This is a genomic window from Bradyrhizobium sp. MOS003, from assembly GCF_003020125.1.
Taxonomy (GTDB): Bacteria; Pseudomonadota; Alphaproteobacteria; order Rhizobiales; family Xanthobacteraceae; genus Bradyrhizobium.
Map to the genome: position 1 here is coordinate 713497 of NZ_PYFW01000002.1, position 56119 is coordinate 769615.

Below are 56119 nucleotides of genomic sequence, written 5' to 3' on the forward strand. Positions count from 1 at the left end.
TATGCGTGACATAGACCGCGCCCATGCCGCCATCGGCGAGCAGGCGGACGAAATCCTCCATCAAGAGCTCGCGGGTCTGCGAATCCAGCGCCGACAGCGGCTCATCCATCAGCAGGATGGCGGGCTTCACCGCGAGCGCGCGCGAAATGCCGACGCGCTGGCGCATGCCGCCGGAGAGCTGCTTTGGATAGGTCTTGCGAAAATCGGTCAGGCCGGTGCGGCGCAGGGCATCCTCGACCAGCGCGCGGCGCTGCGTGGCCGAGAGCTGGGTGTGCAGCAACGGGAATTCGACGTTGTCCTCGACGCTCGCCCAGGGCAGCAGCGCAAAATCCTGGAACACGAAGGTCAGCGGGTTGAGGCTATCCGGCGGCGGTGCGCCGCGCAGCTCGGGAGCGCCAGAGGTCGGCTGCAGAAGCCCGCCGAGGATCGACAACAGCGTGCTCTTGCCGCAACCCGAAGGACCCACGATCGCAACCACCTCTCCGGCGCCGACGGTGAAGGAGACGTCGTCGAGCACGGCGAGATCGCCGAAGCGATGGGAGATGTGGTTGGCGATCAGGTCCATCGTCTACGTTCTGCTCTCAATCCGCCTTCACATAGTCCTTCGCGATGATCGCGTTCGCGTCAAAGCCCTTGTCGACGAAGCCCTGCTCCTGCAGCCATTTGATCTGGTTGTCGACGTTCTTCACGTCCAGCTTGCCGTCGGGATCGATATAGGCGCAATTGCCGACCACCTGCTCGACCGGGAGGTTGGTGTACTTCGCGATGATCTCCAGCAGCGGCTTTGTCTGCCCGTTGATCGGCGCGACACCGTCCTTCATCGCGGCAAGGATGACGTCGTGATATTCGCGGTCCGCCTTCGCCAAGGCGCCGAGCAGCTTCGTCACCAGCGCCTTGTTGGTCAGCGTCTTCGGCGAGGCGAACACCGCACCCAGCTGCCACGGCGTTTCGTCGCCGACCCACCCTAAGAATTTCGCGCCGCCTTCGTCCGTGAGCTTTCGCGCCGTCGAGATCGGCAGCAGCGCCGCATCGACGGTCTCGCCCTTCAGCGCGGCGGCGGCATTGGACAGCGATTGCAGCGGCACGATCTTCACGTCCGCGAGCTTGAAGCCGTATTTGTCGGCGAGCAGGCCGAGCGAATAGTGGAAGGAGGAGCCGACCTGCGTCATCGCCACGCGCTTGCCCGCGAGGTCCTTCGGCGTCTTCAATCCAGCGGCATAGGCGTTGTTGCTGGCGAAATAGCCGATCAGGGGATAGCCGGCCTTCTCGCGGCTCATGCCGCCGATCACCTTCAGCACGCCCTTGCCGGCGAGATTGTAGAGACCAGCGGTGAAGGCGGTGATGCCGAAATCGACGTCGCCCGACGTGGTGGCGACCGCGATCGGCTGTGCCGCGTCGAAGAATTTCAGCTCGACCTCGAGGCCGGCCTCGCGAAAATAGCCCTTGTCCTGCGCGATGAAAACCGGCGCGGAGGAGGACAGACGGAGCACGCCGATCCTGGCCTTCAGCGCATCCTCGGCGTGGGCTGTCCCCATCGCCATGATCGCCAAAAGACTGGCTGCCGCGAGCCGCGCAATTCCGATCATCCCTGCTTCCTCCGCCGTTTATCTTGCAGTCCGTTACAGGCCCTCGGGCACCGGCTGGTCCCGTCCGATGAAGGCGCCTTGTTGTTTCAACGTTTCCTGCAACTTTTCAATGGGGATGTCGCGTGGAATCCGGTTTCCGGAGAGTGCCAAGGCAGCGGCGGAACCGGCGGCCTCGCCCATCACGAAACAGGCACCGGAAACCCGTGCCGCCGACTGGCCCTCGTGGGTCATCGAGGCGCAACGGCCGGCGACCAGCAGATTGTCGGCACCTTCGGGCACCAGCATCCGATACGGCAGCTCGTTATAGCCGCGGGATTCCGGGATCGGCGGAAAGGTGAAGACGACGTCGCCGGGAACGTGAGCCTCGATCGGCCAGCCATTGACGCCGATGGAGTCCTCGAAGGAGGCGCAGCCGAGCACGTCCTCGCCGCTGAGCTGGTAGCCGCCCTTGATGCGGCGGGTCTCGCGGATGCCGAGTTGTGGCGGCAAATCGACGATGTAGGATTTTTCAAACCCCGGCACGGTGCGCAGGAATTCGAAGGCGGCGAGCGCCTGCTTGCGGCCCTCGATCTCGCCGCGGGTGAGATCGTCGGGCTCGACGCCGTTGATGGCGTGGCCGTCCTCGCGCGCCACTTGCGTGAAGTTCACCCGCCATTCGATGCCGGATTTCTGCGGCCGTACGATGGCACTCTTGCGCGGGAATGTGTGGGTGCCGGCGGCGAGCGCTTTTTCCATCAATTGCGGAATGGTGCGCCAGGCATCGCCCGCCTTGTCGGGATCGATGCCGTTGAGACGGAGCATCATCGAGGGATACATCGGATGTCCGTGCGCGTCGCCGATGTCGAATGGCGCACCGGCCCAGACGGCCAGGTCGCCGTCGCCGGAGCAATCGATGAAGATCTCCGATCGCACCGCCTGCCGTCCGGCCTTGGTCTCGACCATCAGCGCGTCGATGCGGCTGTCATCGCCCATCACCACGCCGGCGCCGAGCGCGTGGAACAGGATGTGCACCTTGTGGCTCGCCAGCAGTTGGTCCGCCGCGATCTTGTAGGCTGCGGTATCGTAGGCCTGGGCAAAGACCTTGCCGAGGATCAGATGCGGCGTGTTCAGGCCGTTGAGCCGGTCGATCCGCGCCAGCAACTCGGACGCCATGCCCTGCACCAGCCTGCGATGCTCGCCATGGACATTGCCATGCAGGCCGCAAAAATTTGTGACACCGGCGGCGGTGCCCATGCCGCCGAGAAAGCCGTAGCGCTCGATCAGAAGCGTCTTTCGCCCGGCGCGCGCGGCTGAGGCCGCCGCGATGATCCCGGCCGGACCGCCCCCGAGCACGACGACTTCATATTCGCCATAGAGCGGCACCTGGCGTGCCGGTTCTTCGATCATTGTGGCCCGCATGGCGCGCTCCTCCCAAAATCGCTTGCTCGCCCAAGCCTGGATTAGCCCGGCTCACCTCTACGTCGCAAGATCGCGGTTGCTTCCCGTCAGCCGGGTTGAGACAACGTCCGGCATGGATTCGATCATCGCCAGATTCGCTATAGCCGCATTGCTCTTTCACGTGATCGCGCCCGCCGCAGCCGTGGAGCAGAGCTGCCGCTTCATCCAGGCCAAGGCCGAGCGCGAAGCTTGCTACAAGCGGCAGGAGGACGAACTCGCGGCGAAGCGCAAGCCCGTTGCCCCTGCCAATGACAGCCAGGCGCTCGGCACGCTGCGCCAGATGCGACAGGACGACGATGCCGTCTATCGCAGCATCAACAATATCTGCCGCGGCTGCTGACGTTCAGCCTTTCCCGCCGCCCCAGTTCCCCGCCCGCTTCTCCGCGAACGAGGCCAGCCCTTCCGCCGCCTCCGCGCTCTGGCGCTTGAGCGAATGCAGCTGCACGAGCCGCGTGTAGGCGGCATCGTCCACCGCCATGCCGCCGAACGAGCTCTCCAGCGCGAGGCGCTTGGTTTCAGCCATCGCCTCCGGCCCGTTGGCGAGCAGTTGCTCGACCACCTTGGCGCCGGCGGCTTCGAGATCGGCGAGCGGCACCACCTCATGGACCAGACCGATGCGGCGGGCGTCCTCGGCACCGAACCGTTCACCGGTCAGCGCGTAGCGGCGGACCTGGCGCACGCCGATGGCGTCGCAAAGCTGCGGGATGATGATCGCCGCCGTCAGGCCCCAGCGCACCTCGGTGATCGAGAACAGGGCGTTGTCCGCGGCGATCACGATGTCGCAAGCCGCGATCACGCCGGTGCCGCCGCCGAAGCAGCCGCCCTGCACCAGCGCGACCGTGGGGATCGGCAAGGTGTTGAGCCGTTGCACGGCTTCGTACGTCGCGCGCGAAGCGGCCTCGTTCGCCTCGGCCGATTGCGGCCGCACGCCGTTGATCCATTTCAGGTCGGCGCCGGCCTGGAAATGCTTGCCGTTACCCTTGAGCACGACGACGCGCAAATTCGGCTTCTTGCCGAGATCGTCCATCGCCGCGAGCACGCCCGCGATCAGTGCGCCGTCATAGGCGTTGTTGACCTCCGGCCGGTTCAAGGTGACGGTCGCAACCCCTCGCTCGTCAAGGGTCCACAGCACGGGGCTGGCAGTCACGGCGATCCCTCCGGTCATTGTTTGCCCTGCACTATGGCCGAGGCAGCGCATCCCGATCCATATCTTTCCAGCGTGGGGCGGTCGCGCCCATCGCATGGCGGCTTGTGTCATGGTGGCGGCGGGCGACAGTTTGGGACCAGGGAATCATCATGCGCATCTGCATTTTCGGCGCGGGCGCCGTCGGCAGCCACATTGCGGTCCGGCTGGCGCGCGCCGGTCATGACGTTTCATGCGTGATGCGGGGAGCGCATCTGGAGGCGGTCCGGGCCAATGGCCTCAAATTGCGCGTCGGCGATTCCGAGGTCTCCGCCAAGGTGAACGCCTCGGGCGATCCGGCCCAGCTCGGTCCGCAGGACGTCGTGATCTCGACGCTGAAGGCCACCGCGCTGACGGGACTGGTCGCCAGCCTCAAGCCGCTGCTTCAGGACGACACCGCCATCGTCTTCGCCCAGAACGGTATTCCCTGGTGGTACGGGATCGGCCTGCCACCGCGGCACCCGACACCGCCGGACATTTCCTTCCTCGACCCCGGCGGACGCTTGCGCGCCTGCATCCCGAAGGAGCGGATCATCGGCGGCGTCGTATTCTCCTCCAACGAAGTGACCGCGCCCGGCGTGGTGCAGAATCTCACCCCGGACCGCAACCGCCTGCTGATCGGGGAATGCGACGATCGCAATTGCGAACGGATCACCAAGCTGCGCAATGTGTTCAACGACGCGCGGCTGGAGTCTCCACCGGTCGCCGAGATCCGCGAGGCGATCTGGTCAAAGCTGCTGACCAACATGTCGCTGTCGGTGCTGTGCCTGCTCACCGGCCAGACCGCACGTGGCGTGCGCGACGACGCCGCCTTTGCGGACGTCATCCCGCGCATGCTTAACGAGGCCAACGACATCGCGCAGCACTTCATCCCCGAGGTGAAGCGCGTGACGCGCAGCGGTCCCGCCCCCAATCACAAGCCTTCGCTGCTGCAGGATTACGAGCTTGGCCGCGCCATGGAGATCGACGTGCTGGTGAAGGCGCCTGCCGCCTTCGCGCGCACCGCCGGCCTTTCGACACCGACGCTCGACCTGATCGCCGCGCTGGCGATCCAGAAGGCACGGGACAAGGGGCTCTACTCGGCGTGAGGTTCAGGCGAGATCGTCGATCCAGGCCGCAAGCGTATCGAGCACCTCGGTGAGCGCCTCTTCGTTGCTGCGGCCGGATTTTTTCAGCACCGCGAACGAGTGATCGCCGCCTTCGACCTCGTGCAGCGTCGCCTTCGGGCCGAGCGACGCGATGACTGGCTTGAGATGGCCGAGGTCGGCAAGTCCGTCGCGCGTTCCCTGCAGGAACAGCATGGGGATCGCGATGCCGGCGAGGTGCTCGGCCCGCTCGGACGACGGCTTCTTGGCGGCATGCAGGGGGAAGCCGAGGAAGGCGAGCCCTTTCACGTCAGGCAGCGGCGTCTTCGACTGCGCCTGCGAGGTCATACGTCCACCGAACGACTTGCCGCCGGCGACTAGCGTCACCCCCGGACAAAGTCGCGCCGCATCCGCGGCCGCCGCGCGGATGGCAGCGTGCGCGACCGCGGGCTGGTCGGGATGCCCCTGCTTCTTTTCCATGTAGGGGAAGTTGAAGCGGAACGTCGCAATGCCGCGATCGGCGAGACCGGCTGCGACCTTCTCCATGAAAGAATGCCGCATATCGGCGCCGGCACCGTGCGCCAGCACGTAGCAGGCGCGCGCATGGTTCGGTCGCGTCAGGAGCGCCGAGACCGTACCGATGCGTTCGATGTCGAGCTTGAGTTCGCGCGTCTCGACCAAGACTGAATTTTCCCGATGAATTTCCTCGATGGTACCTGCCCGAGCGCGATCTGAAAACAGGAGACCAAGCGCCTGCTCGCGATGCGCACGGCCCGCGCGAGCGCAGGTCCTTAGCTCACCCGCCGGTCCCGGCCTTCCCAGAACGGCCTGCGCAGCTCGCGCTTCAGCACCTTGCCGGCGCCGGACAGCGGCAGCGGCGTCTCGGTGATATCGATGCTGCGCGGACATTTGTAGCCCGCGATCAACGTCTTCGTGAACTCGATCAGCTCGCCGGGTGAGACCTCCGCGCCGCCGCGCTTGACCACGACGGCATGGACCTGCTCTCCCCATTGCTCGTTGGGAACTCCGATCACCGCGCATTGCAGCACCGAGGGGTGCAGCGCGAGCGCGTTCTCGACCTCGACCGAGTAGACATTCTCGCCGCCCGAGATGATCATGTCCTTGACGCGGTCGACGACATAGATGAACCCGTCCTGGTCCATGTAGCCGCCGTCGCCGGTATGCATCCAGCCATCGACGACGGCGCGCGCGGTCTCTTCCGGCCGTTCCCAATAGCCCATCATCACGGTGTCGCCGCGCACCACGATCTCGCCGACGCTTTCAGCCGGCACCGGCTGATCGTTCTCGTCGACGATCCGCACCTCGCAGCCGAGCGTGGCGCGGCCGGCGCCGCGGTGACGTCCCTTCCTGCGCCCTTCGCCGACGTGCTCGTCGGAGTGCAGCAGCGTCGCGATCGGCGATAGTTCGGTCATGCCATAGGCCTGCGTGAAGCGCACATGCGGCAGTGCCCGCGCGGCACGGTCGAGCACGGCCTCGCTGATTGGCGACGCCCCGTAGATGATATGCTTGAGCGACGACAGGTCGTAGTTTGCGATCGCGGGGTGATCGACCAGCATCTGGATCATCGTGGGCACCAGCAGCACGTCGGTGACGCGCTCGTTCTGCATCGCGGCCATGACGCCTTCGGGCGTGAAGCCCTGAACGATCACGTTGGAGCCGCCGGAGAGCAGCAGGGAATACATCGCCGCCCCGTTGGCGAGGTGAAACATCGGGGCGGCGTGCAGATAGGTCGTGCTCGCCGGAAACAGCCCTTCGCCGAGGGCGTTGAGCGCATTGGCCATCAGGTTCTGGTGGCTGAGCATCACGCCCTTGGAACGTCCGGTGGTGCCGCCGGTGTAGAAGATGCCGGCGAGATCGCCGCCCTTGCGCATGGCATCGGCAACCGGCGCGCTGCCCGCGACCAGATCCTCATAGCTCTCCATCTCCGCCGGCACCTCACCGTCGTCGGCATAGATCAGCTTGAGCCCCGGAATGGTGCCGGCGAGCTGCGCGCCGATTTGCGCGAAAGCCTTGTCCACCACCAGAACGGAGGCCCGGCAGTCGCGCAGCGCATCCTCGTTTTCCAGCGCGCTCCAGCGGATGTTGAGCGGCACGATCACGCCGCCGGCCCAGCCCGTCGCCAGATAGAGCTCGAGATAGCGGTCGGAGTTGAAGGACAGCACGGCGATGCGATCGCCGTCCCTGACGCCGCGCGTGCGCAGGCCACCAGCCAGCCTGGTGACGCGTTCACCGAGCTCACCCCAGTCGCGGCGCCGCTGGCCATAGACGGTGGCCAGCCCGTTCGGATTGATCTGCAGCGCGCGCCGCAGGCCGTGCGTGATGTTCATCGCGTTCCTCCTCCTGTACGCTTCTTCCCTGTTGTCTTGCGTCCTGGGTTGCGCCTTTGCGGCGCCCCCGGCTTCTTCTTTATCGTGTGTTGCGGGCCGGCAGCCGCCAGGCCTTCGGTCAGCCGAGCCGTGAACTCGTCGGCGATCGCGGTCGGCGACAAACCGCCGTCCCGGCGATACCAGTGACCGATCCAGTTGAGCGAGCCCGCGATCGCGAACGCGGCAAGCTTGGGATCGCAGGCCTTGATCGAACCGTCGGCCATGCCTGCGGCGATATAGTCCCGGAACGTGGCGTCGATCCGCTTCTTGGCCGCGCGCGCGACGGCGGCGTTCCGCTCGGTCAGGTCGCGCAGGTCGAAGCGCACCAGGCTCGCGCCGAAATCGGTCGCCATCAGCGCGGCATAGGCGTGGACCAGCTTGCGCAGCCTGGCGAGGCCCGAGCCGCTGCCGGCATTGATCTCGGTGATGACGCTGTCGACGAGCTCGGCGCCCATCGACCAGCATTCGAACAGGATCTCGTCCTTGCCCCGGAAGTAATTGTACAGCGCGGGCTTGGTGATGTTCAGCCGCTCCGCGACCTCGTTTAGCGTGACGCGATGATAGCCCTGCTCCAGGAACAGCTGCACGGCGGCGCGCAGCACCGCCTCGCGTTTCTCGTCCCGGGCGCGGCGCCGGCTCTCGAACGGCAGCCACGGGGAGGATGGCGGGGAAGATGGCGGAGTGGGCGGCGCTGAATCCATGCTCGACTGCGTTGACTCCGGAGGGCGACGGCCGATATATTACCCGCAGGTAAGAAAAAGTCCAACGGGTAAATTATCGGAGGAACGATGTCTGACGTCATCGTCGCAGGGGTCGGCATGATCCCGTTCGCCAAGCCGGGCGCCAGCGCGCCCTATCACGCAATGGGGACCGAGGCGACCAGGCTCGCGCTCGCCGACGCCGGCCTCGGTTACGAGACGGTCGAGCAGGCCTATGTCGGATACGTCTACGGCGATTCCACCTGCGGGCAGCGCGCGCTCTACCATGTCGGGATGACCGGCATCCCCATCGTCAACGTCAACAACAATTGCTCGACCGGCTCGACCGCGCTGTTCATGGCCAGGCAGATGATCGCGAGCGGGGCGCTGGATTGCGTGCTGGCGGTCGGCTTCGAGCAGATGAAGCCCGGCGCGCTCGGCAGCGTCTATACCGATCGCCCGAGCGCATTCGAGGAATTCGACGCGGCCGCGGACGAGCTGATCGACGCCCCCGGCATTCCGCTGGCGCTGCGCTATTTCGGCGGCGCCGGGCTCAGCCACATGAAGAAGTACGGCACACCATTGGACGCCTTCGCCAAGGTGCGCGCCAAGGCAAGCCGTCATGCCAAGAACAATCCGCTCGCACTCTTCCGCAAGGAGGTCACCGCGGACGACGTCATGAACGACCAGGTGATCTGGCCGGGCGTGATGACGCGCCTGATGGCGTGCCCGCCGACCTGCGGCGGCGCCGCCGCGGTGCTGGTGTCCGAGCGGTTTGCGGACAAGCACGGCATCGGCAAAGAGGTGCGGATCGCAGCGCAGGCCATGACCACCGACACGCCCTCGACCTTCAAAGCCGGCGACATGATGCAATTGGCCGGCTACGACATGGCCAAGGAGGCGGCCAGCCGCGTCTATGAAAGCGCCGGCGTCGGACCCGGCGATCTCGACGTGGTCGAGCTGCACGACTGCTTCGCCCACAACGAGCTGATCACCTACGAGGCGCTCGGCCTCTGCGGCGAGGGCGAAGCCGGCAAGTTCATCAATGATGGCGACAACACCTATGGCGGCCGTATCGTGACCAATCCGTCCGGCGGATTGCTCTCGAAGGGGCATCCGCTCGGCGCCACCGGGCTTGCGCAGTGCTACGAGCTGACGCGGCAGTTGCGTGGCACGGCAGGTCCCACGCAGGTCGAGGGCGCGAAGGTCGCGCTCCAGCACAATCTCGGCCTCGGCGGCGCCTGCGTCGTCACCCTCTACAAGCGGCACTGATAGCACGCCATGGTCGATCAGTCCGCCGTAGGGCGCTGCTTCACACCCGTCACCGCGCGCGTGGAGCCGGGCCGTCTTCGCTACTTCCTCAATACGCTAGGTGAACAGAACCCGGTCTATCGCGACGCAGATGCGGCGCGCGCATCCGGATTCGCCGGCACGCCGGTGCCGCCGACCTATCTGTTCTGCCTGGAGATGATGGACGTCGACGATCCCTTTGAAATGTTCACCGCGCTCGACATCGATCTCGCCCGTGTGTTGCACGGCGAGCAGAGCTTCGTCTATCACGCGCCGGTTCTGGTCGGCGACACCCTGACGTTTCGACCGAGCGTGACCAGCGTCGCGGAGAAGAAGGGCGGCGCGATGACGCTGATCGGCATCCGGTGCGAGGTGACCAACCAGGACGGCGTGCATGTCGCCGATACCGCGCGCACCATCGTCGTCCGCAACGAGGTTGCGTCGTGATGGCAGCCGCAGACATCAAGGCCGGCGACCGCATCGTGCACAAGGTCTTCCCGCCGATCACCCGCCACACGCTCGCGCTGTATTGCGGCGCATCGGGCGACCACAATCCGATCCACGTCGATATCGACTTCGCCAAAGCGGCGGGATTTCCTGATGTGTTCGCCCACGGCATGCTGGTGATGGCCTGCCTTGGCCAGGCGCTCACCGATGCGGTGCCGCCATCGAAGCTCCGCGCCTTCGCGACGCGCTTCGTCGCCATCACCCAGCTTGGCGCCAGGCTGACATGCGAGGGCACCGTGACCGAGCTCTTCGCCGCGAACGGCGAGCAACGGGCAAGGCTCGCGCTCACCACCAGGGACGAACGCGGCGAGATCAAGCTCGACGGCAGCGCCGTCATCGCGCTGTAACAGCAGGAGAACACATCCAAATGGCAAAACTGCAGGGAAAGGTCGCGCTCGTCACCGGCTCGGGCCGCGGCATCGGGCGGTCGATCGCACTCAAGCTTGCGCACGAAGGTGCCAGGGTCGTCGTCAACGACCTCGATGCCGCGCCCGGCGACGCCGTGGTCGCGGAGATCAAGGCGCTCGGCGGCGATGCCGTCGCCGTGAACGGCAGCGTCGCGGAAACAGGCTTCGCCGACCGCTTTGTCGGCGCCGCGCTCGACAAGTTCGGCGGGCTCGACATCATCGTCAACAATGCCGGCTATACCTGGGACTCCACCATCCAGAAGATGACGGACGAGCAGTTCCAGGCCATGCTCGACGTCCATCTCGTCGCACCGTTCCGGCTGCTGCGCGCGGCGGCCGAGCCGATCCGCGTCTTCGCCAGGAAGGAGGCCGAGGAGGGTCGCGAAGTGTTCCGCAAGGTCGTGAACATCTCCTCGATCGCCGGCCTCTACGGCAATGCCGGACAGGCGAGCTATTCCTCGGCCAAGGCCTCGCTGATCGGGCTGACCCGAACCATGTGCAAGGAGTGGGGCCGCTACAAGGTCAACGTCAATTGCGTCGCCTTCGGCCTGATCAACACCCGTCTGACCGAGCCGATCGAGGCGCAGCAGAAGACCATCGACGTCGCCGGCCGCGACATCAAGGTGGGCGTGCAGCCGCAGATGCTGGAGGCGATGTCGCGGATGATTCCGCTCGGCCGCGGCGGGACGCCGGAAGAGGCAGCCGACGCCGTCTATCTGTTCTGCAGCCCGGAATCCAATTATATCAGCGGCCAGGTGGTCGTCGCCGGTGGCGGCCTGATAGTCTGAAAGCGAGGCGCCGATGCATTACCGATCATCGTGGATGACCGAAGAGCTGGACACGTTCCGCGACCAGTTCCGGAAATACCTCGCCAAGGATTTGGCGCCGCACGCCGAGAAGTGGCGCGAGCAGAAGATGGTCGACCGCTTCGCCTGGCGCGGCCTCGGCGAGATGGGCGCGCTGCTGGCCAGCGTGCCGGAGGAATATGGCGGGCTGGGCGCCAGCTTCGCCTATGACGCCGCGGTGCTGGACGACCTCGAGAGCACGGTGCCCGAGCTGACCACCGGCGTCTCCGTGCACAGCGCCATCGTCGCCCACTACGTCCTCAATTACGGCTCGGAGGAACAGAAGAAGCGCTGGCTGCCGAAGATGGCGTCGGGCGAGATGGTCGGCGCCATCGCCATGACCGAGCCCGGCACCGGCTCGGATCTGCAGGCCGTCAAGACCACCGCAAAGAAGCAGGGCAATTCCTACGTCATCAACGGCCAGAAGACCTTCATCACCAACGGCCAGGCCGCCGATCTCGTCATCGTGGTAGCCCGCACCGGTGACGTCGGCGCCAAGGGCATTTCGCTGATCGTGGTCGAGACCGCGGGCGCGGACGGCTACAAGCGCGGACGCAACCTCGACAAGATCGGCCTGCACGCCTCCGACACATCCGAGCTGTTCTTCGACAACGTCACGGTTCCGCCCGAGAACCTGCTCGGCAAGGAGGAAGGCCAGGGCTTCGTCCAGCTGATGCAGCAATTGCCGCAGGAACGCCTCGCGCTCGCGGTTGGCGCCGTCGCCGCGATGGAGCGCGCCGTCAAGCTCACCGTCGCCTACACCAAGGAGCGGAAAGCCTTCGGCAAACCGCTGATGGACTTCCAGAACACCGCCTTCACGCTTGCCGAGCGCAAGACCGAGGCGATGATCGCCCGCGTCTTCGTCGACTGGTGCATCGAGCGCCTGGTCGCTGGCGACCTCGACACCGTCACCGCGTCGATGGCGAAATACTGGTGTTCGGACAAGCAGGTCCAGACCGCAGACGAATGCCTACAGCTGTTCGGCGGCTACGGCTACATGCAGGAATACCCGATCTCGCGCATCTTCATCGATTCCCGCATCCAGAAGATCTATGGCGGCACCAACGAGATCATGAAGCTGTTGATCGCGCGGTCGCTGTAGATCAACGCGCACGCCAGTCGCGCGGCCGGCAGCCGAAGCGCTGCTTGAAGCGTCGGGTGAAGTGGGAGAGGTCCGAGAAGCCCCAATCGAACGCGATGGCGCCGATCGCACGGTCTGCCATCTCTGGATCCCCGAGATCCCTGGCCGCTCCATCGAGCCTGTTGTCGATGACATAATTGGTGAAGCTGAAGCCCGATCGCGCCAGCAGCTTGTGGACGTAGCGCTCGCTGATGCCGACGGCCTCGGCGACATCGGCGACCGCAAGGCCGGGCTCGCGGAGCCGCCGGTGAATGGCGCGTTTCAGCGCCAGCGTGGTTGCGTCGGCAAGACTCTCGGACGCCGCAGCGCCTGCCCTGCTCCGCCGCGACAGGCTCACGGCGACCAGTTCAATCAGCGCCCGGAACAACCGCACGCCCTCCTGCTCGGTCATGCGCAGTGCGCCGTCGCTGAGCGTGCGTGCCGTCTCCACGATGAGATGGCCGACAAAGGGGTCGTCGGAGACTCGGGACGCCGAGACGTCGAACGATGCCGGCAAGCGTTCGCGCAAAACCTCCGCCGGCACCCAAAACGAGGCGACCCGCAATTGCGGACCACGATCGTGCAGAAGAGCGAACTGCCGGTCGCTGTCGAAAATTCCGACCTGTCCTGACGAGAGACTGATCTCGCGACCGTCCTGCCGAATGCGGCAGCGGCCGGCCAGCTTCAGATTGAGATAGAAGCAGCTGCGGTCGGACGCCGCGATGTCGGCCGCGGAACGACGCACCACGTGCTCGGGAAAGCTGACGCGGTTGATCGCGGCATCGCCGAGCCTGACGTTCTCGACACTGGCGCGGAAGCCTGCGGCCGCCATCGGCTCCGGAGTCAACTTCATGAAGGCCTGGCAGACCGCCTCGCGGTAGTAGGCAAATTGCTCGCCTGGCCTGATATCCGCGGTGTCCCAGGCCGATTGGCGTGACGGAACGGCGCGCTCGATCTCCTGCATCGGTTCACTCCGAGACCAATCCGGTTCACTTCCAGCCAAGCGGCAAATAACCAGCCGGTTCACACTTCGTACAACAAGAATTGTCCGCTGCGTGCCTCGCGCGAGCCGCAAGGGGGCCTACCTCTGTCGATCTAACCACACCCTCAGGAGGGGCCACAACATGTCGACCTACGTTCTCGTTCACGGGGCATGGCACACCGGTGCCGAGTTCGAGCCTGTCGCGGCACCGATCCGTGCCGCCGGGCACCAGGTCTACACGCCGACGATCAAGGGCAACCGCCCGGGCGATGCCAAGACGACGGGACTGAAGCAAGCGATTCAGTCGATCGCCGACTACCTTGCCGAAAACAATCTGAAGGACGTCATCCTGCTCGGCCATTCCTATGGCGGCATGATCATTACCGGCGTTGCCGATCTTGCTCCCGATCGCATCCGCCGCCTGGTCTACTGGAATGCCTTCGTGCCTAACAATGGCGAATGCCTCAACGACATGGTGCCGCCACACTATATCGGACTGTTCGACGCCATCGCGGCCGAACGCGGCGACGGCTCAGTGGTACTTCCCTTCCCGGTCTGGCGCGAGGCCTTCATCAACGATGCAGATCTGGAAACGGCGCAGCGCGCCTATAATGTCCTCAATCCGCATCCCCTGGCGACCTTTACCGACAAGATCACGCTCAAGACCAATCCGGCGGAGATGCCGCTGGCCAAATCCTACATCAACTGCACCGAAGACACCGCGATGCCGCACAGCTATGCGTGGCATCCGCGTCTGTCGGAAAAGCTCGGGCTATTCCGTCTCATCCAGGTGCCGGGAAGCCATGAACTCTGCTTCTCCGATCCGGCGCGGCTGGCCAAGGCCATCATGGAAGCGGGACGCGACTGACGTCCGCTCAATTCGGATGCCACCAGCGGCCGCCGATGACGACGCCTTCGGACGCGATCTTGCGGTCGCCGATCAAATGCTCGCCAACGACGTCCTCGTAATCGAACTGGCCTTGCCTGACCGTAACAAGCGTGGCGTCGCCGACGCTGCCCGGCTTGAGGCTGCCGAGCTCGGGGCGACGCAGCGCCATCGCGGCGTTCACCGTCGAGGCCGCGACCACATCCGGCAGCTCCATGCCCATGCACAGGAATTTCGACATGGTCGTGACCTGATCGTAGGCCGGGCCGTCGATGCAGAGTTGATGGATGTCGGAGGAGATGGTGTCCGGATAGAAGCCGTTGGCGAGCATGGCGCGCGCGGTCTTGAACGCGAACGAGCCCTTGCCGTGGCCGATGTCGAACAGCACGCCGCGCTCGCGCGCGTCCAGCACCGCCTTCTTCACCGTGCCTTGCGCGGTCGCCGGCGTGTTGGGAAAGGGGCGGAACGCATGGGTCAGCACGTCGCCGGGACGCAGACGCGCCAGCACATCTTCATAGCTCGGCGGCGGATGGTCGATATGCGCCATCAGGGGCATGCCGACCTCGCCCGCGACCTCGAGCGCGATGTCGAGCGGCACGGCGCCCGACGTTCCCGAGGAATGCAGGCCCACGCGCACCTTGATGCCGACGATGAGATCGCGATTGGCGTCCGCGACTTTCGCGGCCTCTATCGGATTCATCAGCCGCAACTCCTCGCTCTCGCCGACCATGATCCGGTGCGAGAAGCCGAAGATGCCGGCATGCGAGACGTGCAGATAGGCGAGGATGCGAACCTGGCTCGGCTCGATCACATGTTTGCGGAAGCCGGCGAAATTGCCCGGACCGGCGCTGCCGGTGTCGACCGCGGTGGTCACGCCGGAGAGCCGGCAGAATTCCTCGGCATCGATGCCGAGCGAAGTGCCGCCCCAATAGACATGGGTGTGGAGATCGATCAGTCCCGGCGTCACGATGAACTGCGAGACGTCGCGCACATCCGTGCCCGGATCGGCCTTGAGGCCTGCGCCCACGGCAGCCACTTTGCCGCCGGCAAAGGCGACATCGGTCACGGCATCGAGCTTCTGGGACGGGTCGACCACACGGCCGCCGCGCAGGATCAGGTCGAAAGGCATCATGGTCTCCGGATGGGCAGTAAGGCGCGGCCGACAGGTCGGCGAGGCCAGGAAGGAAGTCTGTTGCTTCTAGCAATTCCTGCGCCGGAGGGCCTGCCAATGGCGGCCATTACCGATGACAAAATGGCGATCCCGGCATGACTCGAACATGCGACCTACGGTTTAGGAATTAGTTGGCCACGGTTAACGGTGGTTAACTAAGTCCAACATTTGGAAGCTGGGCCGTGCCACAAAACGCCTATATTCCTTGCTATTAGACGTAACGTTAGCCTAAGTTGGCCACCATAGGTAACGACGTATAACACCGTGCGCCTGTTACCCGGATGTTACCCAGAAGGCGAGCGTGACCAAGTTTTTGACGGCAGCGGCAGTCAGGAAGATACGCGCGAGTACACGGCGCCTCGAAATTCCTGATGGGGGCTGCCGAGGCTTGCATCTTGTCGTGCAACCTTCGGGTCAAAAGTCGTGGGCGTTGCGCTACAGACGGCCAGACAAGCGAACTGCCAAATTGTTCCTCGGCACTGTATATGATCCTGACGTGGCAGAGCCCGAAACGCCTCCGGTCATTGGCGGTCATTTTACGCTCGCTGCGGCTCACCGGCTGGTCGCTGAATTGCGGCATCAGATCGCTCAGGGGCGTGACCCCGGTGCCGCTCATATAGCTACCCGCGAGCGCAACCGCGTCGTAAATGAAGATCGCGCTCGCAATACCTTCGATATTGCCGCCAAGGATTTCATTGAACAATACGCGAGCAAGAAAACACGTCGGTGGCGCGCCATGCCCGCTTATTGGGACTACCGGTGGGAGCCGCCAACGGGCGAGGGCAAATAAGCCGTTACCCCGCCCTGGGGGGCTAAAGAAACATTTGCCCCCCGATTTTAAAGTGGCCCTTAGTGCGCAACGTTGGCTAACGACGTTACCCCGCACAAGATCGGTGAGATTGTAGATTTCAGAGTCTCCGATATTCGCACGGATGAACCATTAGAAATCGACCTCGTCTTGATGGTCCATCATAAGGCTCGGTCGGCGTATAAGAATCTTCTGGCTCCCTGCATTGTCGAACACGCAGGATTGATCTTCGACAAGAACTCCAAAGCGGGATTTCCAGGGGGCCTCACTCAGCCAATGTGGGACGCGCTATCGGTCGACGAATTCTTGTCTCGAACAAATGCCTCAGGGGAACGGGCGATCGCTAGGTCCGTCGTTGGTTATTGTGACGGAAGACAGATAACGACTTTCGTCGGTGAAACACACGGGATTTTGGCAGCTAGCGCAAGGGGAGAGCGGGGGTTCTATTGGGACGTGCTCTTCTGCCCAGACGACGGCGGCGGGAAAACGTACGCCGAGATTGCAAGCTCAGGGCCGGATGGATTGAAAGAAAAGCTTCTCCTCTCGCAATCCACCAAAGCCCTGACGCTCTGCCGAAGTATCTCGAAGACCTCTAAGCTTGGGTAGTGGTTCTCGAAGTTCACGCGCGTTGCACGTTCGCGGTATGAAGACCGAATCTTGAGACGCCCGACGAGTGCGCCGCCTTCTTCGCTCAGAGCCACGATATAACGATCGTGCAGCCGCTCCTCCACGTTGAACACTCCGCCGAACAGCCAAGAGTCCGGTTCGTGATAAAATTGGATGAGCGAGAAGATCTTCTGACGATTGAATTCGTCACGAACCGGCCGATACTGCTGCCAACCTTGCCATTCGGCTTTGTCGCGCGCCCAAACCTCCAACGGCTGGTTGTGTCCGTTCCAACGCGCGAAGTGGAGCTTATAGATATCAGGCGCCGCTATCGGCCAAATATCCGAGAGCCTAACGGGTCGGGAAGCAAACAGGTCGAAACGAAGCAAAGGTTCAGAGGCGCTCATTAGCCTTCGACGCTCTCTTATGTGGCCACCATTACCGGCACACTACCTGAACCCATGCCACCCTTTGGTAAACACGGTAGGCCGCCGCCTGGCCAGGCGGGCTTATAAAACCAGCGCTAGAGAAAGCCGTTTTGGTTACCCCAGGCGTTACCCAGCTAGGCAAATCGACTAATTTGACCACCGGGAAATCGGGACAAGCCATTGTAATACTTGGCGATCCCGGGAAGACTCGAACTTCCGACCTACGGTTTAGGAAACCGCCGCTCTATCCGGCTGAGCTACGGGACCGCGGAACCCGCCGGTAAGGCGGGTTGCCTGGGTGTTCATATCAAAGCGAGGGCCAAACCGGAAGCCCTCGCCGCGATCAATGCAGCTGTCGGCGGGCGGGTCTACGCCCTGATATTATTGTCCTTCACCACCTTGCCCCAGGTCGCGACCTGCTTGTCGAAGAAGGTCTTGAAGGCGGCGCCGTCCTGGAGCAGCAGCGTCATGTGCTGGGTGTCCTTGAGCTGGGCGGCGGTCGCGGGCTCGCTCAGGATTTCCTTGGACGCTGCCGCGAAGGCTGCGACGACATCGGGCGGCGTGCCTGCAGGCGCGAAGATGCCCCACCAGGCCAGCGTCTCGAAATCCGGAAAGCCCGCCTCGATCGCGGTCTGCGTATCCGGCAGGGCCGGCAGCCGCTCGCGGCCGAGCTGCAGGATCGGATGCAGCATGTTGGTGCCGAGCTGGGCGGCGACCAGCGCCGCCGATCCCGCGATGAGATCGACATGGCCGCCGAGCACGTCGTTCATGGCCGGGCCGCCGCCGCGATAGGGCACGTGCATGATCTCGACACCGGCCTTGCTGCCGAGCACGGTCATGGCGAGATGGCCGAGCGTGCCGATGCCGACGGAGGCGTATTTCACCGCGCCCGGCGTCGCCTTGCAGGCCGCGACCACGTCGGCAAAGCTCTTGTAGGGGCGGCCGGCGCCGGCGGCGATCACATAGGGTGCGGTACCGATCAGCAGCACCGGCATCAGCTCGCGCTCGACGTCGACCGGCGGCTTGTCGAGGATCGAGGGGATCACCGCGTGGGAATCGAAGGTGACCAGGAACGAGGTGCCGTCCGCCGGGCTCTTGGCGACCTGAGCCGCGCCGAGCGCGCCGGCCGCGCCCGACTTGTTCTCGACCACGACGATGCGGCCGAGCTTGGTTTGCAGGCTGGCCTGCAGCAGCCGCGCCATCGCGTCGGTCGACCCGCCCGGCGGAAACGGCACGACAAGCGTGATCTTGCCGGCCTGTGCACGCGCCGGCGTCAATGCGAGAATGGCCGGTGCGGCCAGCAGCGCCCGTCGTGTGATCGTCATGGTCCCCTCCCTTTTGATTTCAGCGCCTGGCTTTTGCTCTGTGGCGCTGGAGCATGATCCGGAAAGCTTTGCAGCGGTTTTCCGTTAAGATCATGCTCGAAAAATAGATCTGGAGCGCAACGCGCTTCAGGTCGTTCCGAAGCCCGATCCCGCTTTCTTGTATTCTGGCCTTGGCGGACTGAAGATGTCCAGCACCCGGGCGCCGTCTGGGCCGGCGCGCATGGTGTGCGGCACATTGCCTGGGGTACGCCAGAAATCGCCCTTCTTCACCGCAATCTCCTCGTCTCCCTGAACGCGGATGGCGGAACCGTCGAGCAGCACGCCCCATTGCTCCTCGGGATGATGGTGCAGCGTGCCCTGCGCATGCGGCGCCAGCGTCACCACCGACAGCATCGCCTGCTCGCCGGAGAAGATGCGCGTAGTCACCCCCGCCGCGAGCTCGCGGAATAGCCCGTCGCTGGGATCATCGATATTGTGGAATTCTTCCTTCTGACTCACGCCAACCTCCCTTTCGTTCTCGCCTGATCAGGATTTTCCATAAGAGCCCTGATAGCGGCCCTCGCGGATCGCCTTCAGCGTCTCCTCCTCGCGCGCGACCTGGGCACGAACCGCCTCCAGCAGCGCCGCCGCGCCCGCGGCGGGAAACGACACCACGCCATCCTCATCGCCGACGACGATGTCGCCGGGCGAGATCACGCTGCCGCCGATCGTGACGGGCACGTTGATCTCGCCGGGACCGTTCTTGTAGGGACCGCGGTGGATCACGGCACGGGCGTAGCAGGGAAAATCGTCGGCCGCGAACGCCGCGACATCGCGGATCGCGCCGTCGATGACGTAGCCTTCGGCTTTGCGCCATTGCGCGATGTTCTTCATGATCTCGCCGACCAGCGCGCGGGTTTCGTCACCACCGCCGTCGACGACAATGACGTCGCCGGGGCCGACCAGTTCGAGCGCGCGGTGGATGGCGAGATTGTCGCCGGGACGGGTGCGCACCGTGAAGGCCGTGCCCACCAGCTTGGCCCCGCGATGATACGGCTTCAGCCCGACCGCGCCGGGGAGCCGGGCGAGATTGTCTGAAATGACCGAGGTCGGCGCCCCGCGAAAGCCTTCGATGATCCCGGCCGGCGGCTTGGGCACGCTGTTCGCTGCGATGGTGATCGTCATGTCAGTCCTTCCCCATGTGTCTTGAGCGAGTGTCTTGCGCGAGTGTCTTCCGCGAGTCTTGCGCGACGCGCCGTCTTACTCGGCCTGCGCCCGCGCCTTCGCCGGCATGATCCGGAAGGCACGCCCTTCCTTCATCCACGCTGCGCGCTCGTCGCGCAACAGGGTGCGGCGGACTTTTCCGGAATCATCGCGCGGCGGGGCGCCGACGAACTCGAAGCTTTCGGGGTGCTTGTAGCGGCTGAGCCTGTCCTTCAGGAACTCCGCCATGCCGTCGGCGATCGCCTGGCCATCGCTGTCCGGCTCCGGCTCGATGATGGCGTGCACGCGCTGGCCGAGCTCCGGGTCGGGCAACCCGACCACCACGCAGGAGCGCACGCCCGGCGCCTCGGAGACCGCAGCCTCGACCTCGGCCGGATAGATGTTGGCGCCGCCGCGCAAGACCATATCCGCGAGGCGGTCGCCGAGATAGAGATAGCCTTCCGCATCCAGCCGGCCGATATCGCCAAGCGATTCCCAGCCATCGCTGCGCCGCTTCGGCTCGGCGCCGAGATAGTGATAGGTGGCGTCCTTGCCGTCATTGTTGAGGAAATAAATCTCGCCGGTCTCGCCGGGTGCGACGTCCCTGCCATCCTCGCCGATGATGCGCAGCTTCGCCATCTCGCCGATTTTGCCGACCGAGCCCTTGTGCGTCAGCCATTCCGTGCCGGAGATGATGCAGGCGCCCTGCCGCTCAGTGCCGCCATAGAGCTCCCAGATCCGCTCCGGGCCGAGCCAGGCGATCCAGTTCTCCTTCAGCCAGGGCGGCATGGGCGCGGCCATGTGAAACACGGTTTGTAGGCTCGACAGATCATAGGCGTTGCGCACCTGCTCCGGCAGCGCCCAGATCCGGTGCATCATGGTCGGCACGAAATTGATCCATTGCACGCGCTCGCGTTCGATCTGCCGCAACGTCTCTTCGGCGTCGAACTTGGCAAGACCGGTGAGCTTGCCACCGGTGAACAGCGCGTAATGCGACACGATGAACGGCGCATTGTGATAGAGCGGCCCCGGGTTGAGCAGCGAAACCCCGAAGGGAATGTTCAGCGGCGGCGCGGCAACCGTGTCGGTCACGGCCGGCTGATGATCGAGGATCACTTTCGGCCGGCCTGTCGAGCCGCCAGAGGTCATGGCCTTCCAGTAGCGCGCCACCGGAGGATTGAGCGCCTCATCCGAAAATCCTTCCGGTACGAAATCGGCCGGCAAACGGTTCGGCGCATTCCAATCAGCCTCGCCGCCGACCACCAGCGCGGGCTTGAGAATGTCGAGCACGGCAGCGGCCTCGCCGCGCGGCAGCCGCCATGACAGCGAGGTCGGCGTCGCGCCACACTTCCACACTGCAAACGATGTCTCGAAGAACGCATTGCCGTTGGGAAGTCCGATCGCAACGAAATCACCGGGCTTGACGCCCTTGGCCGCGAACGCCCGCGCGCGCCGGTTGGCGCCGCGCTCGAGCTCATCCCATGTCAGCGTGTCCTGCCCATGGCGGATTGCGATCGTGCCTTGCGGTTTGCGTTCAGCGTACCAGCGCGGCACGTCGGACAGGGGCAGCAGCATCAGGCGTTTCCATTTCGTCTTCTTGGCGTCGCCTCGGGAGTGAGGCGATCGCGAGTCGAAGTGTAGCAGTTCGCCGGACTGCGGCGCTGTGACTCCCGCGCCACGTCAAGCACAAAATGTCAGCATCCCAGCCATGAATTTCCCGGGTTCCACGGGTGACAAGCCGGCGATAAAGAGGCAAAAATCCGGCTCGACTCAGTTCGGGTTGAGTTTGGCAAGGAATGCTCTCGTAGAATGTCGTCCGTGATCACATTGCGTCGTGCGGCGCTGCTTCTCGTTGCCGCAGCAGGGGTCTTTCTGCTGACGCACGCGCATGCCCAGGCGCAATGGTGGAAACGCGCGCCGGTCGACTTCGAGGAATGCGCCGACGCCGCCGAGAAGGCCGCGACCAAGGCCGAGAAAACCTCCGCGCTTGCCGATTGCAACGCCAAGTTCGCCGGCCGACGCAAGCCGGGCGGCGGCTACGCCTATTACGACTTCCTGCAGGATCGCACCTTCGACATCGCCGGCCCCAATCCGACGCCGGAGGAGCAGAAGAAGATCGACGCAGCCTATACCGCCTATCTCGCCAAGGAGCGCCGCAACAACGAAGCAGCAGAGGCTGCCGCCCGTCAGCAGCGCGAGCAGCAGGAACTGCAGGAACTGCAGGCACGGCAGCTCCAGCAGGTCGCTTTGAGAACCGACGTCGAGCGCGTGCCGATGCCGGTCGAACGGCCAAAGGTGCAACAGACCATCGGCCAGCGAAAGGGCGCGCCCTGCGCCAAGGGCTCGTTCTCCTGCGAATGGCCGCGGCTGTCGGAAGGCTTGAACGATCTGAAGAAGCTGTTCAATCCCGCCCCGAGCAAGCCGGCGAAGAAGAGCTGAGTCTCTTGCACTGACCTTTAGGGTGCGCAAAGGCACATAGCGCCGTGCCCGCCATTCATGTATGATTGAGAGAGTTGGTGGGCACGCTTCGCTTTGCCCGCATTAAGAGAGCGTCCACCTTACTTCGTGTGCTTCTTCTTGCTGTGCTTCGGTTTGACCACTGGTGCGTCCGGCGGCGTCGCCGTCGTCGGCGCCCCACTCAGCGCCTTGCGGCTCTCCTGCAGCCGCGCGTCATAGCCGGGCGAGTTCATGACCGTCGGCGGTCTGGCGTCAGCGAGCGTCGAGGCGCCGCAGAGCGCGGCGAGCGCGAGCCCAATCTTCGGCAAACAATGCCTCATGCCATGCTCCAACGTCCCTAGGCCATGCCGCGGATCTGCCGCGGCGTCAGACGCGGCGGACCGTTGCCGGCCGCCTCGGCTTCCCTGATCAGCGCAACAATGCGGCGCATCAGCGGCACGTCGACATGGTTTTTTTCGGCGAGCGCGATGACCGCTCCTTGCAGATAGTCGATCTCGGTCCTGCGGCCCTGTTTCAAATCCTGCCACATCGAGGAGCGCGCCTCGGGATCGATCTTCATGGTCCGCCCCAGGATCGCGTTGAAGATCACGTCGGGCAGCCGCAGCAGCGTCGGCGTCCAGTTCATCGGAATCGGCGTCGCCGAGACCGGTGCGATGCCGGCGGCCTTCAACGCGGCCAGCCCCTCGGCCATCTGATCGGCGAACAGCCTGCGCCAATCGCGGCTTGCCAGTTGCGCGGCAAGCGGCAAGTCGGACAATGCGCTGAGCGCGTTGTTGAGATTGATGATCAGCTTGCCCCATTGCACGCCGGTGATGTCACCGCTCGCGCGCACCGAGAGACCGGCCACCGAGAGCGCCGCGGCCGTGTTCGCCGCATCCTCTCCGACTTGGATGTCGCCGGAGGTCGAGCGGTGAAAACGGCCCTCGCCCATCGCGATCACGTTGAAGGGCACCATGCCGGCGAGCACGCGGCGGCCGCCAAGGCGATCCCGCAGCACCGCGACATTGCCAATGCCGTTCTGGAGCGAGACGATGACGGCATCCTCAGGCGCGTGCTGCGCGATCAGATCCGCGACATCGGCAGTGTCGGCGCTCTTCACCGTGACCAGCACGATGCCGGCGTTGTGCAAGATCGCGGGATCCTCCGACAGCGCGAGCTGGCCCGCATCCAGCTTCTTCTCGGAACCGTCGAAGCCGGTGAGCCGCAAGCCGAACCGCTCGATCTCGGCCTTCACCCGCGGCCGCACCAGCAGCGCGACACGGCGGCCCGAGGCGGCCAGTTGGCCTCCGACGAAACAGCCGATGGCGCCCGCGCCGGCCACCACGATCGGTCGATCCGTCATCACCTCGCCTTGCTCCCTGAACGATCCGCCTTCGATAGCAGAGGCAAGGGCAGCAACCAATCGGGTCGCATCGACTTGTAACGGTCATGAGCGCCCCATATGTTTTCGTCCCGGGGGCAGTCAGAGGCGATCGCTCGCCGCACGAGACGCCAAAGGAGAGCACCATGGGTCTACTCGACGTCCTCAACGGCATGCAGAACGGCCCGCGTGGCCCCGCCACGCCGAGCTCCGAGAAATCCTCCGGCGGCATGTCGCCGATGACCATGGCGATCATTGCCCTGCTCGGGTGGAAGGCCTTCAAGCATTTGACGGCCAGCCAGCCGGGCGCGGCACCGCAGCAGTCTCCGACGAACCTGCCCCCGCCAGTGAATACGGGTTCCGGCGGTGGTCTTGGAGGCGTGCTTGGCGGAGGCGGGGGTCTGGGTGACCTGCTGAAGGGCGGCCTCGGCGGCCTGCTCGCGGGCGGCGCGGCCGGATCCGTGCTGAGCGGCGGCCTCGGCGACCTCCTCAGCCAGCTCCAGCAGGGCGGCCACGGCGAGACCGCGAATTCCTGGGTCGGCAAGGGCGAGAACAAGCCGATCGCGCCCGGCGACCTTGCAAGCGCACTCGGCGCCGACCAGATCGAGAGTCTGTCCGCCCAGAGCGGCCTGCCGCGCGACGAATTGCTCAACGGCCTCAGCCAATATCTGCCGCGGGTGATCGACCACCTGACGCCGGACGGACGGCTGCCGACCGAGCACGAGCTCTCGGGCAAACTTTGATCGGACCTTCGAGCGACGCGCTTTCGGGAAGGGGAGCACACTCATGAGCATGGGCGGCCTGTTGTGGATCATCGTCGTCGGCTTTATCGCCGGCCTCATCGCGCGCTGGCTCGCGCCGGGGCCGAACAACCCGAGCGGCTTCATCCTCACCACCATCCTCGGCATCGCCGGCGCGTTTCTGGCCACCTTGATCGGCCAGGCCATCGGCCATTACGGCCCCGACCAGGGTGCCGGCTTCATCATGGCCACGCTCGGCGCGGTGGTGGTGCTGTTCATCTGGCACCGCCTCGTGGCGAGTGGCGTGATCAGGGGATAGCGACAAGGCGCAAACGGAGAGGGGCACACGGCCTACTCACTCCGTCATTGCGAGGAGCTCTTGCGACGAAGCAATCCAGACTGTCCCCGCGGACTTTTTCTGGATTGCTTCGCTTCGCTCGCAATGACGATCTCACGTAATCAAATGCATCCCCGCATCCATGCGCACGACCTCGCCGGTCATGTTGCTGGAGGCCGGCATCGCCAGGAAGCAGACCAGCTGCGCGATGTCCTCGGCGGTCGAGGCCACCTTGAGCGGCACCTTCGCCACCACGCTGTCGCGCACCTGCTTGGCGCCGGCCTCGCCGCGGCCCTTGGTGAACCAGGGCGTGTCGATATAACCGGGGCATACCGTGTTGACGCGGATCAGCGGCGCCAGCGCACGCGACAGCGACAGCGTCATGGTGTTGAGCGCGCCCTTGCTGGCGGCATAGGCGATCGACGAGCCGACACCGCTGATGCCCGCGACCGAAGATACATTCACCACTGCCGACGGACGCCCCGAAGCCTTCGCCCCGGCCTCGAGCAGGCTGCGCGCGGCACGCACCATCTGGAACGGGCCGATGGTGTTGACCCCATACAGGCGCTGGAAATCTTCCGCCGACAATCCGTCGAGGTCGGCGTGAGCAACATGCTTGGTGGTGCCCGCATTGTTGACGAGAATGTCGAGCCGGCCCCAGCCGCTGGCGGCCGCGACGATCCTGCGGCAATCGTCATCCTTGGAAACGTCGCCCTGCGCGACCAGCACCTCAGCCGCGCCGGCCTTGCGGCAGAGCTCGGCGGTGGCCTCGGCTTCCTTCTGGCTCGATGAATAGTTGATGACGAGCCGCGCCCCGCTCCGCGCGAGAATCTCCGCGGTTGCCGCACCCAGCCCGGATGCAGACCCCGTCACGATTGCGCACAGACTGTCTTTTGCCATCCGGATTTCCTCTTCCCCGATATTGAATTTCCGGCACCTTGTTTAGCGAGTTTGCCGCGCCCTGCAAATCGAGCAAACTCCGCTAAGCGGAATTAGCCTCCTGTTGATCCTTGCCCATGCCTTCGCTGCAGGTTGACCTGCGATCAACGCTTGTCAGGGCCATGGCTTTTTCGGATCATCGGGCGCAAGAAGACCTGCGCGGTTCGCTCAACGAGGCGGGACGCGCCAACGGCAAAACACGGGGAACGCTGTGGCGGAGAGTGACAACATCGTCGTCGAGACCGCGGAGAAGATCTTCGCCGATCTCGCCGATCCGCAAACCATCAACAACGACAAGAAGAATGCCTGGCAGGCGCCGCTGTGGCAGGCGCTGAGCGAAGCCGGCCTGCCATTGTCCTGGGTGCCCGATGATCTCGGCGGCTCCGGCGCGAGCCTCGCCGACGGCTTTGCGCTGCTGAACGCCGCCGGCCGCTTCGCCGTCGCGGTTCCGCTGGCAGAGACCATGCTGGCCGGCTGGCTGTTGGCGCAGGCGAAGATCGCATCGCCCGAGGGCGAGATGACGGTGTTGCCGGCGTCGCCGAAGGACCGCATCACCCTCGATTCCGACGGTTCGCTCTCCGGCCGCGCCCGCGGCGTGCCCCATGCCAAGGCGGCAAAGCATTTTGCGGTGCTGGCGCACGGCAAGGATGGCATCTCGATCGCGCTGGTCGATGCCGGCAAGGGCCGCATCGAATCCGGCCTCAATGTCGGCTACGACCACAGCGACACCGTGACGCTCGACAAGGTCCAGCCCGTCACCCGCAAAGCCGCGCCGAAGGAGTTTGACCAGACCACGCTGATGCTGATGGGCGGCGTTGCGCGCAGCCTGCAGATCGCGGGCGCGCTGGAGTCCATGCTCGACATCTCCGTGCGCTATTCCAACGAGCGCGTCGCCTTCGAGAAGAAGATCTCCAAGTTTCAGGCGGTGCAGCACAATCTGGCGCGCCTTGCCGGCGAATCCGCCGCGGCCCTCGCGGCTGCGACGTCGGCAGCCGACGCCATCGCGAACGCGACGGCTTTCAACGACGAGGTCTATCTCGAAGCGGCCTCGGCAAAGATTCGCTGCGCTGAAGCCGCGGAAAAAGGCGGCGCCATTGCGCATCAGGTGCATGGCGCGATCGGCTTCACCAACGAGCACATCCTGCACCGCTATTCGCTGCGGGCGCTGGCCTGGCGCGACGATTTCGGTTCGGAAAGCCATTGGGCCGTCGAGCTCGGCAAGCTGGTCGCCACCAGAGGCGCCGACGAATTGTGGCCGCTCGTGGCGTCGCGCTGATCAGGGAGAGAAACACATGACCGCTGCCCTCCGTTTCGACCCGATCCGCCTGCCCGAAAAGTGCGAGCAGTTGCGCAAGGAAGTGCGCGCGTTCCTCGCCGAGGAGATCGCCGCCGGCACTTTCGACCCGCATAAGCCCAACCGCGAAGACACCGACGCGCCGGAATTTTCCCGCCGCGTCGGCGCCAAGGGCTGGCTCGGGATGACTTGGCCGAAGAAATATGGCGGCCAGGAGCGCTCCTTCCTCGAACGCTACGTGGTGACCGAGGAGATGCGCGTCGCCAACGCGCCGACGCGGCGCTTCTTCGTCGCCGACCGCCAAAGCGGACCGGTGCTGATCAAATACGCGCCTGAGCATATCAAGATGGACATCCTGCCGCGCATTTGCCGCGGCGAGATCTGCTTCGCCATCGGCATGAGCGAGCCGAACTCCGGCTCCGACCTATTCGCGGCGAAGACGCGCGCGACCAAGACCGACGGCGGCTATCTCATCAACGGCACCAAGATCTGGACCTCGTCGGCGCACATCGCCGATTACATGATCGCGATCTTCCGGACCTCTCCGCCGACCAAGGAGAACCGTCGTCACGGCCTCACACAGTTCCTGGTCAAGATGAAGCAGCCGGGCATCAAGGTGAACCCGATCGGCCAGATCACCGGCCAGTACGAGTTCAACGAAGTCGTCTTCACCGACTTCTTCGTCCCCGACGATCACGTGCTCGGCGAAGTCGATGGCGCTTGGAAGCAGGCAACCAGCGAACTCGCCTATGAGCGTTCGGGCCCCGAGCGCTTCCTCGAGACTTATTACGTGCTGACCGAGCTGGTCCGCGCTGTCGGCCCCAATCCGGATACGCGCAGCGCCGAAGGCATCGGCCGTCTCGTGGCGCAGCTTCACACCATGCGGCGCATGTCGGTCTCGGTCGCCGGCATGCTGCAGGCCGGCAAGGAGCCGGTGGTGGAGGCTTCGATCGTCAAGGACATCGGCACGGTCTGGGAGCAGCAACTTCCGCATCGCGTGCGGGATCTCGCCGCCTTCGTCGAGGAGACCGCGACCAACCGCGAGACGCTGGAGCGGCAGCTCGACTTCGCCATCAAGACCGCGCCGAAACTCACCATCCAGGGCGGCACCACCGAAGTGCTGCGCGGCATCATCGCCCGCGGACTTGGTTTGCGCTAATTCAATCGAGGATCACCATGAGCACCTATACAGATATCGGCGTCGAGAAGGTCGGGCATGTAGGCACCATCGAGATCCGCCGCCCGCCGTTGAACTTCTTCGACATCTCGCTGATCAACCAGATTGCGGATGCGCTCGATGAGTTCGACCGCGACATCGAGATCCGCGCCTCGGTTCTCTCGGCGCAAGGCAAGGCTTTCTGCGCCGGCGCAAACTTCGGCGACCCGGCGCGGCAGGCGCAGGAAGCGCGTGAAGCCGAGAAGAAGGGTGACCCTGCCGACAATCTCGGCCCGATCAACCATCTCTACATCCAGGCCGTGCGCATCTTCCGCGCCAAGAAGCCGATCGTCGCCGCCGTGCAGGGTGCCGCCATCGGCGGCGGCCTCGGCCTTGCCGTCTCGGCAGACTTCCGCGTCACCTGCCCCGAAGCGCGCTTCTCCGCGAACTTCACGAAGCTCGGTTTCCATCCCGGCTTCGGCCTGACGACGACGCTGCCCGAGCTGATCGGCAAGAACAACGCCGAGCTGATGTTCTACACCAGCCGCCGCGTCACCGGCGAAGAGGCGTACAAATGGGGCCTGGCCAACGAGCTGGTGCCGCAGGACCAGGTCAAGGCCGCCGCGATGAAGCTCGCCGGCGAGATCGCCGAATGCTCGCCGCTCGGCCTGCTCTCGACCCGCGCCACGATGCGCGCAGGATTGGCCGACCGCGTCATGGCCGCGACCAATCACGAGCTCGGCGAGCAGACCCGGCTGCGCGCGACGGAGGATTTCAAGGAAGGCGTGAAGGCGACGGAAGAACGGCGCACGGCGAACTTCAAGGGGCGGTGAGAGCTTTCTTCCTTCTCCCCCTGTGGGAGAAGGTGGCGCGAAGCGCCGGATGAGGGGTCTCTTTCCACGTGAGACACTTCCTGCGCGGAAAGAGACCCCTCACCCTTCTCGCCGCTTCGCGGCGATCCACCCTCTCTCACAAGGGGAGAGGGAAAATCTGCCCGCTCACTCAGCTCAGGCGGAACGTCACCCCGCCCAGCAAGAACTCATTGCCTTCCACCGCAACCCCTCGCGCCTTCGCGGCATCCAGCACGCGCGCGACGTCGGTCACGCGAAACTCCAGCGCACTCATGATCTCGCTTGCGCCCTTGACGAAGCGGAAGGTCGCATTGGGCAATGTCAGCTCGGCACCTCCAGGCGCAATGCCGATGATGTTGCCCCAGTGCTCCGCGAGACCTTGCGGATCCGGGCTCTGCATCTCCACTGCCGTCAGCGCCTGCGTCACGTCCTTGCGGATGAATTTCTGCCAGTCCGGCCCGGCCGGCGGATAGGGCCCCAAAATATCGTCGCTGCCTTCGGTGTGGTTGAACTCGATGAAGGCGGCGCGGCAGTCGCGGGGGTGGAGCTGCACGCCGTGATAGGGCGCGTGGTCGATGACGTTGGCGGTGCGCACGCCCATCGCATTGGCATTGCGGCCGCGCTCGTCGGGATCATTGCAGCAGAAGATCGCCATGTAGCCGCCGCGGCCGCCGGTCTTTTCGATGAAACGGCCGGCCGTGGTGCCGTCCTGGAAGGGTGCGACCACCTCCAGCAAGATCGTGTCGACCGGCAGCAGCGCATTCTCCAGACCGTATTTCGCGACGTTGCCGTCGCGATAGCAGACAGCGAGGCCCATGATCTCCGCGATGTCGGAGATGACGGGCGCGAGTTGCGGCGCGACCAGACAGATCTGCCGCAAGCGCAGATAGGGCGCCATGGTCATGCGCCTTTGAAAGACGGCTTGCGCTTCTCCACGAAAGCCTTGGCGGCCTCCTTATGGTCCTCGGTGTCGCTGCAGCGGGTGTGGTGGATCGCCTCGCCGTCGAAGCAATCCTCCAGCGGCAGATGCTCGGCGTTGTTGATGTTGCGCTTGATGAAGCCGAGCGCGATCGACGGGCCCTGCGCCAGCGACAGCGCGAGCTCGTGCGCAGCCGCGTCGATCTCGGCGTCGGGCACGACCTTGGTCACCATGCCGATCGCGTGCGCCTCCTTCGCCGTGAGCACCGGCGACATCAGATAGAGTTCGCGCGCCCGCGCGCTACCCAGCAGCTGCGTCAGGAAATAGGTGCCGCCGTAATCGCCGGAGAATCCGACTTTGGCGAAAGCGGTGGTGATCTTGCAGGATTCCGATGCGATGCGCAGATCACACGACAGCGCCATCGAAAGACCGGCGCCGGCCGCGGCGCCGTCGAGCTGCGCCACGACGGGTTTCGGCATCTGGTGCAGGATGCGCGAGACCTCCATGCCGCGGCGGAGGTTCGCCATTTTCACCTCGAACGGCAGCGGCGCACGGCCCGCCGCCATCGACTTGACGTCGCCGCCGACGCAGAACGAGCCGCCGGCGCCCTTGAACAGCACCGCGCGCACCTCCGGATCGTCCGCCGCCCGGCGCGCCGCCTCGACCAGCCCGGCCACCATCTCGGGGTTAAGGGCGTTCTTCCGCTCCGGGCGATTCATGGTGATGGTGAGTAGCCCGCCTTCGAGCTTCTGCAGGACCATGTCGTTCATGGGACGTCTCCCTTGTTGTCGTCTTGTCGTGTCTTACCACCCGTCATTGCGAGGAGAGCTCTTGCGACGAAGCAATCCAGACTGTCTCCATGGAAACGTCTCTGGATTGCTTCGCTTCGCTCGCAATGACGATGCCTATTTCTTCACCAGCGGACAGCGCGACTGCTCCAGCGGCTGGAACGCTTCGCTGCCGGGCACGGTGGCGAGCAGCTTGTAATCGTCCCAGCGCCCCTTCGACTCCGACGGCTTCTTGACCTCGAACAGGTACATGTCGTGGATCATGCGGCCGTCCTCGCGGATCTTGCCGTTCCTGGCGAAGAAATCGTTGATCGGCGTCTCCTTCATGATCTTCATGACGGCCGCCGCGTCGGTCGTACCCGCAGCCTTCACCGCCTTCAGATACTGCGTGATGGACGAATAGACGCCGGCCTGCGCCGAGGTCGGCACCCGCTTGGTACGCTCCATGAAGCGCTTCGAGAATGCGCGCGTGTCGTCATTGAGGTCCCAGTAGAACGCCTCGGCCAGCAGCAGGCCCTGCGCGGTCTCCAGCCCGATCGAGTCGATGTCGGAGACGAAGGCGAGCAGCGGCGAGACCTTCTGGCCGCCCTTGGTGATGCCGAACTCGGCCGCCTGCTTGATGGCGTTGACGGTGTCGCCGCCGGCATTGGCAAGGCCGATCACCTTGGCCTTGGAGGCCTGCGCCTGCAGCAGGAACGACGAGAAGTCCGAGGTGTTGAGCGGATGACGCACGCTGCCGAGCACCTTGCCGCCGGTCTTGGTGACGACCGCGCTGGTGTCCTTCTCCAGATCCTGGCCGAAAGCGTAGTCGGCGGTGAGGAAGAACCAGCTGTCGAGGCCGGTTTTGACGGCGGCAAGGCCGGTCACGTTGGCCTGTCCGTAGGTGTCGAACACGTAGTGGATGGTGTAAGGGCCACAGGCCTCGTTGGTGAGACGGATCGAGCCCGGACCGTTGAACATGATGATCTTGTTGCGCGCCTTTGCGATCTCGCCGGCGGCAAGCGCGGTCGCGGAAGCCGCGACGTCGTAGATCATCTCGACGCCCTGGTTGTCGAGCATGTCGCGGGCGATGTTGGCGGAGAGATCGGCCTTGTTTTGATGGTCGGCCGCCAGCACTTGGATCTTGCGCCCCAGCACCTCGCCGCCGAAATCCTCCACGGCCATCTTGGCCGCGGTCTCGCTGCCGGGACCGGTGATGTCGGCATAGAGGCTCGACATATCGAGGATGCCGCCGATCTTGAGAGGTGGCTTGTCCTGGGCCTGCACGGCGCTCGCACTGAGGGCGAACGCTGCGGCAAAAATGCCCGACAAAATTTGCTTCATGGAAAAAGACCTCCCTTATCGCGCCGTACTCTGATGGCGGCTTGGTTATCGCTCTTGGTTATAGTTGATGGCAATTGCTGTTGCCGCAATCATGCCGCATGCGCAAGAGCGCAGCAAGCGCGCGGTGCGATGCGCGCAGGATTGCCGCGCATGTTTTCCGCAAAACGGAATGGTGGAATGACGCAAGATGTTTCCGCGTCATTGCCAGCGTGTGAGCCAACAGCGACGCTGCACATTCGAAGGCCCCTTCGTCGTTGGCATCGTTTGAGTTATGATCGAAGCATACCGCAACCTCTCCGGGTCACGTGGCACGACTGCTTTACCTCATCGTCGTATTCCTTCTCCTCGCGAGCCACACCGCGCTCGCGACGCCGTGCCAATTCGAATCGCAAGGCGAAGGCCGCGTCGTGGCGATCGCCGATGCCCGCAGTGTCCGTCTCGATGACGGCCGCGAAATCCGCCTCACCGGCATCGAGCCCACGGCGACGACGAAACAGGCTCTGGCCTCGCTGCTCGCTGGCCGCGACGTCACACTCCGGGGCACCGACGACACGCCCGACCGCTACGGCCGGCAGGGCGCGCTGGTCTTCATCGGCGAGAGCGACACGCCGGTGCAGGCCATGCTGCTCGCCCAGGGCGACGCCATGGTCTCCGCCGAGATCAGCGACAAGGACTGCGCGGCTGTCCTGATGACGTCGGAGGTCGCGGCACGGCGTCAAAAAATGGGCAGCTGGGCTGACCCGTCGGCCATAAAAAACGCGGAAAGTCCGGACGATATTTTGGCGGGGATCGGGCGTTTTGTGGTGGTCGAGGGTAAAGTCCTGTCGGTCCGGCAAGCTGGGGCAATGACCTACCTCAACTTCGGACGGAACTGGACACGTGGCTTCGCCGTGACTATTTCAAAGCGCACGCTACCGGCGTTCGAAAGCGCCGGCATCACCCTTAAGTCCTTGGAAAATAAACGTGTTCAAGTTCGGGGCTGGGTCGAGGGAAGTGCGGGGCCGCGGATTGATGTGCGGTTCGTAGGGCAGGTCGAGTTGCTAGGCGCAAACGAGCCGACAGGGGTAAGGCCCTAAAGAGGGCCAGGCACGGGTTAAGCGACGTGAATGGGGTGCTAGAACGGCACGTACGGAACGAACGCCGCCGCCTGCGGGCGGCGCCGGCCGCGCTATGCCTCGTGCTGGGCACGGCGCTGGCGGGCTGCGGCGACATGGGCCGGTTCCAGACCGCTGCTGCTCCGGCGACCGTCGCCATGCCAAAGCCGAAACCGGCCGTCGCGCAGACCCCCGCGACCGAGAAGGAGCACGAGCGGATCCTGGCGAGCTATGGCGGGACCTATGACGATCCCAGGCTCGAGTCGCTCGTCAGCAAGACAGTCGACCGGTTGGTTGCAGCCTCAGATCGTCCAGACCAGGGCTACAAGGTCACCATCCTCAATTCCGGCGCGGTGAACGCCTTCGCGCTGCCCAACGGCCAGCTCTACGTCACGCGTGGCCTGCTCGCGCTCGCCAGCGACACCTCGGAATTGTCCTCCGTGCTCAGCCACGAGATGGCGCATGTGCTGTCCAAGCACGCCGCGATGCGCGAGGACCAGGCGCGCCAGGCCGCGATCGTCACCCGTGTCGTCACCGACATGAGCAACGATCCAGATCTCACCGCGCTGGCGCTGGCCAAGACCAAGCTCACCATGGCGAGCTTTTCGCGCAAGCAGGAGTTCGAGGCCGACGGCATCGGCGTCGGCATTTCCGCCAAGGCGCATTTCGACCCCTATGGTGCGGCACGTTTCCTCTCGGCGATGGAGCGCAATGCCGAGCTGAAAGCGGGCAAGAGCTCGCTTGATCCGCGCGCGCAGGATTTCACCTCGTCGCATCCGGCCACCCCGGAGCGCGTGCAGAATGCGCAGACCATTGCGCGGCAATATACTGCGCCTGAGGGCGCCGAGCGCGACCGCGAGACCTATCTCGCGGCGATCGACAACCTCGTCTACGGCGAAGACCCCAGCGAAGGTTTCGTCCGCGGCCGCCGCTTCCTGCATCCGAAGCTGGGCTTTACCTTCCAGGCGCCGGAGAATTTCACGCTCGACAACACCGCCCAGGCCGTGATCGGCGTGCGCGAGGGCGGCGCACAGGCGATGCGTTTCGACGTGGTACGCGTCCCGGCCGAGCAGTCGCTCGGCGACTACCTCAATTCCGGCTGGATGGAGGGTGTCGAGAAGGCGTCCACCGAAGACATCACCATCAACGGCTTTCCGGCCGCGTCCGCCTCCGCCAAGGGCGACCAGTGGCAGTTCAAGGTCTACGCCCTGCGCTTCGGCAGCGACGTCTACCGGTTCATCTTCGCGACCCGGCAGAAATCGACCGAGAGCGAGCGCAACGCACGCGAGACCGTCAATTCATTCCGCCGCCTGACGCTGGACGAGATCCAGGCCGCCCGCCCGCTCCGCATCAAGGTCATCACCGTGCAGCCCGGCGACACCGTGGAATCGCTCTCCCACCGCATGGCCGGCGTCGATCATCCCGCCGAGCGCTTTCGTGTGCTGAACGGCCTCGAGCGCACCGCGCAGGTGAAGGTGCGCGACCGCGTGAAGATCGTGGCGGATTGACGTGCGCTAAGCACGCGTCGCCACAAGGACAGTGCCGTAGGGTAGGCAAAGCGGAAGCGTGCCCACCACTTCTCTCAATCGGAAACAGATGGTGGGCACGGCGCAAGAGCGCCTTTGCCCACCCTACGAAACCGGTCGGGTGGCGACGGCGCGAGCCCTAACGTCCCGCGTCCATGTCGCCGGCCTCGCGCTGGCCGCTGAGCCAGAGCGCGAGCAGCGTCCAGAACGCACCTGACAGCAGATAGGCGCCCGAGGCGATGACGCCGAGATTGGTGGCGAGCAGCAGCGCGACCAGCGGCGCGAAACCGGCGCCGAACAGCCAAGCCATGTCCGACGTCAGCGCGGACGCCGTGTAGCGATAGGTCTGCTTGAAGCTCGAGGCGATCGCGCCCGAGGACTGGCCGAACGACAGGCCGAGCAGGATGAAGCCGATCACCATGTAGATGGTCTCGCCGAACGCGCCGGCGTCGAGCAGCTGCGGGGCAAAGCCGCTGTAGATCGCGATCGCGATCGCCGATCCCATCAGAAGCGATTTGCGCCCCACACGGTCGGCGATGATGCCGGAGGCCACGATCGCGCCGACGCCGAACACGGCAGCGACGATCTCGATGATCAGGAAGCGCACCGGGCTTTCGCGGGTGAACAGGAACACCCAGGACAGCGGAAACACCGTGACCATGTGGAACAGCGCGAAGCTCGCGAGCGGCGCGAACGCGCCCAGCATGATGTTCTGGCCTTCGCGCGCGACCGTCTCGGAGATGCGCGCGGGCTGTAGCTCGCGGGTCTCGAACAGCGAGGCGTATTCCGCCGTCGTCACCATGCGCAGGCGCGCGAACAGCGCCACGACATTGATGGCGAACGCGACGAAGAACGGATAGCGCCAGCCCCAGTCGAAGAAATCTTCGGCCGACAGATTGCCGGCGAAATAAGCAAACAGCGCGCTTGCCACGATCAGCCCGAGCGGAGCTCCCAGCTGCGGCACCATCGCGTACCAGCCGCGCTGTGAGGGCGGTGCGTTCAGCGCCAGCAGAGAGGCCATGCCGTCCCATGCGCCGCCCCAGGCCAGCCCCTGTGCGACGCGCGCCAGCGCCAGCAACCAGATCGCGGCACTCCCGATCTCGCTGTAGCCCGGGAGGAAGGCGATCGCGACGGTCGCGGTGCCGAGCAGAAACAGCGCCGAGATCAGCTTGGCCGTCTTGCCGTATTCCCGGTCGACCGTCATGAAAATGACGGTGCCGATCGGCCGCGCCATGAACGCCAGAGCGAAGACCATGAAGGAATAGAAGGTGCCGGTCAGCTCGCTCGTGAAAGGGAACACCAAGCGGGGAAACACGATCACCGAGGCAATCGCGAAGACGAAAAAATCGAAGAATTCCGAGGTGCGGCCGATGATGACGCCGATGGCGATCTCGCCGGGACTGGCGAGGTCGTGGCCGTGCTCGCCCGAGGGGGTCTCTGCCAATACGGGGGTGTGTGCCGTCGCCATTCGTGCGCCCTTAGCGTCCTGATAACCAATGCCGACCGCCCGGCGGGGCGCCAGGCAATCCGGCTTTGTCTGATCCAATATTCTGCACTGCAACATTGGACAAATTGTCCAATGTCCCGATTGCTGCGCCGCAGCTACCCGTTGGCCCCGCAAAAGAAACTCATTCTCAAAGGCTCAGCCCGTGTCTCGTCTCAAGATCCTGGCGCTACTACCTCTGGCTGCTGCGCTCAGCGGCTGCGACTACGTCGTGCTGGCGCCAGCTGGCGATATCGCAGCCCAACAGCGCGACCTCGTCATCATCTCCACCGTCCTGATGTTGCTGATCGTCGTCCCCGTGATGGCGCTGACGGTGCTGTTCGCCTGGCGCTATCGCCAGTCCAACACGGACGCTCGCTACGAGCCGGAATGGGATCACTCGACCGCGCTCGAGCTGGTGATCTGGTCGGCACCGCTGCTGATCATCGTCTGCCTGGGCGCGCTGACCTGGATGGGCACGCACCTGCTCGACCCCTATCGCACGCTCGGCCGCATCCATGCCGACCGCGCCGTGGACCAGTCCAAAGCTCCGCTCGAGGTCGACGTCGTCGCGCTCGACTGGAAGTGGCTCTTCATCTATCCGGACTACGGCATCGCCACCGTCAACGAGCTTGCAGCTCCGGTCGATCGTCCGATTACCTTCCGCATCACCGCGTCCTCGGTGATGAACTCGTTCTACATCCCCGCGCTCGCCGGACAGATCTACGCGATGCCGGGCATGGAGACCAAGCTCCACGCGGTGGTGAACCACGCCGGCAGCTACAAGGGCTTCTCGGCCAACTACAGCGGTGCCGGCTTCTCCGGCATGCGCTTCAACTTCCAGGGCCTCGACGACAAGGGTTTTGACGCCTGGGTCGCCAGCGCCAAGTCTGCTGGCGGCTCGCTCGGCCGCGCCGAATATCTCCAACTCGAGAAGCCCAGCGAGAACGAGCCGGTGCGACGCTGGGGCACCGTCGATGCCGATCTCTATCGCCTGATCCTTAACATGTGCGTCGAGACCGGCAAGATGTGCCAGAGCGAGATGATGGCGATCGACGCCAAGGGCGGCAACGGCCATGAGGGCCTGAACAACACGCTGCCGCTGGCCTACGACAAATACGCCCGCCGCGGCACGGCGCTCGGACCCGAGCCGAGCTTCGTCGCAGGCACCTGCACGCCCGATGCGCCGCAAGGCAAGACCACGGCGTCGATCACGGCTCCCGTCGACATGGCGCCGCTGCTCGGCGCCGGCCTGAAGCGGCCGAGCTTCACGCCGCTCAAGTCCTCGTCCTTCTTCCTCGGACTGCGTCCGAAGTCAGACTCGTAAAGAGATCCCGCATGTCTCCTGATTTTCTCAAGCTCATCTTCGGCCGGCTCACCATCGAATCCTTGCCGTTGCACGAGCCGATCGTCGTCGGCACCTTCGCGGTGGTGGCAACCGGCGGGCTCGTCATGCTCGCCGGTCTGACCTATCTCCGCCTCTGGGGTTATCTCTGGCGCGAATGGTTCACCAGCGTGGACCACAAGCGCATCGGCATCATGTACATGATCCTCGGCATCGTGATGCTGCTGCGCGGCTTCGCCGACGCGCTCATGATGCGGTTGCAGCAGGCACTCGCCTTTGGTGGCTCCGAAGGCTACCTCAACGCCCATCACTACGATCAGATCTTCACCGCCCACGGCGTGATCATGATCTTCTTCGTGGCGATGCCGCTGGTCACCGGCCTGATGAACTATGTCGTGCCGCTCCAGATCGGCGCGCGCGACGTGTCGTTCCCATTCCTGAACAATTTCAGCTTCTGGATGACAGTCGGCGGCGCGGTACTGGTGATGGCTTCGCTGTTCATCGGCGAATTCGCCCGCACCGGCTGGCTGGCTTATCCGCCGCTGTCCAACATCGGCTACAGTCCTGACGTCGGCGTCGACTATTACATATGGGGTTTGCAGGTCGCCGGCGTCGGAACGACGCTGTCCGGCATCAATCTGATCTGCACCATCGTCAAGCTGCGGTGCCCCGGCATGACCATGATGAAGATGCCGGTGTTCACCTGGACCTCGCTCTGCACCAACGTCCTGATCGTCGCCTCCTTCCCCGTCCTGACCGTCGTGCTCGCGCTGCTCACGCTCGACCGCTACGTCGGCACCAACTTCTTCACGAACGATTTCGGCGGCAGCCCGATGATGTACGTGAACCTGATCTGGATCTGGGGCCATCCTGAAGTCTACATCCTGGTCCTCCCGGCCTTCGGCATCTTCTCGGAAGTGACCTCGACCTTCTCCGGCAAGCGGCTGTTCGGCTACACCTCAATGGTCTACGCCACGGTCGTCATCACCATCCTGTCGTACCTGGTCTGGCTGCACCACTTCTTCACGATGGGCTCGGGCGCCAGCGTCAACTCGTTCTTCGGCATCACCACGATGATCATCTCGATCCCGACGGGCGCGAAGATGTTCAACTGGCTGTTCACGATGTATCGCGGCCGTATCCGCTACGAGCTGCCGATGCTGTGGACGATCGCGTTCATGCTGACCTTCGTGCTCGGAGGCATGACCGGCGTGCTGCTCGCGGTGCCGCCGGCCGACTTCGTGCTGCACAACAGCCTGTTCCTGATCGCGCACTTCCACAACGTCATCATCGGCGGCGTGGTGTTCGGCGCGTTCGCAGGCATCAACTACTGGTTCCCGAAGGCTTTCGGCTTCAAGCTCGATCCGTTCTGGGGCAAGCTGTCGTTCTGGTTCTGGGTCACCGGCTTCTACCTCGCCTTCATGCCGCTCTATGTGCTCGGCCTGATGGGCGTGACCCGCCGGCTGCGCGTGTTCGACGATCCGAGCCTGCAGATCTGGTTCATCATCGCAGGGATCGGCGCTTTCCTCGTCTTCCTCGGCATCCTCTCGATGCTGATGCAGTTCGCGGTCTCCTTCCTCAAGCGCGAGCAACTCAAGGACGTCACCGGCGATCCCTGGGATGCACGCACGCTGGAATGGGCGACCTCCTCGCCGCCGCCGGACTACAACTTCGCCTTCACCCCCGTCGTTCACGACAATGACGCGTGGTGGGACATGAAGAGGCGCGGCTACCAGCGTCCGCTGACCGGGTTCAAGCCGATCCACATGCCCAGCAGCACCGGCACCGGCATCATCCTAGCCGGCCTCGCCACCGCGATGGGTTTCGGCCTGATCTGGTACATCTGGTGGCTGGCCGCATTGAGCTTCGCCGGGCTGCTCGTTGTCGGCATCGGTCACACCTTCAACTATCACCGCGACTTCGACATTCCGGCTGACGACGTCATCCGGGCCGAGGACGCGCGCACCAAACTGCTCGCCGGAGCCAAGTAAATGACTGTCGCTGTCCATCCCACCCAATCCGGCGAGCCGGTCTTCTACGTCGCCGACGAACATCCGCATCCGGAAGGCTACAGCACCTCGCTCGGCTTCTGGATCTATCTGATGAGCGACTGTCTCATCTTCGCGATCCTGTTCGCCACCTTCGGCGTGCTCGGCGGCAATTACGCCGCCGGCCCCGCGCCGAAGGACCTGTTCGAGCTGCCCCTGGTGGCGGTGAACACCTCGATGCTGCTGCTGTCGTCGATCACGTATGGTTTTGCCATGCTGACCATGCAGCAGAACAAGGTCGCGCAGACGCAAGTCTGGCTGGCCATCACCGGCCTGTTCGGCCTCGCCTTCATCGGCATCGAGCTGTCCGAATTCGCCCACATGATCCATGAGGGCGCGACGCCGCAGCGCAGCGCTTTCCTTTCGGCGTTCTTCACGCTGGTCGGCACCCACGGCCTGCACGTCTCCTGCGGCCTGATCTGGCTGGTGACGCTGATGGTGCAGGTTCAGAAGTTCGGCCTGATCGAGGCCAATCGCCGCCGCCTGATGTGCCTGTCGATGTTCTGGCACTTCCTCGACGTGGTCTGGATCGGCGTTTTCACCTTCGTCTATCTCCTGGGAGTTCTGCGATGAGCACCGATACCCACGCCGCGCACGCGGGCGATCATCACCACGAAGACGGCCACGCCCACGGCACGTTCTCGACCTACATGCTCGGCTTCGTGCTCTCGGTCGTGCTGACCGCAATTCCATTCTGGCTGGTGATGAGCGGGGCGCTGCCGAGCAAGCAGATCACCGCGCTGGTCATCATGGCCTTCGCCGTCGTGCAGATCGTCGTGCACATGGTCTACTTCCTGCACATGAACACGACGTCCGAGAACGGCTGGACCATGATGGCGCTGATCTTCACCATCGTCATGGTGGTGATCGCGCTGTCCGGTTCGCTGTGGGTGATGAGCCACCTCAACAGCAACATGATGCCGATGCACGAAATGACGGGAATGAAGTGAGCGATACCGGGACCGTGACGGACAAGGCAGAGGGCGCGCCCCGCAAGGCTGCACGCCCCTCCTTGTGGCTCACGGTCCTTTCGCTCGCAGCCTTCGCACTTCTGATCGCGCTCGGAATCTGGCAGATCGAGCGCCGCGCCTGGAAGCTGGCGCTAATCGACCGCATCGAACAGCGCGTCCACGCCCCGGCCCAGCCGATCCCCTCGCCCGCTTCATGGCCCGCGGTCAGCGCCGCCAACGACGAGTACAGGCATGTCAGCCTCAAAGGCCGCTTCCTGCACGACCGCGAGACCCTGGTGCAGGCTGTCACCGAGGAGGGCCCGGGTTTTTGGGTGCTGACGCCGCTCCAGCGCGATGACGGCACGCAGGTGCTGATCAACCGCGGCTTCGTGCCATCGGAGCGGCGTGAGGCATCGACGCGCCGGGACGGCAATCCGGACGGCCCGGTCGAGATCACCGGCCTGCTCCGCATTTCGGAGCCGAAAGGCGGCTTCCTCCGGAACAACGTGCCCCAGCACAACCGCTGGTATTCGCGCGATGTCGCCGCGATTGCGACGGCCCGCGACCTCCACGACATCGCACCCTTTTTCGTCGATGCCGACGCCGGATCACAATCCGCTGGCGGCCCGATCGGCGGATTGACCGTGGTCGCCTTTCCCAATAACCACCTGATCTACGCGCTGACGTGGTTTGCCCTCGCTTTCATGCTGGCAGGTAGACTCTTCGTCACATTCGGCGGCGGGCTGTTCCGCCGCAAACGCTTCGTCCACGAACAGGCTGGCGGCTCCAATGCTGTCGCCCGCAGGACGGGATCAGATGCTGAAACGATCGTCGAGCCGACCTGACGACGGGAAGACGCTTTCCCACACATTTGCGCAGGACGGGTTGGCCGTCACGCTGCAATCGCAGGCGGACGCACGCAGCGAGCTGATCGGGGCTGCGCCGACCGACGACGAGACCAACCGCAAGAACATGGCGCTGCTGATCCAGCTGCGCTGGACCGCGGTGGTCGGCCAGATCGTGACCATCGGCGGCGTGCATTTTGGGCTCGGCATTCCACTGCCTTTGGAGCGGATGGGCGCGGTGATCGGCGCGCTGGTGCTGCTCAACGTCTCCAGCCTGGTCTGGGTGCGCCATCGCGCCGCGATCACCAACAACGAGCTGCTGGTCGCCCTGATGCTGGACGTCGCCGCGCTAACCGCGCAGCTCTACCTCTCTGGCGGCGCCACCAACCCCTTCACCTCGCTATTCCTGCTCCAGGTGACGCTCGGCGCGGTGCTGCTCGACGGCCGCTCGACCTGGTCGCTGGTCGCGCTGACCTGCGCGAGTTTTGTCTGGCTGACTTTGGCATATCGCCCGCTGGAGCTGCCGCCGAACCCGCTGAGCGAGACTTACACGCTCACGGTCGCCGGCATGCTGCTGGGCTTCGTGCTCAACGCCGTGCTGCTGGTGGTGTTCGTCACCCGCATCAACAGGAATTTGCGCGAGCGCGACGCGCATCTGGCCGCACTGCGCCAGCATGCGGCCGAGCAGGACCACATCGTGCGCATGGGCCTGCTCGCCTCCGGTGCTGCGCATGAGCTCGGGACGCCGCTGGCCTCGCTCTCGGTCATCCTCAGCGATTGGCGCCGCATGCCTGATCTCGCCGCCGATCAGGAGCTCGCCGAGGACCTCGCGGAGATGGAAACCTCGCTGCAACGCTGCAAGTCGATCGTGACGGGCATCCTGGTCTCGGCGGGCGAAGCGCGCGGCGAAGGCTCGTCGCCGACGACGGTGACGGCGTTCGTCACCGCCCTGGTCGACGAGTGGCGCGACGCGCGCTCGGCGCGGACGCTCTACTTCGTCAACACCTTTGGCGGGGACGTTGCGATCGTCTCGGATGTTGCTCTGAAACAGGTGATCTTCAACGTGCTGGACAATGCCTATGAGGTCTCGCGCGACTGGGTCGAGCTCGTGGCCGAGCGCGAGGGCGACAATCTCGTGCTGTCGATCAGCGACCGCGGCCCGGGCTTTGCGTCTGACATGCTGGCACAACTCGGAAAGCCCTATCAATCGAGCAAGGGCCGCGCCGGCGGCGGGCTCGGCCTGTTCCTGGTGGTGAACGTGGTGCGCAAGCTGGGCGGCACCGTGACCGCCGAGAATCACAGGAAGCGCGGCGCCACAGTGCGCCTCACGCTGCCGCTCGCAACGCTCGCGATCGGAGGGAATTTTGACGCCTGACCGTTCGCTCATAGTCGTCGAAGACGATGCGGGTTTTGCACGCACGCTGAAGCGCTCGTTCGAGCGCCGCGGCTACGAGGTCGTGCTCGCCGCCTCGATCGAGGAGGTGCGGCAAGTGCTGGAGGAACGCTCTTTCGGCCACGCCGTGGTCGACCTCAAGCTCGGCGGCGCTTCGGGCCTTGCCTGCGTCGAGCTCTTGCACACGCATGATCCTGATATGCTGATCGTGGTGCTGACCGGCTTTGCCAGCATCTCGACCGCCGTGGAGGCGATCAAGCTCGGCGCCTGCCACTATCTCGCAAAGCCCTCCAACACCGACGACATCGAAGCCGCCTTCACCAAGGCCGCCGGGAATACCGAGGTCGCACTCGACGCGCGGCCGACCTCGATCAAGACGCTGGAATGGGAGCGCATCCACCAGACCCTGATCGAGACCGATTTCAACATCTCGGAGGCGGCCCGGCGATTGGGCATGCACCGGCGCACGCTGGCACGGAAGCTCGAGAAGCGGCCGGTGAAGTGAGCCGTCCGCAGCTCTCACCGCACGTCATACGGCAGACCCGCCCCTGCCTCCCAAACAAAAAAAGCCCGGCCGAACGGCCGGGCTTTTGATCTCTTGCGATCGACGCGACGAAAGCGCTTACGCGGCCTCGTCGGCGACGGTGGTGTCGTCGCCATCGGTGTCGTCGGTATCGCCCTCGGCATCCGCCTCGCCTTCGGCGGTTTCGGACTTGGCACCGCGGCGCGGGCTCTTGGCGAGCTGGGCCTCGATCTCCTTGACCGCTTCGGTCTCGGTCGAGTGCTGCACCACCGCGATCTCGCGGGACAGACGATCGAGCGCCGCTTCATAGAGCTGGCGTTCGCTGTAGGACTGCTCCGGCTGCGATTCCGAGCGGAAGAGATCGCGCACGACTTCCGCGATCGCAACGATGTCGCCCGAATTGATCTTGGCTTCGTATTCCTGGGCGCGGCGCGACCACATCGTGCGCTTGACGCGGGCGCGGCCCTTCAGCGTCTCCAGCGCCTTCTTCACCAGCGCGGGCTCCGACAGCTTGCGCATGCCGACATTGGCGACCTTGGCGGTCGGCACGCGCAGCGTCATCTTGTCCTTGATGAAGTTGATGACGAACAGCTCGAGCTTCGCGCCGGCGATCTCCTGCTCCTCGATGGCCAGGATCTGGCCGACGCCGTGAGCGGGATAGACGACGAATTCATTGGCCTTGAAGCCCTGGCGCTGGGTCACGACCTTCTTTTCCTCGACCTTCGGCGCAGCGGCGGCCGGCTTCACAGCGGGCTTGGCGGCAGCGACGGGAGCCTTGGCAGGAGCAGCAACGGGAGCCTTCGGCGCGGCGGGCTTCGCAGCAGGAGCCTTGGCGGCAGGGGCCTTGGCAGCGACAGGCTTGGCAGCAGGCTTTGCAACGGTCGCTTTCGCGGCCGGTTTGGCAGTCTTGTTAGGCATTGCGCTTCTTTTGTTCTTCGAGGACTTTGCAGCCGGCGGCGCCTTGGCAGCGGCCCGACCCTTGGATGCGCTACGGCTGGCCGCGGCGACTTTTTTGGCCTCCTTATGGGAAGCCCTCGCTGAAGTACTCTTTTTACGCGTTTTCTGTGACACAGCCTGCGCGCGGAAACTGCCACGCCCCTGTTCGACATTTGGTTTCACGGGAACCCAGCGGGGCCAACGGGGCTGACAGGGTTCGGCTTAATGTGCCCAATATAGCACATTTCCCGCAAAAATCAATGATTTAGGGGTCTTCAGGGCTGGTTTTCGGCAGCAGCGACGCTATTAGGGTTAAGTTTGGACCCGATTTAGTCGCCGGAGCCGGGATTCGGAGAGAAATATTTCTCGAACTTGCCGTCCATGCCGTCGAATTCCTTCGCGTCGGCAGGTGATTCTTTCTTCTGGGTGATGTTCGGCCAGCTCTTGGCGTACTGGGTGTTCACTTCCAGCCACTTTTCGAGGCCCGGTTCCGTGTCCGGCTTGATGGCGTCGGCGGGGCATTCCGGCTCGCACACGCCACAATCGATGCACTCGTCCGGGTGGATGACGAGCATGTTGTCACCCTCGTAGAAACAGTCGACCGGGCAGACCTCGACGCAGTCGGTATACTTGCACTTGATGCAGTTTTCAGTGACGACGTAAGTCATCCAACGCTCCGAAAAGCTCTTTTAAAAGTCGCGGCTTGCGTAGCGCGGATGGCCGGGCGCCGCAAGGTCGGGAAGGCCCGATCATGACGGCTTTGCGCGTTTGATCGACCAAGAAATGAATGCAATGCGCAATTAATTGCGCATCCCGAGCTCTTCGTAGAGCACGCGCGCGGAGGCGGCATCGCCGCGGCGTTCGCTGAAGCCTGTCACCTTCAGGACGCGCACGGTGCGATCGAGCGCCACGGTGATGACGTCGCCGAGCTTGATCGCATGGCCCGGCGCCTTTTCGCGCTCACCATTGACGCGGACATGCCCCTTTTCGACGAGCTCGGCCGCCGAGGTCCGCGCTTTCACCACCCGCGCGTGCCACAGCCATTTGTCGAGGCGCTGCCGCTCGGTCGTGGCTCTATTCCTTCCGACGCGTTTTCTTCACGCGAACCGCTCCGCACTTCGCTTGAAAACGCTATGCTACTCCTTGCGCCCGGAAAGCTGCTCCTTCAGCGCGGCGAGCTTCGCGAAGGGCGAGTTCGGATCGGCGGGACGATCCCGCTCGCGCGGATTCGCGCTCGAGGCGTAGGGACGCAGCGACGGACCGCCCTGGCGGTCGCGGCCCTTGTCGCGGTCACGGCCGCGGTTGTCGCGGCCCTTGTCGCGATCTCCGCCGAACTTGCCCTTGTCGCGTCCCTTGTTGTCGCGATCCTTGTTGTCGCGATCCTTGCCCTCGAAGCGGCGGTTCTTGTCGTCGCGCCCCTCGGGACGCGGCGCGCCTTCGCCACCTTCGCGCGGCTTGCGGAAGTCTCTGCCAGAATCTCTGCGATGACCACCATGACGATGACCCGGCTTGGCGCCGTCGGCGGCTTCGCCGGGCGCGGCGCCCGCTGCACCGGGTGCGGCGCCAGCTTCAGCGCCGGCCTGCGGACGCTGGTTCTGATGACGCTGGTGGCGATGGCGCTCGTGGCGCGGCTTGCGGTCCTCGTGACGGCCGCCGGGACGCCAGACCTCGATCAGCTCGGGCTCGGCGGGCGTCGCCGCAGCTTCAGCTTCAGGCGCGGCGGCGTCGGGTGATGCGGCAGCTTCGGTCTCGGCCGGAACAGCTTCGAGGCCGGCGGACTCGGTGGGCGCAGCGGCTTCTTCCGCCGGCGGCGCAATGCCGGGCGCGTCTTCGGGCGTGACGGGGTCGGGAGAGGCTTCCAGCACAGGCTCAGCCTCCTGAGCCGGCTCGTCCTGCGGCTCCATGCCGGGCGCATCTTCGACGGTGACGGGCTCGGCGGCAGCTTCGGTGGAGGGCTCCGCCGGCAGACCGGCAACGGCCTCCGCCGCAGAGTCGGTTGAGGTCTCCGCGCTGCCTTCAGCCGGCGGCGTCTCGGCCGCGACCGTTTCCACCACGGCCGGCTTTGCCGGCAGCGGCGGACGCTTCTCCATGCGATAGCCGAGGGCGCGCAGGACCGAGGCGAAATCTTCGCCGGCCGATCCCGTGAGCGAGGTCATCGCCTGCGTCACCACGAAACTGCGGCCGTCGAAGGCGCCGGCCGGCTTTTCGCCGGATGCGTTCTCGCGCCAGGCGAGCGCCGGGCGGATCAGATCGGCCAGGCGCTCCAGGATGTCGACGCGCACGGCGCGCTCGCCGGCCTGCTTGTAGCCGAGCACGCGATAGGCATCGCGCGGCAACGCTTTGTCGACCGGGAACGAGGTGCGCCCCGAGGAGGCCAGATGCTGCGCGCCGGACAGCGAGGACAGATCGACATTGTCCTGCTTCAGCGCCCACAGCAGCGCGGCCAGCGCACGCCCGGCGGGCTTGAGCAGGCCGGGGAAATAGATGTGATAGGCGCCGAAACGGACGCCGTATTTGCGCAGCACGGCGCGCGAGGGCTGGTCGAGATCCTTCAGCTCGTTGGCGATCTTGGGACGCTCGAGCACGCCGAGGGCCTCGACGAGCTGAAAGGCGATGCCGCGGGCGATGCCGGTGACGTCCTCGGCCTTGGACAGCTCGAACATCGGCCCGAGCAGCTTCTCGACATGGGTCTTGAGCCAGAGCTCGAGCCGGGCCTGCACCTTGTCGCGGGGGGCGCCGGTCAGGCGCTCGTCGGAGATGATGCGGATGCGCGGATGCAGCGCGTCCTCCGCGGCAGACAGTCGCGCCACCGCGTCGCCGGTCCAGCGGATGATGCCTTCCGAGGTCAGCACGAACTGATCGTCCGGCGCGTTGCCGAGCTTTTCGGCGCGCGTGTTGATCTCGCCTGCGAGCACCGCTTGCGCCGCAGCCTGCAAGGCTTTCGCATCGGAGCCGGCTTCCGCCGCATCCGGTGCAAAGGTGAAGCCATCGAGACGGCCGATGACATGGCCTTCGACGATGACTTCGCCGGTCTTGCCGATTTCAGTATTCAAGCTCGTGTTCTCCCGCAGGCGGCGCATCAATACACTGGTCCGGCGATCAACGAAACGCTCAGTCAAGCGTTCATGGAGCGCATCCGATAATTTATTTTCGACCTCGCGGGCGATTCCCTGCCAGCGTTCGGGGTCTTTCAGCCAGTCCGGACGGTTGGCGACGAAGGTCCAGGTGCGGATCTGCGCGATTCGGGCCGACAGCGTGTCGATGTCGCCGTCGACGCGGTCGGCCTGGGTGATCTGGGCCTCGAACCAAGCATCGGGGATGCAGCCCTTGCGCATCAGGAAGCCGTACAGCGTGGTCACCAGCTCGGCATGGGCGGCCGGCGACAATTTCCTGTAGTCGGGGACCTGGCAGGCCTCCCACAGCCGCTCCACGGCGTCCTTGCCATGCGCGACATCGCGCACCTCGACGTCGCGGGCGGCGTGCTCGAGCACGCGCATGTCCTCGGCAACAGGCGCGCGCGTCAGGGCCTCGTGGCCGGGGCCGAGGTTCAGGGAGACCTGGAGCGCGCCGAGCGAGGCAAAATCCAGCCTGGCGTTGCGCCATTGCAGCATCTTCACGGGTTCGAAAGTGTGGTTCTGCAGCGCGTTGACGAGTTCGGGCTCGAACGGCGCGCAGCGGCCGGTGGTGCCGAAGGTGCCGTTGCGCGTGGCGCGCCCCGCGCGGCCTGCGATCTGCGCGAATTCGGACGGCGTCAGCCGGCGGAACTGGTAGCCGTCATATTTGCGGTCCGAGGCGAACGCGACGTGGTCGACGTCGAGATTGAGGCCCATGCCGACGGCGTCGGTGGCGACGAGATAATCGACGTCGCCGTTCTGGAACATCGCCACCTGCGCATTGCGCGTGCGGGGCGACAGCGAGCCCAGCACCACGGCGGCGCCGCCGTGCTGGCGGCGGATCAGCTCGGCGATGGCGTAGACCTCGTCGGCCGAGAACGCGACAATCGCAGTTCGGCGCGGCTGGCGCGTGATCTTGCGGTCGCCGGCGAATTCCAGCTGCGACAGCCTGGGACGCGTGATCATGGAGACGCCCGGCAGCAGCCGCTCGATGATCGGGCGCATGGTGGCAGCGCCCAAGAGCAGCGTCTCGTCGCGGCCGCGGCGGTTGAGGATGCGGTCGGTGAAGACGTGGCCGCGTTCGAGATCGCTGGCGATCTGGACCTCGTCGACGGCGAGGAAGGAGACGTCGAGATCGCGCGGCATCGCCTCGACGGTCGACACCCAATAGCGCGGGCTCTTCGGCTTGATCTTCTCCTCGCCGGTGACGAGCGCGACCGCGTCGCTGCCGACCCTTGCCGCGATCTTGTTGTAGACCTCGCGCGCGAGCAGGCGCAGCGGCAGGCCGATCATGCCCGAGGGATGCGCGAGCATCCGCTCGATGGCGAGATGGGTCTTGCCGGTGTTGGTCGGCCCGAGCACCGCAGTGACGCCGGCGCCAGGCACGCGATCGGACAGCGCGCGCTCGGAAGCGAAGGGGGAGGAGGAAAAGGGCATCTGGGGGATTAGGTAGTGCCTGATCGGGCGAATGTCAGTGCTGTCTGGGCCAGAGCGGCACCTGCGAAGTGTCAGCTATGTCTCCGAACACGCCGCCGCCTCCACTGCTGTCATCCAGTAAGCCGCGGCAGTGTGGCGAAGCCGAGAGGCAGCGGCGTACTGGATGCCCCGGTCAAGCCGGGGCATGACAGCGGAGTGTGTGGGAGCACCCACCAAGATCCCGCGCAACTGTCTCACTTTGCGACGCTTTTCCCGTTGGCTTTAAGCTTCGGAACGACTCTAGAACGAATCGCGGCCGAATCGCTGACTCCCTCCGGAGTCATGTTCCGTTCACGCAACATGTCGCGGGAGTCTTGTTGGCTGCGACTAGATGGAGTTTTGGGCCGCCGTACAAGTGACGTTTCGATGGCTGAAAGCCTTAAGTTGGGGACGGCGCGGAGTCGAATCAGAATCGGGGAGGAGTCAAATGGATTCCCGGCCCCGTCATGCGCGGGCTTGACCCGCGTATCCACTGCAACACGAGCGCCTTTCCGGGGGATGGCTGGCCGGGTCAAGCCAGGCCATGACGACCTCGCCACCCCTTTTTTGCGAAAACAACCCCATGCACAGTAGGGACGTGATTGAATTTGCATGCACTTTTGCGAGCGAAAACCTCCGCTCGTCGGCTGAGAGCGCACTACGGCAAACGACCCGAATGACGGCCGAGAGAGAGCGCACTACAGCTGGCGGCGGCTTACTGCGTCTTCGCCACTCTTGGCGGCTGGGCCGTGGTGATGAAGCTGGTGGCTTCGAGCATCGCCGGGCCGAGCGGCGTCGGCACCTTCAGCCAGAACGGGACCAGGATGCGCGTGCCGGCGATGGGGGCGAACGCGATCTCCATGTTGCGCTGGGCGGCGAGGTATTTGATCACGGGGCGATCGGGGATGTAGCCCGCGACCGGCACGAAATAGAGCGAGCAGACCACCACCGGGCCCTTGTAACCCTTCTCGGCCTTCACGGTCTCCATGCGCTTGAAATCGAGCTTGAGCTCGTAGCGCATGCGGCCGTCGAACACCGGGGCCGAGCTGTGGCAGGCCTCCGGCGAGACGGGGTCGCCAGTGCCTGATACCCGCAGCAGCGAGGCCGTCATGGGGTCCCAGACGCCGCGGCGGTGCGCGTCGGTGACGACGATACGATCAGGATCGACCGGCGGCTCCGGCAGGATGGCAAAATCCTTCACATTGCCCTTGTCGAGCGTGATGCGGATCTCTTCGGTCTTCTTCGAGGTTGTGGTGGAGGCCTGGTAGCCGGTCGCAACCAGCGCGCCGTTGACGACTCGCCCTTGGCTGGCGCCGGTGCCGGACCCGCCCGTGAACGATTTCAGCAGCCCCGAGGTGCCGCCGGAGGCCGCGGCTGCGAACACATCGTCCTGGATGTCGATGTTCCAGGCGCCCTTGCCGACGGGAATGCCGGCCAAGGAGGCCTCATATTGCGCCTCGAGCTTGCCCTGCGCCGCCGCCGGCACGGCGCCCCACGCCACCGTCAGGCCGCAAAGCACCGCCAGCCAGCCGGCAAGACGCGGGCGGGCGGAGCGCGATTTCGGCGCAACATGGGGCGATATCAGCACGAAACAATCCAATCGGGGCGCGACGGTTGGTACTTAAGCCAAAAACCGCGGCAAACAATGTGTCGGAACGTGTCGATCCCGGAACTTCCAGCGGACTCTTCGGCGGCGAATACGCCCTTTATGTGATGTTAAGGCGCGACAAACACTGCCGTTTTGGTGATCTTGGGAGGGTGCTGCGGGCACGGTAACCTCTCCCGCGTGCGGGAGAGGTCGCGCGAAGCGCGGGAGAGGGCTGTCTCCTCTGGGGGACACTATCCGTAACGACGCCCAGCCCCCCAGAGGAGAGAACCCTTACCCCAACCCTCTCCCGCAGGCGGGAGAGGGAGCGCACCGTTCGGGCGGCTCAAATCCCCGCCCAAAACCTTGACGTCCCGCCCCTTCCCCCCTATACGTCCGCCGCTCCCTGCAAGGACAAGAGAATTCGCCCCCGTGGCGCCCAGAATGGCGGCCGCACATCGTTGGGGGTTTCAGGATAAGGATTGATGCCATGTCTCGCCGCTGCGAACTGACGGCCAAGGGCCCCCTCGTCGGCCACAAGGTCAGCCACTCCAACATCAAGACCAAGCGCCGCTTCCTGCCGAACCTGGTCAACGTGACCTTCATCAGCGAAGCCCTGGAGCGCAACGTGCGCCTGCGCGTCTCCACCAACGCGGTGAAGAGCGTCGATCACAATGGCGGCCTCGACGCCTACCTGCTCAAGGCCAAGGCCGACGTCCTGTCGCCGCGCGCCCTCGATCTGAAGCGCGCCATCCAGAAGAAGGTCGGCCCGACGGCCGCACCGGCCAAGAAGGCCAGCTGAGTTTTTCCAGAATTGGGCGGGGGCTAGGTTGCGTCGCGTGGCGTAGGCTTAGCCAAGTAGAGTTTGCGTTGCGGCCGGATCGGAAGATCCGGCCGTTTTTGTTTCAACAAGTCGCACCGCCGCTAGTCTATTAATGCAATTTCTATATACAGTAAGCAGGCACTGATCCGAGATTGCGTTGCCGCGGCTGCTATCAGGATTCAAATATGGCGTCGGCACAACAGCTTATCGGCCTCATAAAAAGCCATGCGGAAGGCGACGAAGATCGATTTTTCGACCTCGCCATGCAACTTGCTGCGGCCGAAGCTCAAAAGGGTCACGTGCGATTGGCGGAGCAGCTTCGGCAATGGGCTGACGCGAGCAAGGCTACCACCAATCGGGCAAGTTTTTCGAAGCCGACACCGCTTGCGACGCCGCGTGGAGATCTAGCGGCGTTACTCAGCGCTAGCTATCCGACAACGCGGCTTGGTGACGTTATTCTTCCACTGGAAGCCGCGGACGAACTCGCTCACGTCGTTGCTGAAACGCGCATGACCGAGCAGCTTGAATCGAAGGGCCTTCGACCCCGTCGAAGACTCTTGCTTGCCGGCCCCCCCGGAACGGGCAAGACGCTATCTGCGGCCGCACTCGCCGGCGAACTCAAGTACCCGCTTTTCGCTGTGCTTCTTCATGGCCTCATAACGAAGTTCATGGGTGAGACCGCACAGAAGCTTCGGATGGTATTCGACGCGGTCCGTACAACTCGTGGAATTTACTTGTTTGACGAGATCGACGCCCTAGCGGCGACACGGGGTAATGAGAATGATGTCGGCGAAGCTCGGCGAATTCTCAATTCTTTTCTTCAATTTTTGGATGAGGACACTGGCCCGTCGATTGTGGTTGCCACCACGAATCTTCCTGAGATTCTAGATCGCGCCATCCTTCGGCGCTTTGATCTGGTCCTACGGTACGAGATGCCAAGCGCGCCTGCGATCGAGACGGCAATGCGGCGACGGTTGAGTGGATTCAACGTTCGCGAAGTAGACTGGTCAGAAGTAGCGAATAATGCTGGGGGCCTCTCGACAGCTGATGTCATCGCTGCAGCAGAAGATGCCGCTCGTAGATCAGTGTTAGGCAAATTGAGCCTGATCAGAACATCTGCGATCATTACATCCCTTGAACGTCGGCGCTCATTGCATGGGATAGGGGCGGTTTTGAATGCCGAGAGATCTTCCTCACTTCATAATAAGCGGTCTAGGTAGGTCAGAGAAATATAAGGCTAAGGGCAGCGGGTCTACTAAGAGACCGCATGACGTACCGAATCGGGCTCAGCACGCTCAGGCCTTGCTACGGGCTCTTGATGCCCTCCCAGACCTATCGGGCGGCGCGAGACCGGGTGTTTATCTTGAGGTGCAAGGTCGCGCCGGCGAGGTCATGATCACCAAAGGGCTAAACGCCAGCGATCTAACCCTTCTGTCGATAGTGCAAGAGCATCCAGAGAACAATCAACCTACGAAAGCGACCGTGTTTGCCACGGCAAAGGGCTTGGATAAACTCAGGCACAAGATCGAAGACTTTGCAGATAAGAACCGAACAAAGGCGGACGGCTCGGAAGGCCGTCCTTACAATGCCGACCTAGTACAGAGCATCGGCGCCATCGTCGAAGCTGGGCTTCGGGCACTCTGGCGTGGCCCGATATCAAAATTTCCCGACGGTGACGGCACAATTCCGTGGGAGATTTGGCTCGATATCTCGCAAGCTGAAGCATTCTTCGCGCGCGCAGCTGAGTTTGGCGTAGCTATCGGGGCAGATCGCCTCGAATTTCCTGAAGACCTCGTGGTTATTGCGAATGCAACGCAAAATTCTCTTGCACTGGCTAACCGCCGTCTCGCCGGTGTTCGAGCCCTTGCCGCTCCCACCGTCACTGCTGACTATTTCGATGCAATGCAGATTGAGGAGCAGGCAGAATGGCTAGGAGCGCTACAGAACCTAACGACGTTCGAACCAATTGACAGCCCAACCTATATCACCCTTCTGGATAGAGGTGTCAGTCGCGCTCATCCTCTCATTGCTCCCGCTCTAACTGGCGCCGATAGGCACGCGGCCGACCCAGCTTGGGGCGTCGAGGATTACGTTGGTCACGGCACACAATTGGCAGGTTTGTCGCTCTACGGCGATCTCACGGTTGCCCTGCAAGCTATGATGCCAATTCAATTACGGCAGCGCCTTGAGTCAGCAAAGATCATACCCGATGCCGGACACAATCCCCACCACCTACTGGGGGCAATGACCCGTGCCGGCATCAACGCGGTCGAAACCGCTGCTGATCGGCGGCGAATATTTGCGATGGCGAGTACAACCGAAGATGATACGCCGCACGATGGGGCTCCCACCTCTTGGTCAACTGAGATCGACCAATTGGTTGCAGGCGTCTCTGGTTTAAAAAAGATCCCTCGTCTCCTCCTCGTTTCAGCGGGAAACACCAATCAAAATCTATTTGGGAATGATGATTATCTGTCATCCTCCCACCATCCCGAAAATGAGATTGAATCGCCGGCGCACGCTTGGAATGCCATTTGCGTCGGCGCCTACACAAACAAGATTTTCTTGCCTTTCGGAGAGGCAGGAGTTCCGTTAGCGCCAGCCGGTGACCTTGCTCCATCATCTCGGACTGCCAGTTGGCTGTCACATTGGCCGATAAAGCCCGATATCGTTTTTGAAGGCGGAAACTGGGTTGTGAATGGTCCCCCACCACCCATGGGTCACTCAGCTCTCGCGCTGCTTACGACGGATCACCAATTTCCCCTTAGAGTGTTTACAACGTGCGGCGAAACCAGCGGTGCAACTGCTTTGGCCGCAAGGGCGATTTCTGAATTGTGGACGGAATATCCGCATCTGTGGCCAGAGACAATTCGCGCACTTTTCATATCATCGGCGCGTTGGACCCAACAGATGCGGAGCCATTTGCCGACAAATCCTGCGAAAGGTGCCTACGGGCAACTCTTTCAGCGCTATGGCTACGGCGTTCCGGATATGCAGCGCGCACGTAGGAGTGCATCCAATGCGCTATCGCTCGTCGTGCAGGATACGATCCAACCTTATCGAAGCAGCGATAGCGGTGGCGAGCACACCCACAACGAAATGAAGCTATTCGAACTACCATGGCCGGTTGAAGAGCTACGCAAACTCGCTGATACGCCTGTAACTTTAAGGGTGGCTCTGAGTACATACATTCAACCTAACCCTTCCGAACCAGCCCGTGGCTCAAAATTCCGCTATGCCTCGCATAATTTGCGTTTCAAGTTGAACCGGCCGAACGAGGGTAAGTCAGAATTCATCGCACGAATAAGCAAGATTGCGGAGCAGCCCGAAGGGCCTGTTGTCGATGAAGATGACGGATGGAAATTCGGACGGAACCGACGAGACGTCGGCTCTATACAAATAGATGAATTGTCCTGCGCCGCATCAGACCTTGCCCGACGCAATATCGTCGCCGTTCATCCCGTTGCTGGATGGTGGAAGGCGCGGACCGCGAAGGACCCTGAAAATCGATCAGCGCGCTTTGCGTTAGTAGTCGAGATAGATGCGGAAGCTCTTGAGACGAATTTGTATGCTGAAGTGCAAATGGCGATAGACAATCTAAATGCCGTTTCTGTTGTGGTGTAGCTGATTTTGACCACTACAAGTGTTGGCGGTACATCGGTCCCTCTCCCCCTACCCCCGAAAATCAATGCTCCGCAGCACGATGCCCGGCGGGGTCCCCTCGAACTCCGTCGCCTGATACTTCCGCTCCACGCAGGCTTCGATGCGCTCGCGCAGGCGGGTGAACTGGGCTTCGCGTTCGGCGGGCCTGGCGCGCGGGCCGCGTTCGAGGTCGTCCATGGCGGAGGTCGAGATCGCGCAGGCGAATTCCTTGGGGCCGTCCTGCATCGAGAACTGGACGATGCCGCGGTCCTGGTCGTGGGCGATGAAGCGGCTGGCGGTGAGTGTCATGGGGGACTCCTGTCATACGGTCGGTGCGCTCCCGCATCCGCCTGCGCCGAAGCTTCGGCGCGACAGGAGCGGGAGAGGTGAACCAGCAGCCGGCTTCAGCTGTCGCCGCTGAGCTTGGCGAAATCGTCGAACAGGGCGGCGACCAGCGCGCGGTGGCGGGTATCTTCGGTGGGCAGGCTGGCGGCATAGAGGTTGAGCAGATAGCGCGCCTTCACCGCGGCCTCCGCCCACGAGGTGGCGGGCGCCGACATCATGCGGTTTTCGAGGTCGGCCTCGCGCTCGCGCAGCTCCCTGACATTGTTCTCGACCTCGGACAGCGCGCGGCGCAGGTCGGTCGCCTTCTGGGCGGCCATGCCGCGATGCTTGTCGAGGTCGACGGGGATGTCAGTCATGGGCGCGGTTCGTCTCCTGGAAATTGCGCGTCGGCCGCCTGCGCATCGGCAAGGTCGATCGAGCCGATCGACAGCATCTCGGTTGCGCCTTGCACGCCTTCGGACGGCACGGTGATCATGGTGGCGATGCGGCGCCAGGATGCGAACGACAGCCCGTCGATCATCTCCTCGTCGGTGACGACCTCATAGGCGCCGGCCGGCAATTCGCGCGCGATGCCGCGAATGTGGACCGGATGCCTGAATGTGATGGTTTCGCGCCGCGAGCGTATGGTCATACGAGCCTCCCTTGCGCTGGTCAGGCCCCAACCGACGTGGCTGCGCGGAGCATGCGCCGATTGGCCCACAATAGCCAGCATTATCGGGCCCCACGCGCGCGGCGTTTTAGGCCTCGCTATCGGTCAAGTGCGGGCGTAGGCTCGCCTGCATCAGCGCATGCTTCCGTTTCGCAACGGGTGGGAGCCGAGAGTCACATGCGCCAGGGCCGGTGCCCTGTTCCGTGAGCGCGACCGACGAACAGGCCGGCGCGACAATGTCTCGTGCGGCCAACGTCGACGCAAAGG

The 56119-nt window shown here is 64.2% G+C and carries 55 protein-coding genes, 1 tRNA gene and 1 pseudogene (1 of these 57 cut by a window edge); 28 read left to right on the forward strand and 29 right to left on the reverse strand.

The features are described from left to right. The 3 genes in view from C7G42_RS13845 to C7G42_RS13855 are tightly spaced (at most 33 nt apart) and all read right to left on the reverse strand, a layout consistent with a single transcriptional unit that may run on beyond the window. Positions 1-565, reverse strand: partial view of an ABC transporter ATP-binding protein gene (locus tag C7G42_RS13845; RefSeq protein ID WP_106949486.1) — the 5' portion only. It extends 209 nt beyond the left edge of the window; the window shows 565 of its 774 coding nt (coding positions 1-565); its start codon is at positions 563-565; its stop codon lies off the left edge, out of view. 16 nt (positions 566-581) lie between these two features. Then, positions 582-1586, reverse strand: coding sequence for an ABC transporter substrate-binding protein (locus C7G42_RS13850; protein WP_106949487.1), 1005 nt, complete (start codon positions 1584-1586; stop codon positions 582-584). 33 nt (positions 1587-1619) lie between these two features. Beyond that, positions 1620-2984, reverse strand: coding sequence for an FAD-dependent oxidoreductase (locus tag C7G42_RS13855; RefSeq protein WP_106949488.1), 1365 nt, complete (start codon positions 2982-2984; stop codon positions 1620-1622). A 112-nt stretch (positions 2985-3096) separates the two neighbouring features. On the opposite strand from C7G42_RS13855, the gene C7G42_RS13860 reads away from it, so the two are divergent. After that, complete coding sequence (locus C7G42_RS13860; RefSeq protein WP_106949489.1) at positions 3097-3363, forward strand: hypothetical protein; 267 nt, start codon at positions 3097-3099, stop codon at positions 3361-3363. Positions 3364-3366: 3 nt separating this feature from the next. On the opposite strand, the gene C7G42_RS13865 is transcribed toward C7G42_RS13860, so the two are convergent. After that, positions 3367-4170 (reverse strand): enoyl-CoA hydratase-related protein, encoded by an 804-nt coding sequence (locus C7G42_RS13865; protein WP_106949734.1) that lies wholly within the window; start codon positions 4168-4170, stop codon positions 3367-3369. A 149-nt stretch (positions 4171-4319) separates the two neighbouring features. On the opposite strand from C7G42_RS13865, the gene C7G42_RS13870 reads away from it, so the two are divergent. After that, the gene (locus C7G42_RS13870) at positions 4320-5294 is read left to right on the forward strand and encodes a ketopantoate reductase family protein (RefSeq protein WP_106949490.1); all 975 of its coding nucleotides are present in this window, start codon (positions 4320-4322) and stop codon (positions 5292-5294) included. A gap of 3 nt (positions 5295-5297) precedes the next feature. Here C7G42_RS13870 and C7G42_RS13875 read toward each other — a convergent pair whose 3' ends face one another. From C7G42_RS13875 to C7G42_RS13885, 3 genes are all read right to left on the reverse strand, one after another. Further along, positions 5298-5972 (reverse strand): alpha/beta hydrolase family protein, encoded by a 675-nt coding sequence (locus tag C7G42_RS13875; protein ID WP_199580889.1) that lies wholly within the window; start codon positions 5970-5972, stop codon positions 5298-5300. 110 nt (positions 5973-6082) lie between these two features. Beyond that, complete coding sequence (locus C7G42_RS13880; protein WP_106949491.1) at positions 6083-7639, reverse strand: acyl-CoA synthetase; 1557 nt, start codon at positions 7637-7639, stop codon at positions 6083-6085. Further along, positions 7636-8379, reverse strand: a complete 744-nt coding sequence (locus tag C7G42_RS13885) for a TetR/AcrR family transcriptional regulator (protein WP_106949492.1) — start codon at positions 8377-8379, stop codon at positions 7636-7638. The genes C7G42_RS13880 and C7G42_RS13885 overlap by 4 nt, the downstream gene beginning before the upstream one ends. Before the next feature lie 87 nt (positions 8380-8466). Between C7G42_RS13885 and C7G42_RS13890 the strand changes: the two genes are divergently transcribed. From C7G42_RS13890 to C7G42_RS13910, 5 genes are read left to right on the forward strand one after another with little or no spacing between them, the layout of a single operon-like run. Beyond that, positions 8467-9648 carry a lipid-transfer protein gene (locus C7G42_RS13890; RefSeq protein WP_106949493.1) on the forward strand — a complete coding sequence of 394 codons (1182 nt, stop codon included), beginning with the start codon at positions 8467-8469 and terminating at the stop codon, positions 9646-9648. A 9-nt stretch (positions 9649-9657) separates the two neighbouring features. Next, positions 9658-10113 carry a MaoC family dehydratase N-terminal domain-containing protein gene (locus C7G42_RS13895; protein WP_106949494.1) on the forward strand — a complete coding sequence of 152 codons (456 nt, stop codon included), beginning with the start codon at positions 9658-9660 and terminating at the stop codon, positions 10111-10113. Further along, positions 10113-10520 (forward strand): MaoC family dehydratase, encoded by a 408-nt coding sequence (locus C7G42_RS13900; protein ID WP_106949495.1) that lies wholly within the window; start codon positions 10113-10115, stop codon positions 10518-10520. Before C7G42_RS13895 ends, C7G42_RS13900 begins: the two co-directional genes overlap by 1 nt. A 20-nt stretch (positions 10521-10540) precedes the next feature. Next, positions 10541-11368 (forward strand): SDR family NAD(P)-dependent oxidoreductase, encoded by an 828-nt coding sequence (locus C7G42_RS13905; protein ID WP_106949496.1) that lies wholly within the window; start codon positions 10541-10543, stop codon positions 11366-11368. A 13-nt stretch (positions 11369-11381) separates the two neighbouring features. Continuing rightward, positions 11382-12527 (forward strand): acyl-CoA dehydrogenase family protein, encoded by a 1146-nt coding sequence (locus C7G42_RS13910; protein ID WP_106949497.1) that lies wholly within the window; start codon positions 11382-11384, stop codon positions 12525-12527. 1 nt (position 12528) lies between these two features. Here the strand turns inward: C7G42_RS13910 and C7G42_RS13915 are convergent, their stop codons facing one another. Then, positions 12529-13509, reverse strand: a complete 981-nt coding sequence (locus tag C7G42_RS13915) for a helix-turn-helix domain-containing protein (protein ID WP_106949498.1) — start codon at positions 13507-13509, stop codon at positions 12529-12531. 160 nt (positions 13510-13669) lie between these two features. Between C7G42_RS13915 and C7G42_RS13920 the strand changes: the two genes are divergently transcribed. Continuing rightward, a complete protein-coding gene (locus C7G42_RS13920; protein WP_106949499.1) occupies positions 13670-14395 on the forward strand; it encodes an alpha/beta fold hydrolase in 726 nt (241 codons plus the stop codon). A gap of 7 nt (positions 14396-14402) precedes the next feature. On the opposite strand, the gene C7G42_RS13925 is transcribed toward C7G42_RS13920, so the two are convergent. Further along, positions 14403-15542 carry an amidohydrolase/deacetylase family metallohydrolase gene (locus C7G42_RS13925; RefSeq protein ID WP_106949736.1) on the reverse strand — a complete coding sequence of 380 codons (1140 nt, stop codon included), beginning with the start codon at positions 15540-15542 and terminating at the stop codon, positions 14403-14405. A 343-nt stretch (positions 15543-15885) separates the two neighbouring features. Between C7G42_RS13925 and C7G42_RS13930 the strand changes: the two genes are divergently transcribed. Next, the gene (locus C7G42_RS13930; protein WP_106949500.1) at positions 15886-16374 is read left to right on the forward strand and encodes an Arm DNA-binding domain-containing protein; all 489 of its coding nucleotides are present in this window, start codon (positions 15886-15888) and stop codon (positions 16372-16374) included. Positions 16375-16545: 171 nt separating this feature from the next. Further along, positions 16546-16998, forward strand: a complete 453-nt coding sequence (locus tag C7G42_RS36315; protein WP_502694208.1) for a non-canonical purine NTP pyrophosphatase — start codon at positions 16546-16548, stop codon at positions 16996-16998. A gap of 618 nt (positions 16999-17616) precedes the next feature. Here the strand turns inward: C7G42_RS36315 and C7G42_RS13940 are convergent. From C7G42_RS13940 to C7G42_RS13960, 5 genes are all read right to left on the reverse strand, one after another. Continuing rightward, positions 17617-17693, reverse strand: a tRNA-Arg gene (locus C7G42_RS13940). A 101-nt stretch (positions 17694-17794) separates the two neighbouring features. Continuing rightward, positions 17795-18751 (reverse strand): tripartite tricarboxylate transporter substrate-binding protein, encoded by a 957-nt coding sequence (locus C7G42_RS13945; protein ID WP_106949502.1) that lies wholly within the window; start codon positions 18749-18751, stop codon positions 17795-17797. A gap of 126 nt (positions 18752-18877) precedes the next feature. Further along, positions 18878-19249 carry a dimethylsulfonioproprionate lyase family protein gene (locus tag C7G42_RS13950; RefSeq protein WP_094890889.1) on the reverse strand — a complete coding sequence of 124 codons (372 nt, stop codon included), beginning with the start codon at positions 19247-19249 and terminating at the stop codon, positions 18878-18880. Between the two features lie 27 nt (positions 19250-19276). Beyond that, on the reverse strand, positions 19277-19915 hold the full coding sequence (locus C7G42_RS13955; RefSeq protein ID WP_094973431.1) for an RraA family protein: 639 nt from the start codon (positions 19913-19915) through the stop codon (positions 19277-19279). 75 nt (positions 19916-19990) lie between these two features. Beyond that, a complete protein-coding gene (locus C7G42_RS13960) occupies positions 19991-21508 on the reverse strand; it encodes an AMP-binding protein (protein ID WP_106949503.1) in 1518 nt (505 codons plus the stop codon). A gap of 234 nt (positions 21509-21742) precedes the next feature. On the opposite strand from C7G42_RS13960, the gene C7G42_RS35285 reads away from it, so the two are divergent. Then, entirely contained in the window at positions 21743-22372 is a 630-nt protein-coding gene (locus C7G42_RS35285) for a hypothetical protein (RefSeq protein ID WP_199580890.1), read from the forward strand. A gap of 119 nt (positions 22373-22491) precedes the next feature. Here the strand turns inward: C7G42_RS35285 and C7G42_RS13970 are convergent, their stop codons facing one another. Both C7G42_RS13970 and C7G42_RS13975 read right to left on the reverse strand, forming a co-directional pair. After that, a complete protein-coding gene (locus tag C7G42_RS13970) occupies positions 22492-22710 on the reverse strand; it encodes a hypothetical protein (protein ID WP_106949504.1) in 219 nt (72 codons plus the stop codon). A gap of 17 nt (positions 22711-22727) precedes the next feature. Further along, entirely contained in the window at positions 22728-23735 is a 1008-nt protein-coding gene (locus C7G42_RS13975; protein ID WP_106949505.1) for a 2-dehydropantoate 2-reductase, read from the reverse strand. 161 nt (positions 23736-23896) lie between these two features. Here C7G42_RS13975 and C7G42_RS13980 point away from each other — a divergent pair, with 161 nt between their 5' ends. Next, a complete protein-coding gene (locus C7G42_RS13980) occupies positions 23897-24493 on the forward strand; it encodes a YidB family protein (RefSeq protein ID WP_106949506.1) in 597 nt (198 codons plus the stop codon). A gap of 43 nt (positions 24494-24536) precedes the next feature. Next, positions 24537-24809: a GlsB/YeaQ/YmgE family stress response membrane protein gene (locus C7G42_RS13985; RefSeq protein ID WP_199580891.1), complete on the forward strand. Its 273-nt coding sequence runs from the start codon at positions 24537-24539 to the stop codon at positions 24807-24809. A gap of 132 nt (positions 24810-24941) precedes the next feature. Here C7G42_RS13985 and C7G42_RS13990 read toward each other — a convergent pair whose 3' ends face one another. Continuing rightward, positions 24942-25727 carry an SDR family NAD(P)-dependent oxidoreductase gene (locus C7G42_RS13990; RefSeq protein ID WP_106949507.1) on the reverse strand — a complete coding sequence of 262 codons (786 nt, stop codon included), beginning with the start codon at positions 25725-25727 and terminating at the stop codon, positions 24942-24944. Between the two features lie 250 nt (positions 25728-25977). On the opposite strand from C7G42_RS13990, the gene C7G42_RS13995 reads away from it, so the two are divergent. From C7G42_RS13995 to C7G42_RS14005, 3 genes are read left to right on the forward strand one after another with little or no spacing between them, the layout of a single operon-like run. Beyond that, on the forward strand, positions 25978-27042 hold the full coding sequence (locus tag C7G42_RS13995) for an acyl-CoA dehydrogenase family protein (RefSeq protein WP_106949508.1): 1065 nt from the start codon (positions 25978-25980) through the stop codon (positions 27040-27042). A gap of 16 nt (positions 27043-27058) precedes the next feature. Next, entirely contained in the window at positions 27059-28219 is a 1161-nt protein-coding gene (locus C7G42_RS14000) for an acyl-CoA dehydrogenase family protein (protein WP_106949509.1), read from the forward strand. 17 nt (positions 28220-28236) lie between these two features. Then, positions 28237-29049, forward strand: a complete 813-nt coding sequence (locus C7G42_RS14005) for an enoyl-CoA hydratase/isomerase family protein (protein ID WP_106949510.1) — start codon at positions 28237-28239, stop codon at positions 29047-29049. Between the two features lie 169 nt (positions 29050-29218). On the opposite strand, the gene C7G42_RS14010 is transcribed toward C7G42_RS14005, so the two are convergent. From C7G42_RS14010 to C7G42_RS14020, 3 genes are all read right to left on the reverse strand, one after another. After that, a complete protein-coding gene (locus tag C7G42_RS14010; protein ID WP_199580892.1) occupies positions 29219-29965 on the reverse strand; it encodes a VOC family protein in 747 nt (248 codons plus the stop codon). Positions 29966-29967: 2 nt separating this feature from the next. Further along, entirely contained in the window at positions 29968-30756 is a 789-nt protein-coding gene (locus C7G42_RS14015) for an enoyl-CoA hydratase (protein WP_106949512.1), read from the reverse strand. A 135-nt stretch (positions 30757-30891) separates the two neighbouring features. Further along, positions 30892-32097, reverse strand: a complete 1206-nt coding sequence (locus C7G42_RS14020; RefSeq protein ID WP_106949513.1) for an ABC transporter substrate-binding protein — start codon at positions 32095-32097, stop codon at positions 30892-30894. A gap of 305 nt (positions 32098-32402) precedes the next feature. Between C7G42_RS14020 and C7G42_RS14025 the strand changes: the two genes are divergently transcribed. After that, complete coding sequence (locus tag C7G42_RS14025; RefSeq protein ID WP_502694203.1) at positions 32403-33173, forward strand: thermonuclease family protein; 771 nt, start codon at positions 32403-32405, stop codon at positions 33171-33173. A 35-nt stretch (positions 33174-33208) separates the two neighbouring features. Beyond that, positions 33209-34699 carry a M48 family metalloprotease gene (locus C7G42_RS14030; protein ID WP_106949514.1) on the forward strand — a complete coding sequence of 497 codons (1491 nt, stop codon included), beginning with the start codon at positions 33209-33211 and terminating at the stop codon, positions 34697-34699. Positions 34700-34856: 157 nt separating this feature from the next. Here C7G42_RS14030 and C7G42_RS14035 read toward each other — a convergent pair whose 3' ends face one another. After that, positions 34857-36185, reverse strand: a complete 1329-nt coding sequence (locus C7G42_RS14035; protein WP_106949515.1) for an MFS transporter — start codon at positions 36183-36185, stop codon at positions 34857-34859. Between the two features lie 181 nt (positions 36186-36366). Between C7G42_RS14035 and cyoA the strand changes: the two genes are divergently transcribed. Genes cyoA through C7G42_RS14070 form a run of 7 tightly spaced genes read left to right on the forward strand, consistent with a single transcriptional unit; the run spans position 36367 to position 43286 of the window. Next, on the forward strand, positions 36367-37527 hold the full coding sequence (cyoA, locus tag C7G42_RS14040) for a ubiquinol oxidase subunit II (RefSeq protein ID WP_106949516.1): 1161 nt from the start codon (positions 36367-36369) through the stop codon (positions 37525-37527). 11 nt (positions 37528-37538) lie between these two features. Then, entirely contained in the window at positions 37539-39536 is a 1998-nt protein-coding gene (gene cyoB / locus C7G42_RS14045) for a cytochrome o ubiquinol oxidase subunit I (RefSeq protein ID WP_106949517.1), read from the forward strand. Beyond that, on the forward strand, positions 39537-40166 hold the full coding sequence (gene cyoC, locus C7G42_RS14050) for a cytochrome o ubiquinol oxidase subunit III (protein ID WP_106949518.1): 630 nt from the start codon (positions 39537-39539) through the stop codon (positions 40164-40166). Continuing rightward, positions 40163-40543: a cytochrome o ubiquinol oxidase subunit IV gene (gene cyoD, locus C7G42_RS14055; protein ID WP_106949519.1), complete on the forward strand. Its 381-nt coding sequence runs from the start codon at positions 40163-40165 to the stop codon at positions 40541-40543. Before cyoC ends, cyoD begins: the two co-directional genes overlap by 4 nt. After that, positions 40540-41388: an SURF1 family protein gene (locus C7G42_RS14060; RefSeq protein WP_106949520.1), complete on the forward strand. Its 849-nt coding sequence runs from the start codon at positions 40540-40542 to the stop codon at positions 41386-41388. The genes cyoD and C7G42_RS14060 overlap by 4 nt, the downstream gene beginning before the upstream one ends. Next, positions 41360-42763, forward strand: coding sequence for an ATP-binding protein (locus tag C7G42_RS14065; protein WP_199580893.1), 1404 nt, complete (start codon positions 41360-41362; stop codon positions 42761-42763). Before C7G42_RS14060 ends, C7G42_RS14065 begins: the two co-directional genes overlap by 29 nt. Then, positions 42753-43286 (forward strand): response regulator transcription factor, encoded by a 534-nt coding sequence (locus tag C7G42_RS14070; protein ID WP_106949522.1) that lies wholly within the window; start codon positions 42753-42755, stop codon positions 43284-43286. The genes C7G42_RS14065 and C7G42_RS14070 overlap by 11 nt, the downstream gene beginning before the upstream one ends. 117 nt (positions 43287-43403) lie before the next feature. On the opposite strand, the gene C7G42_RS14075 is transcribed toward C7G42_RS14070, so the two are convergent. The 5 genes and pseudogenes from C7G42_RS14075 to C7G42_RS14100 all read right to left on the reverse strand — a co-directional run bounded on the left by C7G42_RS14075 (position 43404) and on the right by C7G42_RS14100 (position 50333). After that, a complete protein-coding gene (locus C7G42_RS14075; protein ID WP_199580894.1) occupies positions 43404-44222 on the reverse strand; it encodes a CarD family transcriptional regulator in 819 nt (272 codons plus the stop codon). 347 nt (positions 44223-44569) lie between these two features. Beyond that, a complete protein-coding gene (gene fdxA / locus C7G42_RS14080) occupies positions 44570-44908 on the reverse strand; it encodes a ferredoxin FdxA (protein ID WP_106949524.1) in 339 nt (112 codons plus the stop codon). Positions 44909-45040: 132 nt separating this feature from the next. Further along, positions 45041-45304, reverse strand: a pseudogene (locus C7G42_RS14085) (RNA-binding S4 domain-containing protein); the annotation flags it as partial. A gap of 72 nt (positions 45305-45376) precedes the next feature. Beyond that, complete coding sequence (locus tag C7G42_RS14090; protein WP_106949526.1) at positions 45377-48790, reverse strand: helicase-related protein; 3414 nt, start codon at positions 48788-48790, stop codon at positions 45377-45379. Between the two features lie 733 nt (positions 48791-49523). Beyond that, a complete protein-coding gene (locus C7G42_RS14100; protein ID WP_199580915.1) occupies positions 49524-50333 on the reverse strand; it encodes a DUF3108 domain-containing protein in 810 nt (269 codons plus the stop codon). Positions 50334-50883: 550 nt separating this feature from the next. On the opposite strand from C7G42_RS14100, the gene rpmB reads away from it, so the two are divergent. The 3 genes from rpmB (at position 50884) to C7G42_RS14115 (ending at position 54840) form a co-directional block, all read left to right on the forward strand. Beyond that, entirely contained in the window at positions 50884-51195 is a 312-nt protein-coding gene (gene rpmB, locus C7G42_RS14105) for a 50S ribosomal protein L28 (RefSeq protein WP_106949527.1), read from the forward strand. Positions 51196-51401: 206 nt separating this feature from the next. After that, positions 51402-52436 carry an AAA family ATPase gene (locus C7G42_RS14110; RefSeq protein ID WP_106949528.1) on the forward strand — a complete coding sequence of 345 codons (1035 nt, stop codon included), beginning with the start codon at positions 51402-51404 and terminating at the stop codon, positions 52434-52436. A gap of 172 nt (positions 52437-52608) precedes the next feature. Beyond that, a complete protein-coding gene (locus C7G42_RS14115) occupies positions 52609-54840 on the forward strand; it encodes a S8 family peptidase (protein ID WP_106949529.1) in 2232 nt (743 codons plus the stop codon). Positions 54841-54888: 48 nt separating this feature from the next. Here the strand turns inward: C7G42_RS14115 and C7G42_RS14120 are convergent, their stop codons facing one another. From C7G42_RS14120 to C7G42_RS14130, 3 genes are all read right to left on the reverse strand, one after another. After that, on the reverse strand, positions 54889-55167 hold the full coding sequence (locus tag C7G42_RS14120; RefSeq protein WP_094973455.1) for a DUF1488 family protein: 279 nt from the start codon (positions 55165-55167) through the stop codon (positions 54889-54891). A 95-nt stretch (positions 55168-55262) separates the two neighbouring features. Then, positions 55263-55559 carry a hypothetical protein gene (locus C7G42_RS14125; RefSeq protein WP_106949530.1) on the reverse strand — a complete coding sequence of 99 codons (297 nt, stop codon included), beginning with the start codon at positions 55557-55559 and terminating at the stop codon, positions 55263-55265. Continuing rightward, positions 55556-55834, reverse strand: a complete 279-nt coding sequence (locus C7G42_RS14130) for a hypothetical protein (RefSeq protein ID WP_106949531.1) — start codon at positions 55832-55834, stop codon at positions 55556-55558. Before C7G42_RS14130 ends, C7G42_RS14125 begins: the two co-directional genes overlap by 4 nt. Positions 55835-56119: the final 285 nt, after the last annotated feature.

Coding starts and splice junctions, on each gene's coding strand:
- C7G42_RS13850 (WP_106949487.1), bottom strand. CDS start 1,586: ATGATCGGAATTGCGCGGCTCGCGGCAGCCAGTCTTTTGGCGATCATG.
- C7G42_RS13855 (WP_106949488.1), bottom strand. CDS start 2,984: ATGCGGGCCACAATGATCGAAGAACCGGCACGCCAGGTGCCGCTCTAT.
- C7G42_RS13860 (WP_106949489.1), top strand. CDS start 3,097: ATGGATTCGATCATCGCCAGATTCGCTATAGCCGCATTGCTCTTTCAC.
- C7G42_RS13870 (WP_106949490.1), top strand. CDS start 4,320: ATGCGCATCTGCATTTTCGGCGCGGGCGCCGTCGGCAGCCACATTGCG.
- C7G42_RS13880 (WP_106949491.1), bottom strand. CDS start 7,639: ATGAACATCACGCACGGCCTGCGGCGCGCGCTGCAGATCAATCCGAAC.
- C7G42_RS13885 (WP_106949492.1), bottom strand. CDS start 8,379: ATGGATTCAGCGCCGCCCACTCCGCCATCTTCCCCGCCATCCTCCCCG.
- C7G42_RS13890 (WP_106949493.1), top strand. CDS start 8,467: ATGTCTGACGTCATCGTCGCAGGGGTCGGCATGATCCCGTTCGCCAAG.
- C7G42_RS13895 (WP_106949494.1), top strand. CDS start 9,658: ATGGTCGATCAGTCCGCCGTAGGGCGCTGCTTCACACCCGTCACCGCG.
- C7G42_RS13900 (WP_106949495.1), top strand. CDS start 10,113: ATGGCAGCCGCAGACATCAAGGCCGGCGACCGCATCGTGCACAAGGTC.
- C7G42_RS13905 (WP_106949496.1), top strand. CDS start 10,541: ATGGCAAAACTGCAGGGAAAGGTCGCGCTCGTCACCGGCTCGGGCCGC.
- C7G42_RS13910 (WP_106949497.1), top strand. CDS start 11,382: ATGCATTACCGATCATCGTGGATGACCGAAGAGCTGGACACGTTCCGC.
- C7G42_RS13915 (WP_106949498.1), bottom strand. CDS start 13,509: ATGCAGGAGATCGAGCGCGCCGTTCCGTCACGCCAATCGGCCTGGGAC.
- C7G42_RS13920 (WP_106949499.1), top strand. CDS start 13,670: ATGTCGACCTACGTTCTCGTTCACGGGGCATGGCACACCGGTGCCGAG.
- C7G42_RS13925 (WP_106949736.1), bottom strand. CDS start 15,542: ATGCCTTTCGACCTGATCCTGCGCGGCGGCCGTGTGGTCGACCCGTCC.
- C7G42_RS36315 (WP_502694208.1), top strand. CDS start 16,546: ATGGTCCATCATAAGGCTCGGTCGGCGTATAAGAATCTTCTGGCTCCC.
- C7G42_RS13945 (WP_106949502.1), bottom strand. CDS start 18,751: ATGACGATCACACGACGGGCGCTGCTGGCCGCACCGGCCATTCTCGCA.
- C7G42_RS13955 (WP_094973431.1), bottom strand. CDS start 19,915: ATGACGATCACCATCGCAGCGAACAGCGTGCCCAAGCCGCCGGCCGGG.
- C7G42_RS13960 (WP_106949503.1), bottom strand. CDS start 21,508: ATGCTGCTGCCCCTGTCCGACGTGCCGCGCTGGTACGCTGAACGCAAA.
- C7G42_RS35285 (WP_199580890.1), top strand. CDS start 21,743: ATGTCGTCCGTGATCACATTGCGTCGTGCGGCGCTGCTTCTCGTTGCC.
- C7G42_RS13970 (WP_106949504.1), bottom strand. CDS start 22,710: ATGAGGCATTGTTTGCCGAAGATTGGGCTCGCGCTCGCCGCGCTCTGC.
- C7G42_RS13980 (WP_106949506.1), top strand. CDS start 23,897: ATGGGTCTACTCGACGTCCTCAACGGCATGCAGAACGGCCCGCGTGGC.
- C7G42_RS13985 (WP_199580891.1), top strand. CDS start 24,537: ATGAGCATGGGCGGCCTGTTGTGGATCATCGTCGTCGGCTTTATCGCC.
- C7G42_RS13990 (WP_106949507.1), bottom strand. CDS start 25,727: ATGGCAAAAGACAGTCTGTGCGCAATCGTGACGGGGTCTGCATCCGGG.
- C7G42_RS14000 (WP_106949509.1), top strand. CDS start 27,059: ATGACCGCTGCCCTCCGTTTCGACCCGATCCGCCTGCCCGAAAAGTGC.
- C7G42_RS14005 (WP_106949510.1), top strand. CDS start 28,237: ATGAGCACCTATACAGATATCGGCGTCGAGAAGGTCGGGCATGTAGGC.
- C7G42_RS14010 (WP_199580892.1), bottom strand. CDS start 29,965: ATGGCGCCCTATCTGCGCTTGCGGCAGATCTGTCTGGTCGCGCCGCAA.
- C7G42_RS14015 (WP_106949512.1), bottom strand. CDS start 30,756: ATGAACGACATGGTCCTGCAGAAGCTCGAAGGCGGGCTACTCACCATC.
- C7G42_RS14020 (WP_106949513.1), bottom strand. CDS start 32,097: ATGAAGCAAATTTTGTCGGGCATTTTTGCCGCAGCGTTCGCCCTCAGT.
- C7G42_RS14035 (WP_106949515.1), bottom strand. CDS start 36,185: ATGGCGACGGCACACACCCCCGTATTGGCAGAGACCCCCTCGGGCGAG.
- cyoB (WP_106949517.1), top strand. CDS start 37,539: ATGTCTCCTGATTTTCTCAAGCTCATCTTCGGCCGGCTCACCATCGAA.
- cyoC (WP_106949518.1), top strand. CDS start 39,537: ATGACTGTCGCTGTCCATCCCACCCAATCCGGCGAGCCGGTCTTCTAC.
- cyoD (WP_106949519.1), top strand. CDS start 40,163: ATGAGCACCGATACCCACGCCGCGCACGCGGGCGATCATCACCACGAA.
- C7G42_RS14065 (WP_199580893.1), top strand. CDS start 41,360: ATGCTGAAACGATCGTCGAGCCGACCTGACGACGGGAAGACGCTTTCC.
- C7G42_RS14075 (WP_199580894.1), bottom strand. CDS start 44,222: ATGCCTAACAAGACTGCCAAACCGGCCGCGAAAGCGACCGTTGCAAAG.
- fdxA (WP_106949524.1), bottom strand. CDS start 44,908: ATGACTTACGTCGTCACTGAAAACTGCATCAAGTGCAAGTATACCGAC.
- C7G42_RS14090 (WP_106949526.1), bottom strand. CDS start 48,790: ATGCCCTTTTCCTCCTCCCCCTTCGCTTCCGAGCGCGCGCTGTCCGAT.
- rpmB (WP_106949527.1), top strand. CDS start 50,884: ATGTCTCGCCGCTGCGAACTGACGGCCAAGGGCCCCCTCGTCGGCCAC.
- C7G42_RS14110 (WP_106949528.1), top strand. CDS start 51,402: ATGGCGTCGGCACAACAGCTTATCGGCCTCATAAAAAGCCATGCGGAA.
- C7G42_RS14115 (WP_106949529.1), top strand. CDS start 52,609: ATGATCACCAAAGGGCTAAACGCCAGCGATCTAACCCTTCTGTCGATA.
- C7G42_RS14120 (WP_094973455.1), bottom strand. CDS start 55,167: ATGACACTCACCGCCAGCCGCTTCATCGCCCACGACCAGGACCGCGGC.
- C7G42_RS14125 (WP_106949530.1), bottom strand. CDS start 55,559: ATGACTGACATCCCCGTCGACCTCGACAAGCATCGCGGCATGGCCGCC.
- C7G42_RS14130 (WP_106949531.1), bottom strand. CDS start 55,834: ATGACCATACGCTCGCGGCGCGAAACCATCACATTCAGGCATCCGGTC.